Source organism: Micromonospora eburnea (assembly GCF_900090225.1).
Classification (GTDB): domain Bacteria; phylum Actinomycetota; class Actinomycetes; order Mycobacteriales; family Micromonosporaceae; genus Micromonospora; species Micromonospora eburnea.
Map to the genome: position 1 here is coordinate 6175557 of NZ_FMHY01000002.1, position 54781 is coordinate 6230337.

The window sequence follows — 54781 nt, forward strand, 5'->3', positions numbered from 1 at the left end:
GCAATTCTTCTCCAACCGGCCCGACCCACACGGCCGGCAGGTGCTCCGGCTGCACGACGTGCCGGAGTTCACCCTGCTCTCGGCCCGTCCACTGGCCTTCCAGCTCGACGGGGACTACCTGGGCGAGCGGGAGAAAGTCAGATTCACATCCGTTCCGGCCGCACTGAGAGTAATCTGCTAGGTCTCGGGTACCTCCGTCGGTTGAGCGGCGACCGCCACCCCCAGGGCGGGCGACAGCCCCAAGCCACACCGACGAAAGGTGCCGGAAATGTCAGCAATGTCACGCAGAATGTACTACATTGATCCTCGACTGTGGTACGCCGGGTAACCAGAGCGCTCTGAAACCCGGACAAAAGGGTGGTGAGCCCGCTCACTGTTCGGAGTTTTTCCGAGCGGCACCCTTGACATCGCCGTAGTTCGTGAAAGTATTCACAAGCGAACTTGAGTTACCGGGACATTGCCTGGATATGCTCGGCAGGTTGAGCTCTTCCAGCAGGTCCTGGTGCCTGCAGCCTGCTCACGCAGAGCCGAATTGATGGATGCTGACCGTCACCAATCGGCAACGCGGATGCATATAGGAAAAGCACCAAAGCGTTATCTGGCCACCCACTTAAGAATGAGGAGTGTTGCCGCCATGGACTGGCGCCACGATGCCGTCTGCCGCGACGAGGACCCGGAGCTGTTCTTCCCGATCGGGACGTCCGGCCCGGCCCTCCTGCAGGTGGAGCAGGCGAAGGCCGTCTGCCGGCGCTGCCCGGTGACCGACCAGTGCCTGCAGTGGGCGCTGGAGTCCGGTCAGGACGCCGGCGTCTGGGGTGGGATGAGCGAGGAGGAGCGCCGCGCGGTGAAGCGCCGCGGCGGTCTCCGGGTGCTGCGCGCTCACTCCGCCTGATCGCACCACCGCAAGCCGCACGCCCCGGCCGGGTCACCGGCCGGGGCGTCTTGCTGTCCCGCCCCGGCCCGACCGAGCAGGCTCGCGTCGTCAACTCGGGAACGGCAACCCGTGTGATCGGCGACGCGGGCCACGGAAACAGCCGACCGCCCGATCACCGGAGCCGGGCGTCGACCCGGCGCAGGACCAGATCGGCGAGTTCCGGGAGGTCGGTGAGCGGGTCGGCGACGGCGATCGCACCGGCCGTACCCGCCGCGGCCCGCACGGCGTCATGGAACAGCCCCGGGGCCAGGAAGTAGGCGGCCACCGCCACCCGACGTGCCCCACCGGCCCGCAGCTTCGCCACCGCGACACCGGCCGCCGGAGCGGCCGCCGAAGCGTACGACACCCGGCAGTGGACGCCCAGCTCGGTCCCGAGGGCCGCCGCGACCCGACCCACCGAGCCGCGCGCCCGCGAGTCCCGGGTGCCCGCCGCAGCCAGCACCAGAGCGTCGTACCCGCCGGGCGCCACCTCGGCCAGCCGGCGGCACAACCCGCCCAGCAGCGCGCCGTCCACCCGCCCGTCGGCCGGCCCGAGCACGTCGGTGACCCGTACGTCGATCGGTGGCCTGCCCTCCCCCGCCGCGGCGACGGCCGCCGGGATGTCCACCTTCCGGTGGTACGCGGCGGTCAGCAGCAGCGGCACCAGCACCGCCCGGGGGTGACCGGCGGCGGCGAGGTCCCGCAGCACGGTGGCCGGGCCGGGCTCGGTGTGGTCCAGCCAGCTCGGCACCACCGTGGCGCCGGGGCGGGCAGCCGCCACGGCCCGGGCCAGCGCCCGGGTCGCCTCGGCCGCCCGCGGGTCACGACTGCCGTGCGCGACCAGCACCACCGGCGGATCGACGGTCAGGTGTGCAGGCCGCACTCGGTCTTCTCGAACATGGCCCACCGGCCCGCCCGCGGGTCCTCCCCCGCCTTCGTCCGACGGGTGCACGGCCAGCAGCCGATCGAGCCGTAACCCCGGCCGAACAGCTCGTTGACCGGGATGTCGTGGCGGGCGATGTAGGCGTCCACGTCGCGCTGGGTCCAGGCGGCGATCGGGTTCACCTTGACCTTGCCGCGCCGCGGGTCGAAGGCCACCACCGGGGTGTTGGCCCGGGTCGGCGACTCGTCCCGGCGCAGCCCGGCGGCCCAGGCGTCGTACCCGGTCAACGCCCGCTCCAGCGGCTCGACCTTGCGCAGTTGGCAGCACTCGTCCGGGGACCTGCTGAACAGGCGGGGACCGTACTCGCCGTCCTGCTGCCCGACGGTCATCCGTGGCCGGATCGACCGCACGTTCACCGGCAACCGCCGGGCCACCTCGTCGCGCACCCGCAGCGTCTCCGGAAAGTGCAGCCCGGTGTCCAGGAAGACCACGTCGACGCCCGGCGCGACCCGGGACACCAGATGGGCCAGCACGCCGTCGGCCATCGAGCTGGTCACGCAGAACCGGTCACCGAAGGTCTCGGCGGCCCAGCGGGCGATCTCCAGCGCGGGGGCGTCCGCCAGCTCGCGGCCGGCCTCCTCGGCCAACGCGCGCAGCTCCTCCGGGTCGCGCCGCGCCGGGTCGGCGGGGGCCGGGCCGCCAACCCCGACCAGGCCCAGGCCGACGGCGGAGGTCAGGCCGTTCATCGGGCCACCACCCGGCTGAGCAGGCCGGCGAACCGCACGGAGAAGACCCGCGCGCAGGCGTGGCACTCCCAGGCGCCGTGCCCCGCCTCGTTCGGCCGCAGATCCTCCTCCCCGCAGTACGGGCAGTACAGCGGCGCAGATCGGCTCTCGCTCATCGCAGGTCCTCCTCGTCGACCCGGATCACCCAGTTGGCGAAGGTCTCGCCCTCGGTCCGGCCGGCCAGGTAGCGGCGGGCCAGTCGTTCCACGTACTCGGGAAGCTCATCGGCGGTGGTCTTCAGGCCGCGCAGCTTGCGGCCGAAGCCGGCGGTCTGCCCCTGCGCCATGCCGAGGCCGCCGCCCAGGTGCACCTGGAAGCCCTCCACCTGCCGGCCGTCCGGGCCGACCACCAGCTGGCCCTTGAGGCCGATGTCGGCGACCTGGGTGCGGGCGCAGGCGTTCGGGCAGCCGTTGAGGTGGATGGAGATGTCGGCGTCGAAGTCACGCAGCCGCTCCTCCAGCCGGGCCACCAACTCCTCGCCGCGGGCCTTGGTCTCGACGATGGCCAGCTTGCAGAACTCGATGCCGGTGCAGGCCATGGTGCCGCGCCGCCAGGCCGACGGCCGGGCCTCCAGGCCGATCCGGCGCAGCTCCGCCACCAGCGAGTCGGTCCGCTCCGGCGCCACGTCCAGCACCAGCAGCTTCTGGTACGGGGTGAGCCGCACCCGGCCGCTGCCGTGCGCCTCGACCACGTCGGCGAGCCGGGCGAGCTGCGGCCCGGAGACCCGACCCACCACCGGGGCGGCGCCGACGTAGTTGCGGCCGTCGCGCTGGGCGTACACGCCGATGTGGTCGACCGGCTTCGCCGGCAGCTCCGGGGCCGGGCCGTCGAGCAGCGTACGGCCCAGGTATTCCTTCTCCAGCACCTCGCGGAACTTCTCCACACCCCAGTCGGCGACCAGGAACTTCAGTCGGGCCCGGTTGCGGAGCCGGCGGTAGCCGTAGTCGCGGAAGATGCCGACCACGCCCGCCCAGACGTCCGGCACCTCGGCCAGCGGCACCCAGACGCCGAGGCGCTTGGCCAGCATCGGATTGGTGGAGAGGCCGCCGCCGACCCAGAGGTCGAAGCCGGGGCCGTGCTCCGGGTGCTCCACCCCGAGGAAGGCGATGTCGTTCGCCTCGTACGGGGTGTCCACCAGCCAGGAGATCGAGGTCTTGAACTTGCGGGGCAGGTTGGAGAACTGCTTGTCACCGACGTACCGGCGGACGATCTCGTCGAGCGCCGGCGTCGGGTCGAGCAGCTCGTCCCGGGCCACCCCGGCGACCGGGCTGCCCAGCACGACCCGGGGGCAGTCGCCGCACGCCTCGGTGGTCTGCAGGCCGACCTCCTCCAGCCGGCGCCAGATCTCCGGCACGTCCTCGACCCGGATCCAGTGGAACTGGATGTTCTGCCGGTCGGTGATGTCGGCGGTGTCCCGGGCGAACTCCCGGGAGATGTCCGCGACGACCCGGAGTTGAGCCAGGTTGAGCTCGCCGCCGTCCACCCGGACCCGGAGCATGAAGAACTCGTCCTCCAGCTCGTGCGGCTCCAGCACGGCCGTCCGCCCGCCGTCGATGCCCGCCCGGCGCTGCGTGTAGAGCCCCCACCAACGGAACCGGCCACGCAGGTCCTGCGGGTCGATGGAGGCGAAGCCCCGGTGGGCGTAGATGTTCTCGATCCGGGCGCGAACGTTCAGCGGATCGTCGTCCTTCTTGGTCCGCTCGTTGGCGTTGAGCGGCTCGCGGTGCCCGAGCGCCCACTGCCCCTCGCCCCGGGGACGGCGGGGGGCCCGGGCGGCGGGCGGGTTCTCGGACCGGGTAGGGGTGCTGCTGACCGCCATCGCGGCGTCCTCCGTTGTCTGCTGTGCCCGGGAGCGCGGACGCGACGGCCGGCCCTGGTGGAAGGGCCGCGGACGGCGATGTCGGAGAAGGCCGGCGCGCGGGCGCGCCCGAGACAAATGGGTCGGGCGTCGTCAGTGGGCCGGACAGATCGCGCTGCGCACGCGGCCGTAATCGACGTGGCGGCGGGCCACGAAGCGGCGGACGACAGCGGCGGTCATGGGCTCATGCTCCCACATCGATCGGCTGCCGGCCAACGGCCGGAAGTGTGATCCCACATCACGGGCCGCCGCTTCGCCCATCGACGGTGATGCGCGCACCCCGCCATGATCGACTCCGCGTGCGGGACGTGGTGGTGTCGGCGGGTGCCCGACACCACCGTGTACGCGACCCGGAGCGAACCATGCGGCAACCGGAGTGATCGGCCGGGAATCGGCGGACCGGCCCGGGAGAGCGGCCGCTGTGTGACGCTGCGGAATGTGACCGCAGCCTCCGAGCCTGGACCGGCCGGGGCGACGGGCGCCCGCCGGGGCTGGCTGGTCTGGGCCCCGCCGGCCCTGCTCACGCTGGCGGTCACCCTCACCGGGATCGGCCACGCCCAGCCGTGGCGCGACGAACTGGCGACCTGGAGCGCCGCCGCGCGCCCGGTCAGCGACCTGGTCCGGCTGGCCGGCACCATCGACGCCGCGACCGGGCCGTACTACCTGTTGCTGCACGGCTGGATCGCGCTGGCCGGGGCCTCGCCGACCGCGCTACGGCTGCCGTCCGCGCTCGCCGTGGCCGGGGCCGCCGCGCTCACCGCCCGGCTCGGCGAACGGCTGGCCGGCCCCCGGGCCGGACTGCTGGCCGGGCTGCTCCTCGCCGTCCTCCCGAGCACCTCGCGGTACGGTCAGGAGGCCCGCCCGTACGCCCTCACCGCGCTGCTCGCCGTGGCCGCCACCCTGTTGCTGGTCGGGGCGCTGAGCCGGCCGACGTGGCGGCGCTGGACCGGGTACGGCCTCGTCGTGGCCGCCCTCGGGCTGAGCCACCTGATCGCCCTGTCGCTGCTCGCCGCGCACGCGCTCGTGGTGCTGCTCGCCGCGATACGCGGCCCGGCGGCAGCCGGCCTCACCGGAACGGCGAACCCCGCCGGAACGGAGGCCGGCGGCGACGGGCCGAGCCGGGATCGGCCGGTGAGGGCCGGCCGAGCAGCAGCCGCCGACGCCGACCGCCCGGCGAATGCGTCCCGCGTGGACGCCCGGGAACCCCGCGGCCCGAGCGGCCGGACCGGCCCCGGTGCGGCGGCCGGTCGGGGCGGAGCGGGGAGGAGCCGACGGTGGGCCCGTCCGCGCCTGTTCCGGCGGTGGCTGGTCGCGTTGCTGCCGGCCGTGCTGCTGGTCACCCCGCTGGTGCTGCTCGCCGGGTCGCAGCGGTCCCGGCAGCTCGACTGGGTGGACCTGGCCCGCCCCACCGACCTGACCGGGCTGCCCGGCGGGGTGGCGCAGAGCGGAGTGGTGGGCGGGCTGCTGGTCGGCCTCGCCGCGCTCGGCGCGGGGCGGCTCGGCCGCCGGGCCCTGCTGCCCGGGGCCGCCGTCCTGCTGCCGGTGCTGCTGCTCTTCGCCGCCGGCACGGCCGTGCCACTGTGGGTGGCCCGGTACCTGTTCTTCACCGTCCCGTTCGCGTGCCTGTTGGCCGGGGCGGCGCTGGCCGGCGTACGCCTCGTGCCGGCGCTCGCCGTGGTGGCGCTGGCCGGGGCGCTCGGCCTGCCCGACCAGGCGGCGCTGCGGCGTACGCACGAGTGGCCGCGTACCGCCCCCGTCGACTACCGGGGCGCGGCACAGGTGATCGCCGCGCACGAGCGGCCGGGCGACGCGATCGTCTACTCGCCCCGGGACAGTTGGCTCTTCCTCGACCTGGGGATGGCGTACCACCTCGGGTCGCGGCAGCCCCGTGACGCGCTGGTGGTCCGCGACCAGCGGCAGCGCGCGGACCTCTGGGCCAGCGAGTGCGCCCGGCCGGCGCAGTGCCTGGCCGGCGTGGACCGGGTCTGGCTGGTCGTCTCCGGCCGCCACACCACCGACCCGCTCGCCACCGTGCCCGGCCCCAAGGGCACCACCCTCCGCGACAACTTCACCGTCCAACAGCTCTGGCCCCGCCCCGGCCTCACCATCGCCCTCCTCACCCGCTGACCCCACCCACCCCACCCACCCGGGTTGATCAAGAGGTTTGCGTCACCGTCGCGGCGGAATTCAGACGCGAACTCCTTGATCAACGCAGAGCGGGGATGAGGTGGGTGGGTCAGGGGGTGGGGTCGGTGGTGGGGGTCCGGGCCAGGGGGACGACCAGGACCGCCTCGGTGCCGCCGGTGGCGCCGTTGCGCAGTTCGATGGTGCCGCGCAGCTCGCCGGTGATCAGGGCCCGGACGATCTGGAGACCGAGGTTGCCGCCACGCTCGGCGTCGAACTGCTCGGGCAGCCCGCGTCCGTTGTCCGCCACCGAGACGTGCAGCTGCTTACGGAACCGGTGCGCGGAGACCACCACCTCGGGTCTCCCCGTGCCCTCCGGGCGGGCCGGGCCCTCCTCCTCGGTCGGCGGGAAGCCGTGCTCGACGGCGTTGAGCAGCAGCTCGTTGAGGATCATCACCAGGGAGGTGGCGATCTCGGCGGGCAGTACGCCGAAGCTGCCCTGCCGGCGCATGCCGACCGTCACCTCGGTTGCCGCGACCTCGGTGGCCGCGCTGGCCACCCGGTCGACGATGCCGTCGAACTCCACCGCCTCGTCGCTGGACATGGAGAGCGTCTCGTGCACCAGCGCGATCGAGGCGACCCGGCGTACGGACTCCTCCAGGGCGACCCGGGCCTCCGGCATGCCGACCCGGCGGGCCTGGAGGCGGAGCAGCGCCGCGACGGTCTGAAGGTTGTTCTTCACCCGGTGGTGGATCTCCCGGATGGTGGCGTCCTTGGTGATCAGGGCACGGTCGCGGCGGCGTACCTCGGTGATGTCGCGGACCAGCACCAGCGCGCCGATCGGCACGCCGGCCGGCATCAGCGGCAGCGCCCGGGTGAGCATGGTCGCGCCCCGGGCGTCGATCTCCCGTCGGGGTGGGGCCTCGCCACGCAGCGCGGCCAGCACCGCGTTGCCGGCGTCGGTGCCTTCGAGCGGGTCGCCGGCCAGCCGCCGGTGCAGCTTGGCCAGGTCCTCCCCCACCAGATGCGAGGCGTAGCCCAGCCGCCGGTACGCGGACTGCGCGTTCGGGCTGGCGTAGGTGACCTTGCCGTTGGCGTCGAGCCGGACCAGGCCGTCGCCGACCCGGGGCGCCGAGGTGGTCTCGCCCGGGTGCCGGGGCGGCGGGAAGGTGCCGTCGGCGATCATCTGGGCCAGGTCGTCCGCCGTGGTCAGGTAGTTCAGTTCGAGTTGACTGGGCGTCCGCGCGGTGGAGAGGTTGGTGTCCCGGCCGACCACGGCGATCACCTCGCCGGACTCCCCGTCAGCGGCGCGCAGCCGCACCGGGATCGCCTCGTGCCGGGCGGGCACGTCGCCGTACCAGACCGGGTCGCCCTCCCGCCAGATCCGGCCCTGCCGGTGGGCGACCTCCAGGTGCGCCACCTCCGGCCCGCCGACGATCCGGCCGACCTGGTCGTCGAGATACGTGGTCGGCGCGGTCGTCGGGCGGACCTGGGCCACACAGAGGAAGGTGCCGTCGCCGTCCACCGGCACCCAGAGCAGCAGGTCGGCGAAGGACAGGTCGGAGAGGAGCTGCCAGTCGCCGGCGAGCCGGTGCAGGTGGTCGATGTCGGCCGGCCGGAGCTGGGTGTGCTCCTCGGCTAGCTCACGGAGGGTGGACACGCTGAACAGCGTGCCACGCCGGGGGTCACATCGTCGCCGTGACCTTTTTCAAGCCGCGCGGGGAGTCAGGGTCCTCGCCCCGGGCCAGTGCCAGGGCGAGCGCGAGCCGCTGGAGCGGGAGGATGTCCAGCAGCGGGGCGTACCGCTCGTCGACCTCGGGCACGGGCATCCGGGCGGTCGCCTCGACGTCGGCGGAGCCGACCACCACCACGTCGGCGCGGCGCTCGCCGAGCCGGGGCAGCACCTCGCGCATCGACTGCCCGCCGGGGCCGGACCCGACCACGGCGAGCACCGGCACGTCCGGGTCGGTCATGGCGAGCGGGCCGTGCAGCAGGTCGGCACCGGAGAACGCGAGCGCCGGCAGGTACGAGGTCTCCATCAGCTTCAGCGCCGCCTCCCGGGCCGTCGGGTACGCGTATGCCCGGCCGGTGGTGACGAGCCGGGCGGCGAACCGGTAGCGCGGGGCGAGCTGCGCCGGGGTGGTGTCGGACAGGGTGCGTTCGGCCAGCTCCGGCAGGCGGGCGAGGGCGGCCCGCTCCTCGGCGGGCAGCACGCCGTCGCCGGCGCGTACCCCCTCGACGAGCATCAGCAACGCGAGCAGTTCGGCGGTGTACGTCTTGGTGGCGGCGACGGCCCGCTCGTGCCCGGCGGCGATGTCGACGCTCAGCTCGGCGGTGCGTACCAGCGGTGAGTCGGGGTTGTTGGTGACGGCGAGGGTGAGCGCGCCGGAGGCACGGGCCACCCGCAGCACCTCGGCCAGGTCGGGCGAGCCGCCGCTCTGGCTGACCCCGACCACGAGGGCATCTGAGAGGTCGGGCCGGGCGCCGAAGACGGTGATCGCGCTCGGCGAGGCGAGGCCGGCGGGCAGGCCGAGCCGAATCTCGGTCAGGTACGCCGCGTAGAGCGCCGCGTGGTCGGAGGTGCCCCGGGCGGTGAACACCACGTGGCGGGGCCGACGCTCGGCGATCACCGCCGCGACCCGGGCGATCGCCCCGGCGTGCTCGGCGGAGAGCAGGCGGTCGTAACCGGCCGGCTGCTCGGCGATGTCGGCCGCCATCCCGGCCCCTGGACGCGTCACGAAGCAGACCCCTTCCTGCGCGATTGCCGCGCGATCGATGCTCAGTCTTGCATTTTTCGGCAGTAACGAGCAACGGAACGAACAGTAGTGCGCAGTGGATCACCATCTGGACGGGTGATCCCCTAGGCTTGCCCGACCGGCCGACCACCGAGAGGACGACGTGCCCGAGGACGATCCCGCGCTCTCCGCCATGGAGGAGCTGGCGCTGGCCCGGCTGGCCCTGGCGGAGGGGGATCTGCCGCACGCCGCCGGGCATGTCGCCGCCGCCCTCGTCCAGGCCCCGACGCTGCCCGAGGTGCACGAGACGCTCGCCCGGGTGGCCGCGGTCAGCGGCGGCGACCTGGAACTCTTCCCGCTCGGCCAGCGCGCCTTCGTCGGTGCGGTAGTGGCCCGTGCCCACCTGCTCGCCGCCGCCGGGCGGCCCGCCGAGGGGCTCGACCTGCTGGCCGCGGCCACCGGTCACGCGCCCGACGTCGACTGGGCCGGGGTGCCCTGGGTGACCGCCCCCGAGCTGCCCGAACGACTCGAACCCGAGCGGACTGCCCGGATCCTCATGCAGCTCTGCGCGGCGGTCCCCGACCCGGTGCCGCGCCGGCTGCGCGAACCGCTGCGGCCGTACCTCACCCTGGCCCGCAACGCGGTCACCGTGCACCCCGGCCACCCGCTGCTGCTCGGCGCGGCGTCCGCGCTGGCCCGGCGCCTCGGCGAGGCCGCCCTCGCCGTCTCCTGGGCCGCCCGAGGGGTACGCGCACAGCCCAGCAAGCTCGGCGAGGTGTGGCTCGGGTACGCGTACCGCAGCGCCGGCCGGGTCCGGGAGGCCCTCGCCGCGCTCGGCCGGGCCGTCGCGCACGACCCCGACGACCTCGCGGTCTACGCCGACATCGCCGGCACCCTCGCCGACAACGGCCGGCTCGACGAGGCGCTGGACTGGATCGACCGGGCGCTGGCCAAGGACCCCACGTTCGACTGCGCGGTGCACACCGCGTACCGGCTGCGCTTCCAGCGCGACGGGGACGTGGCCCACCTGGTGGCCCTGACCGATTTCGTGCGGGACCACCCCGACGACAGCCACGAGCACGGCGACCTGGCCGAGTGCTGCCGCGCCCGCCCCTGGCTCGGACAGCTGACCCCGGCCGCCGGGCCGGTGCCGGACGCGCTGCGCCAGGCCGTCACCGCCCAGGGCGCCGGCCGGATCGAGGTACGCCTCGACGCGCTCGAACCGCCGAGCGCGATGCGTACCGCGGCGGCCGTGCCGGGGCTGGACGTCGAGGTGGCCGCGATCGCCGACCCAGACCCGCGCGAACCTCGGCGGGCCACCACCCGCCCCCTCTGGCGGTACGACGGCACCGCCGCGACGCCCACCCTGCCGGCGCCCTCGGCCGAGGCCGCGGAGCGGATCCGGCAGCTCGCCCACCCGGCCTGGCCCCACCCGCCGGCCGCGTACGACGCCGCGGTCGGGCTGGCCACGCTGGACCTTGCCGACCTGCTCGGCCTGCTCGCGCATCCCCCCGAGGCCCCGGCCACCGCGCTGGGCCGGGCGCTCGCCGTCCAGGACCCGTCGCTCTGGGTACGCTGCGTGCAGGTCTGGGCCTGCCTGGGCCTGTTGCACCACCGCACCGACGAGCCCTGGGCGGAGTCCACCCGCCGCCGGGTGCTGCTGGAGCTGGTCTGGGACGTGGAGGACTGGATCACCGAGGCGGCGCTGTTCGCCCTGGTCACCGCCGCCTGGGTCGACCCCGCCGTACGCGCCGACGTGGCCGCGGTGATGGCGGAGCGGCTCGCCGACGCGGCGGCCGTGGCCCGGGAGCGTCGAATGCCGATCGTGGTGTCGCTGGCGCACCTGGCGCTGGCCACCCCGGACGTCGACCCGCCCACCCGCGACCTGGCCCGCACGCTGATCGCCAGTGCGCCGGCCGATACCCCGGCCACCCCCTGGCGCCGGTTCCGGCGCCGCCTGGCCGCCCTCTTCCGCCGCCCCTGACACCGGGAAGCGAACAAGGGGGCGGCGAAGACGGCGCGGCCACGCCGTAGCCCTGGTGGGCTCGGCGTGGCCGCGGCGCTTGCGGTCAGGCGGTGGGCGCGTTGCCGAGGGCGACCTCGGCCTGCTCCTCGCCGGTGGCGTCGGCGGGCGGAACATCGTTCGCCGAGCGCAGCGGGACCTCCTTGATGAACCAGGCGAGCACCGGCACCGCGACGGTGAAGAAGACCGCCCAGACGAAGACGTGTGAGATGGCGTCGGAGAGCCCGCCGAGCACAACCTCGCGCATCGGCCCGGTCAGCTGCTTGAGCTTCTCCAGGTCGGGCTGGCCCCCGTCGCCACCGAAGGCGGCGCCGCCGGGCGAGCTAGCGAGCCGGTTGGCGAAGATCGCACCGAAGAGCGAGACGCCGAACGAGCCGCCGATCGAACGGAAGAAGGTGGCCGCGCCGCTGGCCGCGCCGAGGTCCTTCTGCGCCACGCTGTTCTGCGCGATCAGCATCGAGGTCTGCATGAGGAAGCCCATGCCGACGCCGAGCACGATCATGTAGAGCGAGGACTCGGTCTTGCTGGTGCCGAGGTCCAGCAGGGTCAGCAGGCCCATGCCGCCGGCCATCACCACGCCGCCGATGATCGGGAAGGCCCGGTAGCGGCCGGTCTTGGTGATGGTGCGGCCGACCACCAGCGAGACCACCAGCATGCCGAACATCAGCGGCAGCAGCAGCAGGCCGCTGTTGGTGGCCGAGGCGCCCTGCACGGTCTGCTGGAAGAGCGGCAGGAAGCTCATCGAGCCGAACATCGCGAAGCCGAGCAGGAATCCGATCACCGAGATGAGAGCGAAGTTCCGGTTGGCGAAGAGCCCCAGCGGCAGGATCGGCTCCGCCGCCCGCCGCTCGACGAAGCCGAAGATCACCAGGGTCACCGCGGCGAGGGCGGCCAGGCCGAGGATCTGCGGGGAGATCCAGTCGTACTCGTTGCCACCCCAGGTGGTGACCAGCACGATCGCGGTGATGCCGACGGAGAGCAGCGCGGCCCCCAGCCAGTCGATCTTGTGCTCGGTGCGGTACTTCGGCAGGTGCATGGTGGTGGCCAGCACCAGCAGGGCGACGCCACCGAGCGGCAGGTTGACATAGAACGCCCAGCGCCAGGAGAGGTGGTCGGTGATGAAGCCGCCCACCAGCGGTCCGGCCACCATGGCGATGGCCATGATGCCGGCGATCATGCCCTGGTAACGGCCCCGCTCCCGGGGCGGCACCAGGTCACCGATGATCGCCATCACGCCGACCATCAGGCCGCCGGCGCCGAGGCCCTGGACGGCCCGGAACGCGATCAGCTCGATCATGCCGTCCTGGGCCCCGCCGAGGAGGCTGGAGCCGGACATGCCGCAGAGCGCGGAGCCGACCAGGAAGACGACCACCGAGGTCAGGAAGACGGCCTTGCGGCCGTAGAGGTCGCCGAGCTTGCCCCAGATCGGGGTCGAGACCGTGGTGCCCAGCACGTACGCGGTGACCACCCAGGTGAAGTGGCCGGCCCCGCCGAACTCGAAGACGATCCGCGGCAGCGCGGTGCTGACGATCATGTTGTCGAGCATCGCGAGCATCATTGCGATCATCAGGCCGAACAGGACGACCCGGACACCGGGTCGGGCTGCCGCCTGGGCTGGCTGCGTCATGGGTGAACTCCCCCGAAGTGTGATCGACTTACTTGCCGCCCGGCTAGTTACCTTACTAGCCGCACGGTAAGCTGACGGGAAGAATCGGTCAAGCAAGTTGGGTGGTGCACACACGTGAGGGAGAGCACAGGCGGCACGCGGGAGCGTATTCAGGCCGTCGCGCTGGAGCTCTTCACCGAGCAGGGGTACGAGCGGACCTCGCTCCGGGAGATCGCGGAGCGGCTCGGGGTGACCAAGGCCGCCCTCTACTACCACTTCAAGAGCAAGGACGAGATCGTCAACAGCTTCGTCGAGGACCGGCTACGCCGGATGGACGAGCTGATCGAGTGGGCGCGTACCCAGCCCGCCACGTTGGCCACCCGCCGGACGCTGATCGGGCGGTACGCGGACACGATGTTCGGCGGCGACCTGCCCGCCGTGATGCGCTTCTTCGAGCAGAACCAGACCGTGCTGAAGAGCCTCACCGCCGGGAAGCAGATGCGGGAACGGATGATGCGCCTCGCCAACGAGCTGTGCCGGGGCGACGACACGCCGGCCGCCCAGCTACGGGCCGCGCTGACCCTCTTCGCCGTGCACAGCAGCTGGTTCGCGGTCCGGGCCCCGCACATCACCGAGGAAGAGCGCAAGAAGATCGCCCTCGAGGTGGCCGACGAGCTGCTGGCGAAAATCGGCTCCGACGACTGAGCCGCCCGCTTCCCGGCTGACGCCTCGACGCGGGCGGCCCCCGGTCAGCGGGCGGCCCCCGGTCAGCGGGCGGCCCCGGTCAGCGGGCGGCCCCGGTCAGCGGGCGGCCCCCGGTCAGGCCCGGCCGGTAAGGTCCAGGCGCAGACCCAGCAGCTCCACGCCGGGCAGCGGCGACCAGTCCTTTTCCGGCACCCGGACGAAGCCGAGCCGCGCGTAGAGGCGGTGTGCCGTGGCGGCCATGCCGGCACGTACGCAGATCACCACGGCCGAGCAGCCCAGCTCCGCCGCCCGGGCCACACAGGCCCGGACCAGGGCGGCCCCGGCGCCGCGGCCCTGCGCGGCCGGGTCGACCGCGAGCATCCGGAACTCGGCCTCCCCGGGCCCGGACAGCTCGGCGTACGGGGTGCCGGGCAACACGAACGTGACCGCACCCTGCACCTCGCCGGTGGCCTCGTCAACGGCGACCAGCACCTCGCCGGTCTCCGCCCGGGTGGCCACGTCGGCGAGCACCACGCCGTAGCCGTGCTCGCCCTTGAGCTGGCCGTCCGCCTCGTACGCGGCGACCGTCAGGCGGGCCACCGCCGGATGGTCGGCCGGCTCCGCCCGACGGACCAGGAGGCCGGTCAACCGATCACCGCGATCAGGTCGCCGTCCTGCACCACGTCACCCTCGTTGACCGCGATCTGCTGCACGACGCCGTCGGACTCGGCAACGACCGGGATCTCCATCTTCATCGACTCCAAAATCACCAGCGTGTCCCCTTCGGAGACGCTGTCCCCAGCCGACGCGACGACCTTCCAGACGTTCGCCACCATCTCGGCGCGGATCTCCTCGGCCATCCTGACAGCCCTCCCTCTCCACCGGTGTTCCTGCGAACGGTATCCAATCATGACCGCGATCACCCTGGGGTGGAGAGCGACCCGGCCGCCCGATTCCGCCCCCGCCGGACCCCCGGGGCCACCGCCGGCACTAGCATCAGCGCCGTCGGTCCCCAGCTTGAGCAGGACCGGTACGCGACCTCCGCCGCGCTCGCCCGCGGCCGGACGTGACCAGCACAAGGAGGCAGAGCATGGCGAAGAAGGCCCGCAAGAAGAAGGCGCGCAAGAAGAGCAGCGCGAACCACGGCAAGCGCCCCAACTCCTGATCGTCGGGACGCGACGGTGGCCCGGGTCCGATCGGACCCGGGCCACCGGTGTCTTCAGCTCGTCGCGATCGCGCTCGTCAGCTCGTCGCGGATCGGGTTCAGTCGGCGAGTTCGCGGGACTCGGTGGTCTCGAAGACCACCAGCTCGGTCAGGCGGACCCGCAGTCGCTCCCGCAACTCCTCGGGCGCGGTCTCGTTGCCGCAGCAACGGGCGACCAACGCCCGCACCTCCTGCTCGATCCCGTACTCGCGCAGGCAGGGCCCGCACTCGTCCAGGTGGTGCCGGATCAGCACGCGCCGCTCCTCGGCGCACTCCAGATCGAGATAGAGGTAGACCTCGGCGAGCACCTCGCGGCAGTCCGTCTCGTGCGGCTCTCCACAGCTCACGGTCACACCTCCCGGCTGGCGGCGGCGGTCGAACCCTTCGACGGCGTGGCGGTGAACCCCCGCTCGGCCGCGTACTGCTCGAGCAGCTTGCGCAGATTACGCCGGCCGCGGTGCAGCCGCGACATCACGGTGCCGATCGGCGTACCCATGATCTCGGCGACCTCCTTGTAGGAGAAGCCCTCGACGTCGGTCAGGTAGACCGCCAGACGGAACTCCTCCGGCAACTGCTGGAGGGCCTCCTTGACGTCGCTGTCCGGCAGCCGGTCGAGCGCCTCGGTCTCCGCCGAGCGCAGCCCGCTGGAGGTGTGCGACTCGGCCTCGGCGAGCTGCCAGTCGGTGATCTCGTCGGTCGGCGCCTGGATCGGCTGGCGTTGCCGCTTCCGATAGGAGTTGATGTAGGTGTTGGTCAGGATCCGGTAGAGCCAGGCCTTGAGGTTGGTGCCCTGCTCGAACTGGTGGAAGGCGGCGTACGCCTTCAGGTAGGTCTCCTGGACCAGGTCCTCGGCATCCGCCGGGTTCCGCGTCATCCGCAGCCCGGCAGCGTAGAGCTGATCGACGAAGGGCATCGCGTCCCGCTCGAAACGGGCCCTGCGCTCGTCCGTCTTCTCGGTGGTCAACCGCACATCCCCTCGCGTCGGATGCTTTCCCGCCGAGGATACGCGTACGGGCCTGCCCGCAGATCCGGTTCCGGCCGGTGTGCTGGTGCTCACCGCTGCCGACGCGGACCACTCCGGCGCGTCGAGCAGCCGTCTCAGTGCCCGTGCGTCCCGTTCGTCCCGCTCCCGGCTCCGTGTCTCGATCGGCACCGGTCACCCCCCTCGGCTGGAAAAGTCGTCCGGGGGTGGTAACGCCCGCCGCCGATGGCACATTCCGCGGCCACCCCGCCGTTCCTGGTCCCGGCCCCGGCCGCGACCGGTGCTGGGACCAGGAAGGGCCTGGGAGGATGGCCCCGGATGCCCGAGACCGGGCCGCCGACACCATCCGATGCAACGACCCGCCGCCACCCCGGGTCACGCCCAGCCGCGCCGGGCACCCCCGAGATCACGCTGCCCCGGCGCGCGAGGGGGCTGACGTGGGCGGGTCAGGCGGGCGTCCACGCTCGGGCGCGCAGCCAGTCGCGGACCACCTCGGCCGTGCGGGCCGGGTTGCCGCGCAGGTCGTGCCGTTCGCCCGGGCGGATCGCCACCTCGACGTCCGGCCCGGGCTCGGGCACGCCGAAGGGGTCCCGGTCCCCGTTGACCACGAGGGTGGGCAGACCGGTACGCAGTTCGTCGGCGCGGGAGCGCTCCGGGCGGCCCGGCGGGTGCAGCGGGAAGGCGAGCGCGACGATGCCGGCCGCGCCGACGGCACCGGCCGTACGGCAGGCGACCCGGGCACCGCTGGAGCGGCCGCCGACCACCCAACGGGCGACGTCGGGGTGGCGCTGCCGGAGCGCGGCCAGCACCGCCGTCCACGCCTCGTCGAGGTGCCCTGCGGGGGCGGGCGCCCGCCGGCCGGCGACCCGGTACGGCTGGGTCACCCGGATCACGCCCACCCCGGCGTCGACCACCGCGTCCCGGACCGCGATCAGGTCCGGAGCATCCACGTCGCCGCCCGCCCCGTGGCCGAGGACCAGCACGGTGCCCACCGGGACGGCCGGCAGGTCGGTGGTTGTCCGGGCCGCCCCGCGGGGCGTCTCGATGTCGTCGCTGTGCCGCACCGGCCCATTCTGCGCCCGGCACCGCGACCGTGCCGCAACCGGCGCATTGCACGTCGGCGGCGCTTCCTGTGCCACGGCGTACCGGGGCGGAAATGCCGCCGCCCGCGCCCCTGGGGACGCGGGCGGCGGTGCGCGGAATCAGCGCGACGGCACCAGGGCGAGCAGACGGTCGCGGACCGGCGGGCCCGCCTCGTCGGCCGCGTCCGGATCCGGCTGCACCTCGCCGCGCCAGGCGACGAGCATCGCCCGCCGCTCACGCGGCGTGGTGCCACCCCAGACGCCGTGACAGTCGCCCACCTCAAGCGCCCAGGCCAGGCAGGGTCCCTGGACGTCACAGCTGCGGCAGAGCGCCACCGCCGCGTCGGCCGGCTCGTTGGGTGCCGGGAAGAACGTCTCCGGATCCACGCTCTGGCAGGTCCCTCTGGTCCGCCACGCCTCGTCCTGTCGTCGTTCCCGCAAGGCCCGCAGCAGGCGCGGGTCTCGTCGTGCGGCGGCTACTTCGTGCGGACGGGGCATACGCGCCCGTGTCAATACACCCACCTCCCCCGTGGGACCGGCAGATGATCTCAAATGATCGATGGGTGTCATCCGCCCCGTGCGAACAGACGCCCAACACCGGCGCTGTGTTCTATCGCACTTGCACACACGGGGACAAGCCTCTGCGGTAAAGATGGCTAAAGAGCCGGGCGACGTTTCAGGCGCAACCCCGGCAAATCAGCACCGACAATGTGCCGACAATGATCAAAACAGCGTCATTTCCGAGGCTGTTTCACCTCTGGTCCGAGGCACCCGGGCGGTCAGCCCCGGTCCGTCGTTGCGGACGTCGCCGACCGCCGGGGAAACCGGCCGGATCTCCAGCCCGGCGAGCCACTCCGGAGCGGGCGGGGCAAGAAGCGCGGCGGGCTCGTCGGCCGGGCCGAGCCAGGCCGCCCACCGCTCCCGGGGCAGCAGCAACGGCATCCGGTCGTGCACCTCGGCCAGTTCGCCGACCGCCGCGGTGGTCAGCACGCTGAAGGTGAGCAGGGCTGCGCCCGCCGGCTCCCAGACCGACCAGATGCCGGCGAAGGCCAGCACCGAGCCGTCCACCGGAGTCATGTAGTACGGCTGTCGCCGGCCGTCCGGCTCGCGGACCCACTCGTACCAGCCGTCGGCGGGGACCAGGCAGCGCCGGCGGGCGAAGGAGGGGGCGTACGCCCGACTGGTGGCAACGGTCTCCGCCCGGGCGTTGATCATGCGGGCGGCCCCGGCCGCGCTACGCGACCAGTGCGGCACCAGCCCCCAGCGGCCGACGGAGAGCAGCCGGTGCCCCTCCGGGGCCAGCCGGACCAGTGGCACCGGGTCGGTCGGGGCGACGTTGAAGTCCGGGCCGACCGCCCCGCCGGTCTCGTCGGACGACTCGAACAGCGCGCTCAGGTCGCCCGCGCTCCGGGTCGTCGCGTACCTCCCGCACATGCGCACACGCTAACCCGCCGCGGACGTTCCGGCTGTCCCGCCAACCGGGAGCAGGCGCGACGGGTGGCTCCGCCGGCCTGGCGAGTTGGCAGAATGTGAGCGTGGGGAATCTGACCGCAACGCGACCGCCGCAGCCGTGGACCGCGCCGACCGCCACCGACCCGGTCGCCGCCACGCTGCGCCTGCCCGGGTCCAAGTCGATGACCGCCCGGGCCCTGGTGCTCGCCGCGCTGGCCGGCGGCCCGTCGACGCTCGACCGGCCGCTGCGTGCTCGGGACACCGAGCTGATGGCCGGCGGGCTGCGCGGGATGGGCGCGCACATGTCGATCTCCGACGACGACCGGTGGCTGGTCCGGCCGCACCGGCTGGTCGGCCCCGCCCACGTCGACGTCGGCCTGGCCGGCACGGTGATGCGCTTCCTGCCGCCGGTCGCCGGCCTCGCCGAGGGCCGGGTCACCTTCGACGGCGACCCGCAGGCCCGGGTCCGCCCGATCGGCCCGCTGGTCGGGGCGTTGCGCTCCCTCGGCGTACGGATCGACAGCCCGGCGACCGGCAGCCTGCCGTTGGCGGTCCTCGGCACCGGCCGGGTCAGCGGCGGCGAGGTGGTCGTCGACGCCTCCGCCTCCAGCCAGCTCGTCTCCGGGCTGCTGCTGGCCGCGCCCCGCTTCGACCGGGGCCTGGTGGTCCGGCACGAGGGGCCGCCGGTGCCCTCCGCCCCGCACCTGCGGATGACCGTGCAGATGCTCCGGGCCGCGGGGGCCGCGGTCGACGACGCCACGCCCGACGTGTGGGCGGTCGAGCCCGGCCCGCTGACCGGGCGGGCCTGGGCGATCGAGCCCGACCTCTCCGGCGCGGTGCCGTTCTTCGCCGCCGCGCTGGTCACCGGCGGCGAGGTGACCCTCCAGGGCTGGCCACGCAGCAGCATGCAGCCGGTCGAGCAGCTCCGCGCGCTGCTGACCCGGATGGGTGGCGAGGTGACGCTGACCACCGCCGGGCTGACCGTCCGGGGCACCGGCAGCGTGCACGGGCTGACCGCCGACCTCTCCGACGTCAGCGAGCTGACCCCGGTGCTGACCGCGCTGGCGATGCTCGCCGACTCGCCGTCCCGGCTGACCGGCGTCGGGCACATCCGCGGGCACGAGACCGACCGGATCGCCGCGCTGGCCACGGAGTTCGCCGCGCTCGGCGCGGACATCACCGAGTTCGCCGACGGGCTGGAGATCCGCCCACGCCCGCTGCGCGGCGGGACCTTCCGGACGTACGCCGACCACCGGATGGCACACGCCGCGGCGGTGGCCGGGCTGGCCGTTCCCGGCGTCGAGGTGGACGATGTGGCGTGCACCTCGAAGACCATGCCGGAGTTCCCGGCACTATGGTCGGGGATGGTGACCGGCAAGAGCTGACGCGACGGGGGGACGTCCTGGCGACCAGGCGACGGGAGTACGACGAGGACGATGTCCGGGTCCGACCCGGGAAGTCGTCGCGCCCGCGTACGCGCACCCGACCCCGGCACGAGAACGCGGTCGACGGGTTCGTGATCGCCGTCGACCGGGGCCGCTACACGTGTGTGCTCCCCGACGCCGGGCCCGACGCCCCGACCGTCACCGCGATGCGCGCCCGTGAGCTGGGTCGCAAGTCGGTGGTGGTGGGCGACCGGGTCGGGCTGGTCGGCGACACCTCGGGCGCGCCGGGCGCGCTGGCCCGGATCGTCCGGATCGCCGAGCGCACCTCCGTGTTGCGGCGTACCGCCGAGGACGACGCGACCACCGCCGAGGGGCGGCTGGAACGGGTCGTCGTCGCCAACGCCGACCAGTTGGTGATCGTCAGCGCGCTGGCCGACCCGCCGCCGCGCACCGGGTTCATCGACCGCTGCCTGGTCGCCGCGTACGACGCCGACATCGAGCCGCTGCTCTGCCTGACCAAGGCCGACCTGGCCGGCCCGGAGGCGGTCCTCGACTACTACACCGAGTTGGAGCTGCCGTACGTGCTGATCCGCCCGGACTCCGCGCTGGACGCGCTGCGCGCGCTGCTCGCCGGGCGGGTCTCGGTGCTGGTCGGGCACTCCGGGGTGGGCAAGTCGACGCTGGTCAACCGCCTCGTCCCGGAGGCCGACCGGGCGGTCGGCACGGTCAGCGCGATCGGCCGGGGGCGGCACACCTCGACCAGCGCGGTGGCGCTGCTGCTGCCCCCGCTGCCGGATCCCGGCGCCTCTGACGCCGGCGATCCGGGCTGGATCATCGACACCCCCGGGGTACGCAGCTTCGGGCTGGCCCACGTCTCGGCGGAGAGCCTGCTGCACGGCTTCCCCGATCTCGTGGAAGCCACGGTCGACTGCCCGGCGAACTGCCAGCACACCGCCGACGAGGCGGACTGCGCGCTGGACGCCTGGGTGGCCGCCGGCAAGGCCGACCCGCGCCGGCTGGCGTCGTACCGCCGGCTGCTGGCCTCCCGGTCCGGCGAGGGCGACCCACGGGAGCCCGAGCGGAACCCCGGCGACCCGCTCGCCGGTTCCTGACCGCCGGGACCCGGGACCCGCTCACCGGCCGACGCGGCCCCGACGGCCGGCGCGCCGGTTCCTGGCCGGCGGGACCCCGGCGGCCCCACCGTCGCGGCGGTCCGGGCGTCGCTACCGTGTCCAGCATGACCGGGTACGCCGACGACCTCGCCCTCGCCCACCTGCTCGCCGATGCCGCCGACGCCGTCTCGACGGCCCGGTTCCGCGCCCTCGACCTGCGGGTCGAGGCCAAGCCCGACCTGACCCCGGTCTCCGACGCGGACACCGCCGTGGAGCGGGCGATCCGTGCGCTGCTGGCCGAGCACCGGCCGGGCGACGGTCTGCTCGGTGAGGAGTACGGGGAGCAGCCCGCGACCGGCCCGGGCGGGCGACGCTGGGTGATCGACCCGATCGACGGCACGAAGAACTTCGTCCGGGGCGTACCGGTCTGGGGCACCCTGATCGCCCTGCTGGAGGCCGACCGTCCGGTGCTCGGCCTGGTCTCCGCCCCGGCGCTCGGCCGACGGTGGTGGGCCGCCCAGGGCGCGGGCGCGTACGCCGGCCCCGACCTGGCCTCCGGCGCGCCGATCCGGGTGTCCGGCGTCACGGAGCTGGCCGACGCGAGCTTCTGCTACTCCTCGCTGACCGGCTGGGAGGAGGCGGGCCGGCTGGACGCCGTACTCCAGATCATGCGCGACACCTGGCGCAGCCGGGCGTACGGCGACTTCTACGGCTACATGCTGCTGGCCGAGGGGGCGCTGGACGTGATGGTGGAGCCGGAGCTGTCGCTCTGGGACATCGCCGCCCTGGTCCCGATCGTCACCGAGGCGGGCGGCGCCTTCACCGACCTGGCCGGTCGACCGGCCCCGGCCGGGACCAGCTCCGACGAGATCAGCGCGATCGCCACCAACGGGCCGCTGCACGAGGACATTCTGGCCCGGCTCGGCCGACCAGCCGAGCGCTGACCCGCGGGCCGTCCTCTATCCTCGCCAGGTGGTGTCCTCCGGTTGGTGCTTCCTGGCGGCAATGATCGTCGCGTACGGCTTCGCCAACCTGCTCCAGTCGGTGGCCGCGGCACGGACCACCCTGCACCACACCTTCGATCCCGGGCTGCTGCTCCGGCTGGCCAGCCACCGGACCTACCTGGTCGGCCTGCTGTGCCAGGTCACCGGCTTCGTCTTCGCCTTCCTGGCCCGCCGCGACCTGCCGCTGTTCCTGGTCCAGGCCAGCGTGGCGGCCGGGCTCGGGGTGACCGCCGTGCTCGGCGTGCTGGTGCTCAAGTGGCGGCTTCCGGTCGCCGAGGTCCTGCTGCTCGTACTGCTCTTCGGCGGGATCACCGCGCTGGTGCTCGCCGCCCAGCCCGCACCGTCCCGGCAGCTCGGCGCGGCGGGGCTGGCCGGTCTCGCGGTGGCGCTCGTCGTGATCGCCGTGGTCGGCTTCTTCACCGCCCGGCTGCGCGGCGCGCCCGGCTCGGTGGCGCTCGGCTCGCTGGCCGGCATGGCGTTCTCCGCCGCGGCGGTGGCCGCCCGTCCGCTCGCCTCGGCCGACTCGGCGGAGGCGTTCGTCCGTGACCCGCTGCTCTACCTGCTGATCGCCCACTCGGTGGTCGGGCAACTGCTGCTCGGCCTGGCCATGCAGCGCGGCTCCACCACGGCGGCGGTGGCCGCGATGGACGCCGCCGGGGCGGTCCCCGCGGCGATCATCGGCCTGCTGCTGCTCAACGACCGGATCTGGCCCGGGCGGGAGTGGCTGGCCGGCGTCGGTTTCCTGGCCACGCTGGTCGCGGTGGTCGGCCTGACCCGGTACGCCGAGCCGCAGCACCACCACGCGGTCGCCCGGGGGCGGGAACGGCCGATGGTCGTCGCCGGCACGGCCGCCCGGCCCCGCCGCTGACCTCCGCCCCCCGACCCGACCCGCCCGATCAGGCCGCCTCGACCGGCTTGCGCAGGCTGACCACCCGCTCGTAGAGCCGTTCCAGGGCGCCGGCCGTCCGTTCCCAGGTGTAGCTGCACCGCACCCGGTCCACCGCCGCGTGCCCGTACGCGAACCGCCCGGCGTTGTCGGTCAGCAGCCGGCGCAGGGTCATCCCGAGGGCACGGATGTCCCCGGGCGGCACGAGCTTCCCGGTCACCTCGTCGACCACCGCGTCGGCGAGCCCGCCCATCGCGTAGCCGACCACCGGCACCCCGCAGGCCATGGCCTCCAGCGACACCCGCCCGGCCGAAGAGTAGTGCGGCGTGCAGACAACCACGTCGGCGGAGCGGTACCAGGTCGCCATCTGGTCGTGCGGGACCGCCCCGACCAGCGTCACCTGGTCGGCCACCCCGGTCCGTTCGGCCAGCTCACGCAGCCGGCGCGCCTCGGCGTGGTCGGCGAGCCGCGCGGCCGGCGGACCACCGGCGATGATCAGCTCGGCGTCGCCGACCAGCCGCATCGCCCGGATCACGTCCTCCTGGCCGTGCCGGGGCGAGAGCCCGCCGACGGAGAGGATGCGGGCCCGCTGATCCCGGGGCGCCGCCTCGCCGTCCGGATGGAACTGCACGGTGTCGACCCCGGTCGGCACCATCGCCACCGCGGTGCGCTGGAGCCCCATCCGGGTCAGCTCGTCGACCTCGTCGTTGCACTGGGCGACCGCGATGTCCACCGCCCGGGTCAGCGCCCGTTCCAACGGGATCCGCTCCCCCGGCCCGTCGTACCGCTGGCCGAGGTGGCGGAGCTGCTCGACGCCGATCGAGTGGAAGGTCTGCACGACCGGGATGTCCGTCTCGCGTACGGCGTTGGCGGCGGCCAGGCCGCCGACCCAGTAGTGCCCGTGCACCACCTCCGGCGTCCAGTCCCCGGACCACCGCTGCGCGAGCCAACGGCCGAACTCGGCCACGTAGGGGACCAGCTCGGCGGTGGCCAGCGGGACGGGCGGACCGACCGGCGCCCGCTCCAACCGGTAGCCGTTCAGCTCGACCGACTCGGGCTGGCCCGGGTCGTCGCGGCGCTCGTGGACCCGGATGTCGTGACCTCGTGCGGCGAGTTCGGCCGCCACCCGCGCGACGTGCTGGTAGGTGCCGACGGTGGAACCTTCGACGGACGGGCCGGCGTGCGCGCACACGAGGCCGACGCGCATGGTGCACCTCCACGCGTTTCTTCCAGCGGTGGGTCCTCCGGTCAGAGGGTCCCATTAACCCGGCCCCGGTGCGCCCAAACCTGACAGATCAGGAGCGACCCCGGCCGCATGACCGGCCCGGGGTGGGGGTACCGCCGAGGAATGCCTCTCACCCGCAGCCTCGACGACGCCACGGTCGTGATCACCGGCGCCTCCAGCGGCATCGGGACGGCCACCGCGTACGCGCTCGCCCGACGGGGCGCCGACGTGGTGCTGGCGGCCCACACCGAGGCGGTGCTGCGCCAGGTCGCCGCGCGCTGCCGGAGGCTGGGCGGTCGGGCACTGGTCGTACCCACCGACGTGACCGACCCGGAGGCGGTGGAGCGGCTCGCGGCTCGGGCGGTGGCGGAGTTCGGCCGGATCGATGCCTGGATCAACAACGCCACGGTGAGCGCGGTGGGGCTTTTCGACGAGATCCCGGCGACCGAGTTCCGCCGGGTGGTGGAGGTGAACCTGCTCGGCACGGTGTACGGGACGAAGGCGGCGCTGCGCTGGCTCGACGCCGCTGGCGGCGGGGTGCTGGTCAACAACGCCTCCGTGCTGGCCGAGGTGGCCATGCCCTACCAGTCGGCGTACAACGCGGCCCGGCACGGCATCCGAGGGCTGAACGACACGGTCCGGCAGGAGTTGCGCGTCACCGGCCGGAACCACATCTCCCTCTGCACCGTGTTGCCGGCGGCCGTCGACACCCCGTTCTTCCGGCGCGCCGCCAACCGCACCGGCCGGGAGCTGGCCCCGCCCCCGCCGGTCCACCCGCCGGAGGTGGTGGCCGAGACGATCGTCCGGCTGCTGCGCCGGCCCCGTCGGGAGGCGTACGCGGGCGGCCGGGCCCGGCTGCTCGGACTTCAGTGGCGGCTGGCCCCGGCGCTGGTCGAGCGGGTGGCCGGCTGGTTCACCGCCCGCACCCGGTTCGGCCCCGGCGTACGGCTGGACACCGCCGGCAACCTGTTGCCGCCCGACGCGACGGCGGGGCCGGCCGGCGGCTGGCCCGGCCGGCACCGGCAACTGGTCCGGCTGACAGCGTTCGGGTTGGCCGCGGCGGGCACCGCGGTGGGCACCGCGGCCGCGCTCAGCCGACGATCGCGGGCCGGCCGCTGATGCGACGCGCCGACCGGCCGGATACGCCGCCCGGACCGGGCGGGCACGAAGGGTCGATCATGTACACGTACAAGGACCGGCGTCGCCCGGTGGTGACGGACGGGTCGCCCCGGGTCGTCAGGCTGACCGGCGTGCTCGATCGGGCCGGCGTCGACAGGGTCCGCGACGCGCTCCTCGCCCGGCTGTGGCAGCGGCCCGGTCCGGTGATCGTCGACCTCTCCGCGCTTCGGGCCGCCGGCCCCGAGGTCCGGGCCGTCGTGGACGACGTGCACCGGGCGGTGGCGGACTGGCCCGCCGCCGGACTGCTGGTGATCGACCCATCCGGCGCGGTCGGCCCGGACGGCCCGGTCCACCCGTCCGATTCCGCCGGCCCTGGCGCCCCGGTCCACCCGTCCCTGGACCGGGCGCTGGCCGCGCTGGCCAACGCGCCGGCGGCTGTGCTGGCCGCCGATCTGCCGCCCGTGGTGACCGCGGCCCAACAGGCACGGGCACTCGTCACCGACGGCTGCGGCCGGTGGGGCGTGCCGGCGCTGGTCGATCCGGCCCGCATCGCGGTCACCGAGCTGGTGAACAACGCGGTCGCGCACGCCGGGACGTCGATGACCGTCCGGGTGGCCCCGCGGGGAAGTAGCCTGCACCTGGCCGTCCGCGACCGGTGCGCCCGACCGCCCGCGTACGCCGGGCTGGACCCGTTCACCTCGGTCGGCGGGCGCGGGCTGCTGCTCGTCGACACCGTCGCCCGGCGTTGGGGCAGCACGCCGCTGCCCGACGGCAAGGTCGTCTGGTGCGTGCTGCACGCCGAGGACGAGACCGCCCGCCTCGGTTGACCGCGGTCGGGGCGTCAACCTCGTCAGATCTGGCCGGTTTCCGACCGTTCATCCCGATCCACCCCGCCGGACCCGGTTAGCCCGGTCAGCTCGGTGGGTAGTGACCGGTCATGCGCGACGACGAGTACCCCACCCCCCTGTCCGACCCGGAGGCGGAGGGACTGCCCGACACCGCCGACGACGACTCCACGGCCGACGACGACGTCCTGACCGGACGCGAGGCGGACGGCCCGGAGCCGGCCCAACTTCCCGCCGACCGCGACCCGGTGGCGGTGGACCGCTTCGGCACCACGGCCGAGGAGCAGCTCGACGGCGAGTCGCTGGACTACAAGCTCCAGCGGGAGGCGTACGAGCGGCCCGTCAACGATCCGCTCGCCGGCGCGGTCGACCCGGGCATCGCCGCCGAGGCGGACAGCGATGAGGCGGCCGCGCAGGCCCAGTTCGACGCGGACGTGATCGACCCGGGGCCGACCTCCGACCCGCACTCGGCGGTCTCCCTCTACGACCACGGCCAGCTCGGCGCCGTCGCAGACCGCCAGGTGGGCCGGCTGGTCGAGCCGGACGAGGGCACGCACACGGACCAGGAGGCCGACAACATCGCGTACGACGCGGGCGCCTCCGGCGGCGGCGCGACCGCCGAGGAGCTGGCCGTCCACGAGACCCGCCCACCCGAGGCGACCCCCTGACGGCCCGGTCCGTCAGTCGTCCAGCCCCCGCTCGATGGCGTACCGGGTCAGCTCGACCCGATTGTGGAGCTGGAGCTTGCCGAGCGTGTTCTGCACGTGGTTCTGCACCGTCCGGTGGGAGAGCCCGAGCCGTTCGGCGATCTGCTTGTACGACAGCCCCTTCGCCACCAGCCGCAGCACCTCGGTCTCCCGCTCGGTGAGCCGGGGCGCCGCGTCGTGGACGGTGGCCGGAGCGGCCGCCAGCCGCCGGTACTCCCCCAGCACCAGCCCGGCCAGGCCGGGCGTGAAGACCGGCTCGCCGGCTGCGGTACGGCGCACCGCGTCCAGGAACTCGGCCGGGGCGGCCGACTTGACCAGGTAACCCGTGGCGCCGGCCTTCACCGCGTCCAGCACGCTCTGCGGCTCGCCGCTGGCCGACAGCATCAGCACCCGCACCTCTGGCAGCACGGCGCGCAGCCCACGGATCACCTCGACGCCGGAGACGTCCGGCAGTTGCAGGTCGAGCACGACCACGTCCGGGCGGGCCGCCGCGGCCACCCGGACCGCCTGCCGCCCCTCCCCGCTGGTCGCCACCACCAGGTGGCCGGCCTCGGTGAGGTCGCGGGCCACCCCCTCCCGCCACATCGGGTGGTCGTCGACCACCATCACCCGCACGCCGCTGCTCATCGGCCGGTCCTCGGCACGGTCAGCTCGATCTCGGTGCCCGTGCCGGGGACGGAGACGATCCGTACCGCGCCGCCCAGGTCGGCGACCCGGCCGCGGATCGACTGCGCCACCCCGAGCCGCCCCTGTGCCGCGGCCTCGGCCAGCCGCCCCTCCGGTATTCCCGGGCCCTCGTCGCGTACCGAGACGGTCACCGTCTCCCCCTCGTCCTCGATCAACACCCAGGCCCGCCCGCCGGCGTGCCGGGCCACGTTGTCCAGCGCCGCCCCGACCGCGGCGGCCAGTTCGTCGGCCACCCGGGCGGGCAGCGGCACCGGGGTGGCCGGCGCGGCCAGCTCGACCGTCGTCGAGGCGTACCGGTCGAGCAGGTCACGCAGGTCGTGGGCGTCCCCCTCGTCGGCCGGCGCGCTCCCGGCGCGGCCGATCAGGGCGCGCAGCGCGGCTTCCTGCTCGCCGGCCAGCCGGGCCAGCTCGCCCGCCTCGCCGTCCAGGTGCGCGCCGCGCCGTTGCACCAGCGCCAGCACCTGCAGCACCGAGTCGTGGATGTCCCGGGCCAGCCGCTCCCGTTCCCGGGTGGCCGCCTCCAGCTCGACCGCCCGTTGCAGCCGCTGCTCGGCGGTGACGGCCAGCCGGGCGACGTGCCCGACCACCACCCCGGCGAGCAGCATCAGGATCAACCCGGTGAGCGAGGACTGGCTGATCCGCTCCCGGGTGGCGAGGTCGGCCCCGCCGAGGATCAGGGCGGCGACCGCGCCCCGCCGCCGCCCGCCGGAGACCGCCCAGGCCAGCACCGGGCCGGCCAGCCAGGCGACGGTCAGGGTGGGCACGCCGGCGGCGAGCGCCGCGCGCCCCACCACCCACGGGGTGACCACCATGATCGCCAGGACCACGCCGAGGTCGGCCAGGAGCAGTGGCCAGCGCCGCCCGGCCGGACGTGCGTAGCCGGCCGCGGTCGCTCCGGTCCAGGCCAGCATCAGCAGGAGTACGCCGCCGGCGGCCAGCGGGTGCGCGTACCGGTGGGCGTCGCGGAGCACCAGCAGCCCGACGTACGCCAACGAGGCGAACCGGAACACCGCGATCGAGCGCCAGAGCGGGACCTCCAGGCCACCCGGGGATGACGGCATGCGCGACACCATGTCACAACCGGCGAGGGGCGGAGTGACGGGTGCGCCCCGGGAAACCCTGACGTACGGTGGAAATGCCGCGAAAATCGCCAAGATCCACCGTCGGGACGGGGCTATGACGAACGCAGATTCCCCCGCACCACGTACGGTTGTGCCCATCGAACCTTCCCTCCTCATCGCCGAGGCCTTCGACCAGGCCCAGGTGACCGAGCTGCGTCACTCGGTCACCTCCTGCGCGCGCGTCGCGGGGCTGCGTGGCCAGCGGCTGGACGACTTCGTGCTGGCGGTCAACGAGCTGATCACCAACGCCGTCCGGCACGGCGGCGGCCGGGGCTGGCTACGGCTGTGGCACCGGGCCGGGGAGCTGGTCTGCGAGGTCGCCGACCACGGTCGAGGGATCAGCGCCCACCAGCTCAGCGACCGCAACCGACCCGCCCCGGACACCGCCGGCGGCTGGGGTCTCTGGCTCGCCCGCGAGCTGAGCGACACCATGGTGGTGGACACCGGCGACGGGGGCACGACCGTACAGATCACCGCGGCACTCGGTCTCCCCGAGCAGATCCGCCGCCAGCCCGCCGAGTAAGAAGGGGCCCCCTGTTAACGCCAGACGTTGTATAGGGGCCCCCTCCTAACGTGCGTCCCGGCGGAGTCAGGTGAAGAGGGCGCTCACCGACTCGCCGTTGTGAATCCGCCGCATCGCCTCGGCCAGGGCCGGTGCCACCGAGAGCACCGCCAGCTTCGGCACCCGCTTCTCCGCCGGGATCGGCACCGTGTTGGTGCAGACGATCTCCAGCACCCCCTCCTGCTCGCTCAGCCGCTCCAACGCCCCACTGGAGAACAGGCCGTGGGTGCAGGCCAGCCGGATCGATCGCACCTTCCGCTCGCGCAGGTGGGCCATCAGCTCGATCACGGTGCTGCCCTTGGCGATCTCGTCGTCGAGCACGATGACGTCCCGGTCCGCCACCTCGCCGATCACCGTACTGATCTTGACGCGGTCGTCGCTGAACCGCTGCTTGGCCCCGGCCGCCACCGGCGTGCCGAGCATCCGGGCGAACGCGGCCGCCTCCTTGGCGTTGCCCAGGTCCGGCGAGACCACCACCGCGTTGCTCAGGTCGTACCCCCGGAAGTGGGCGGCCAGCTCACGCAGCGCGTGCAGGTGGTCCACCGGGACGCTGAAGAAGCCGTGCACCTGCGGCGAGTGCAGGGTCAGCGCCAGCACCCGGTCCGCGCCGGCCGAGGTGAGCAGGTCGGCTACCAGCCGACCACCGATGGAGATGCGCGGCGCGTCCTTCTTGTCCGACCGGGCGTACGCGTAGTGCGGCAGCACCACGGTGATCCGCCCGGCCGACGCGCCGCGCGCCGCGTCGATCATGAGCAGCAGCTCGACCAGGTGCTCCTGTACCGGCGGCACCAGCGGCTGGATGAGAAAGACGTCGCGTTCCCGGCAGTTCGCCTGCAACTGCACCTCCAGGCAGTCGTTGGCGAACCGGGACACCCGTACCGGGTGCAGCGGAACGTCGAGGTGGGCGCAGATCTCGGCGGCGAGGTCCGGGTGGGCGGTCCCGCTGAACACGGCAATGTCACGCACGTCTGCCGATCGTACGGTCCGGCGCGGGGCGGGCGACGAACGATCCCGGCGGGTACGGTGCTGCCGTGACCGGAGAGTTCGTCGCCGCCATCGACCAGGGCACCACCTCGTCGCGGTGCATCGTCTTCGACCGGGCCGGGGATGTCGTCTCCGTCGCCCAGCGTGAGCACCGGCAGCACTTCCCGCAGCCCGGCTGGGTCGAGCACGACGCCGAGGAGATCTGGGCGAACGTCCAGCAGGTGGTGCGGGAGGCCCTGACCGCCGCCGGCATCGGGCCGGACGGGCTCGCCGCCGTCGGCATCACCAACCAGCGGGAGACCACATTGGTCTGGGACCGGGCCACCGGCCGCCCGGTCGCCAACGCCATCGTCTGGCAGGACACCCGCACCGGCCCGCTGCTGCGCGAGCTGGCCGAGGCGTACGACGAGGAGCGGCTGCGCGCCCGCACCGGCCTGACCCTGGCCACGTACTTCGCCGGGCCGAAGCTGCGCTGGCTGCTCGACCACGTCGACGGGCTGCGCGAGCGGGCCGAGCGGGGCGAGGTCCTGTTCGGCACGATCGACAGCTGGCTGATCTGGAAGCTGACCGGCCGGCACGTGACCGACGTGACCAACGCCAGCCGGACCATGCTGATGGACCTGGCGACCCTGGACTGGGACCCGGAGCTACTCGACGCGATGCGGGTGCCGGCCGCGATGTTGCCGGAGATCCGCTGCTCGGCGGAGGTCTACGGCACCGCTGGCGGGGTGCTCGCCGGGGTGCCGGTGGCGAGCGCGCTCGGCGACCAGCAGGCCGCCCTCTTCGGACAGACCTGCTTCCAGCCCGGCGAGGCCAAGTGCACCTACGGCACCGGCAGTTTCCTGCTGCTCAACACCGGGACCGGTCCGGTCACCTCCCGGCACGGACTGCTCACCACCGTCGGCTACCGGATCGAGGGCCAGCCGGCGGTGTACGCACTGGAAGGCGCGATCGCGGTCACCGGCTCGCTGGTCCAGTGGTTGCGGGACAACCTCGGCCTGATCTCCACCGCCCCGCAGATCGAGGAGCTGGCGCGCACGGTGGCCGACAACGGCGGCTGCTATGTGGTGCCGGCCTTCTCCGGGCTGTTCGCGCCGCACTGGCGCAGCGACGCCCGAGGGGTGATCGCCGGGCTGACCGGCTACATCACCAAGGGGCACCTGGCCCGGGCGGTTCTGGAGGCGTCCGGCTGGCAGACCCGCGAGGTGGTCGACGCGATGAACGCGGACTCCGACGTGGCGCTCCGCCGGCTCCGGGTGGACGGCGGGATGACCGGCAACGCCCTGCTGATGCAGTTCCTCGCCGACGTGCTCGACGTGCCGGTGGTCCGCCCCCGGATCACCGAGACCACCTGTCTCGGCGCCGCGTACGCGGCCGGGCTGGCGGTCGGCTTCTGGCCGGACCTGGCCACCCTGCGGGAGCAGTGGCGCGCCGACGCACAGTGGACTCCGCAGATGGACCCGGCGTCGCGCGACCGGGAGCTGCGCAACTGGCGCAAGGCCGTGCAGCGCACCCTGGACTGGGTGGAGTGAGCGGGATGGCGGCCGGGGTGCTTGTCGTCCTCGGCCCGCTCGGGGTGTCCGGGGTGGTCACCGCCGTGGTCCGGCTACGCCGGGACCTGCGCCTGCTCGACCGGGGCACCCGGGTTCCGGGCGAGGTGGTGGATCTGCGCCGCGCCACCCTCGGCCACGGCCCGGTGACGTACGCCCCGGTGGTGCGTTTCCGGACCACCGACGGCCGGGAGCTGACCGCGACGCCCGGGCGCTGGCGACAGACCCCGCTCGACGGCGCACCCGGTCCGGTCACGGTAATCTACGACCCGGCCCGGCCGTCCCGGATCCTGATGGAGCCGGCCACCGGCGGGGGCACCACCTCGGTCGTGGTCCCCTTCGTCACGTTCCTCGTTGCCAGCGTGATCGTGCTGGTCACTGGCATCGTCGTCAGCCAGCGACTCGCCTGAGCGGACCGCCGGGCCCGTCGCGTCCCGTGCGGGTCGCGGATCACGGCTGCCCTCGGCAGGACGCCGACGGCACGAGAACATGAAGGTGACACACAGATGACCGCTACCACCGGGGAGCCGGCGGGGAACGACCCGATGGCATCGATCGCCGCGCGGATGCGCGAGCAGATGGCGCGGGGCGAGGAACTGCGGGGCCGGCTGGCCGGGCTGACCGGCCGGGCAGTCAGCGAGGACGGGCAGATCGAGGTGGCCTGCACCGCCGACGATCCGGCCCACGAGCTGCGGATCGACCCCCGGGCCATGCGCCGGCCCGCCGTCGAGCTGGCCGAGCAGTTGCAGGAGCTGCTGCGGTCGGCCCGGACGGACCTGCAGCAGCAGACCGCCGAGGCGGTACGCGAAGCGGGCGAGCAGGTCGGACCGCAGGCACTGATCGGTAATCCGGCCGCGGCGCAGGCCAAGCTGGCACAGCTCAGCGAGCTGGTCAGCGGCCCGATGAAGCAGAGCGGCGAGATGCTGGAGCGGCTGCGCCGTCAGTTGTCGCTCTGACGCCGGTCAACGGCCGGCCGTACCGCCAGCCGGCGCGACGCCGGCAAGCGTACGGCCGCACCGGCCGGCGCCTTCGGTGCCACCGGCCGGTGCCCCGCCTCGACGGGGTGACGCCGGTCAGCGGCCGGTCGTACCGCCGCCGGCCCGCCGCGACCGCAGGACCAGCCGTACCCAGACCACCCCGAAGGCTCCCAGCCCGACCAGGAGCGCCCCGCCGATCAGGACCGGCGCGACCAGCCAGACGGACAGTTGGCTGGTGGCCCGCTCGCCGTTGCCCCAGCCCTGAATCTCCGTGCCGGCCCGTAGCTGCGTACCGTCGACCGGCCCGGACACGACGCGCCCGTCGCCCAGCCGCCAACTGCCCCGGCAGGCCTGCGTGGCCTTCGGTCCGCTCAGGTCGCAGGACTCGACCCGGACGGTCACTCGTTCCGCCGCGATCGCCTGCCGGGCGAACACCACGGGCAGCACCAGGGCGGCCGCGATCAGCAGAAACGGGACGAGCATCCGCTGCCAGCCGGGCCGAGTCGCCATCCGCGCGGTATATCCATCAGGGACGGATGCCGGGAGGTGGGATGCCATGCTCGGGAGGCTACCAGCGCCGGATCAGCCCACAATGGGCGATCTTGCTAGGCTCGGGCGCCGGCCGCACCGACAGGCAGCGCCGCACCGGGGGAGAAATCATGATCGACGTTGACGTGCGGGCGATCCGCTCGATGGCCGAGGCGGTCGTACGGCAGACCGCGCCGGGCCTGGAGGCGGCTTCCGCCCGGTTGCAGGAGACCCGGGCCATCGAGCACAGCAACTTCACCTCGGTGGTTCCGCAGCTCGCGGTCGCCTACGTCGGCGCGGTGGAGTTCATGGAGGAGGAGCTGCGCACGAAGCTCACCCACCTCACCGAGATCCAGTCCCGGCTCAACCGCACCGCCGACAACTGGGAAGCGGCGGATCAGTCGAGCACCATCATGATCGCCTGAGGTGAGAACGGCATGGCCCAGATAAGCAGCTCGGCGGCGGCCGCCAAGATCGCCCTGGTGGAGATCTCGATCGCCGCCGCGGTCATTCCGGCGGCCTGGCCGGTCGCCCAGATCGTCTACTTCAACCAGTGCGACCCAGAGGCGATGATGGATGTCGCCGGTAAGTGGATCGAGCTCGCCAACCAGCTCGGTTCCGCCCGGGAGGGCCTGGACGACGCGGTTGGCGCCGTGTTGCCGACCCAGTGGAGCGGCGAGGACCGGGACGCCTTCGACCGCCACATCCGGGCGTACGACATCCAGGTGGTCGGCAGCCAGGTGGTCGCCGTCACGGTCGCCGTGACCCTGATCGCCGTCGGCGTGGCGCTGCTCTGCCTGGTCATCGCGTACACCGTGGTCTGCACGGTCCTCTTCGCCTTCGCCGTCTTCATCGCGGCGGCGGCGGCCACCGTGGTCGGCGCGCCCGCGGCGGCCTCCGCCGAGGCGACCGCCAACTCGTTCGCCGCCTCCGCGCTGGCCCTGTTGAAGAGCCTTGAGGCGACCGCCGAGGTGATCGCCACCGGCGGCGCCGCGACCGTCGGAGCCGCACTGGCCGTCGACGTCGGGATGCAGTTGGGCACCGGGAACACCGACGTGTTGAAGAACCTCGTCCAGGCCACCATCGACGGGCTGGACAACGTGGCCGTCGGGTTCCTCTCCAAGTGGGAGCGGGACTTCGTCGGCTACGGGATCCACAACAGTGGCAAGCACGTCGCGGGCTCGCCCAACGGGCCGGGATCCCTGATGTTCGGCCTCCTGACGCAGATCGCGCCGGCCGGTGACGACGGCGAGGGAAACACCGTCTTCGGCCCGGGCGGCATCGTGGACAACATCTGGTCGCTGGGCTTCGACGGCGACGCCTGGAACCACTGACCCGGCCGCGCCGGCCCTTCCAGGACGGGTCGGACGGCGCACGCCTCGCTTCCCGGGCGCTCCGCAGCCGCCCAGGGAAGCGGGGCGTCAGGCCCAGCGGTTGCCGGTCAGCTTCTCGTAGACGTCGACGTAGCGCGCCCGGGTCGCCTCGACCACCTCGGCCGGCACCTCGGGGGCCGGCGGTTGCCGGTCCCAGCCGCTGCCGGTGGCCCAGTCGCGGACGTACTGCTTGTCGTAGGAGAACTGGGCCCGGCCCGGCTGGTACGACTCGGCGGGCCAGAACCGGGACGAGTCGGAGGTGAGCAGCTCGTCGGCGAGGACCAGGCTGCCGTCCGGCGCCCAGCCCAGCTCGATCTTGGTGTCGGCGACCAGAATGCCCCGATCGGCAGCGATCTCCGCGCCGCGTCGGTAGACGTCGAGGGTGATCTGCCGCAGCCGCTCGGCGGTCTCCGCGCCGAGCTTGTCGACCACCTGCGCGTAGGTGATCGGCTCGTCGTGCTCGCCCTTGGGCGCCTTCGTCGACGGAGTGAAGATCGGCTCGGGCAGGATCGACGCCTCCACCAGGCCCCGGGGCAGCTCGACACCGGAGACCGCGCCGGTGCGCTGGTACTCCGTGAACCCGCCGCCGGTGAGGTAGCCCCGGGCCACGCACTCGACCGGGACCATCTCCAGCCGCCGGCAGCGGATCGCCCGGCCGGCGAACTCCGCCGGCACGTCGGTGGCCGAGATCACGTGGTTTGGCACCAGGTCGGCGAGCTGCTCGAACCACCACAGCGACAGGGCGGTGAGCAACCGGCCCTTGTCCGGGATCGGGGTCGGCAGCGCCACGTCGTAGATGGAGATCCGGTCGGAGGCGACCAGGAGCAGGTCGTCGCCGTCGGCGTACACGTCCCGGACCTTGCCCGAGTGCAGAAGTTCCACGGCGCCTAGTACACCACGCGACCGGACCCTCGCCCGGTGCGGCCACCGGCCGTCCCGCCGGCACGATCGACGGCACCGGCCCGGCGTTGACACCGTCGCCCGCGCCCTGGGTAAATGATCCGTACGCCGCAGCCGCCCCGCTCCAGGAGAGCCCCGTGCGCACTCCGCAGCCCGTGCCCCGTCCCCACGTCGACCGGCGGCGGATCCTCGGCGCGCTGGCCGGGCTGCCGCTGCTCGCCGGCGGGCTGGCCGGCTGCGGGCCGGAGGAGGACGCCCGGGTCGACGACGGGCCGGTCGAGCTGTCGGTGTTCTGGTGGGGCGGGACCCGCCGGTCCACCGCGACCGAGCAGGCGCTGCGCCTCTACTCGCAGCAGAACCCCCGGGTCCGGTTCCGGTTCACCTCGCAGGGTCTCACCGGCTACTACGACCGGCTGGCCACCCAGGCCACCGGGGGCAACGTGCCCGACCTGTTCCAGATCGACGACACGGTGCTCACCGAGTACGCCCAGCGGGAGATCGTCCTCGACCTCGACCCGTACGTCGCCGACCAGCGGCTCGACCTGAGCGGCCTGCCGGAGCACCTGGCCCGCTACGGCCAGGTGGAGGGCCGGACCAGGGCTGTCCCCGCCGCGCAGACCAACGCCACGCTCGTCTACAACCGCGACCTGCTACGCCGCCTGCGGCTGCCTGAGCCAGGCGCCGGGATGCCGTGGAAGGACTACCTGCAGTGGGCCGCCCGGGTCACCCGGGATTCCGGCAACCGGGTGGCCGGCATGATGGACGCCTCCGGCGACTACCGGGCGCTCTGGCTCTGGCTGCGGGGCCAGGGCGGCGAGCTCTACCGGGGGCGACAGCTCGGCTTCAGCTCGGCCGAACTGCTCGACTGGTTCGAGTTCTGGGAGGTGGCCCGCCTCAACCGGGCCACGACCACCGGCGGGCTGGTGGAGCTGACGGACAGCGGCGAGTTGACCCGCCAGCCCGTGGTCACCGGGCAGGCCGCGGCGTCCTTCGCCTGGTCGCACGAGCTGCCGGAACTCCAGCGGCTCACCGACGACGAGCTGGGCATGACCACGTTTCCGGGCCCCCCGGCCGCCCAGTGGCCCCGGGCGTCGATGTACTGGGCGGCCTTCCGGGGCACCCGCCACCCTGAGCTGGTGATCGACGTGATCAACTTCCTGACCACCAACGTGGCGGCCGGTCGGGTCCTCGGCACCGAGCGCGGCCTGAACGCCAGCGTCCCGGTCCGGCGGTTCGTCGAGCAGGACATCACCGACCGGTCGGGAAAGCGGGTGGCGGCTCTCGGCGCCGACCTGGCCGACCTGATGGGGCCCGCGCCCGCGCCGCCGCCGAAGGGGCACGCGCGGGTGCGTACTCTGCTCGTCGCCGCCGCCGAGAGCATCCGCACCAAGTCGTCGGGCGCCCGGGCGGCGACCTCCCGCTTCATGGCCCAGGCGAACGCGGCCCTGGCCGAGTGACCACCGCCGCTCCCGGGCCGGGCGGCCCGGGAGCGCGGACGCACCCGGCGTGCCGAACGGGCCGGACGGTGCGCTCAGCGCGGCGGGCCACTCCGGCGGCGGGTCAGCCGCATCAGCAGGAGCACCAGCAGCACGACCACCCCGACCACCACCAGGCAGCAGAACAGCCCGAGGAAGCCGAAGCCGCCCCGGCGCCGCCGGGCGGCTTCCACCACCAGCTCGCCGGTGCCCGTGGACGCCCACGCCGCGACCGGCACGAACACCGACAGCACGATCCCGCCGAGGACCGCACCGAGCCGGCCCCACCACCTGTTCCAAGCAGACATGACCCCATCCTCGCCGAAGAGCGCAACCAGAAAGAACCGGACCACGCTGGGCTGGAACAGACGAAAGGCCCCGGAGCGCACTCCGGGGCCTTTCGTGACGAGTAGCGGGGACAGGATTTGAACCTGCGACCTCTGGGTTATGAGCCCAGCGAGCTACCGAGCTGCTCCACCCCGCGTCGGCTCGTACAGCTTATCGCATCGCCGCAGTGGAGATCAGCCGGGTCCGACGATCGCCACCGCAGCCGCGAAGGACGGGAGAAACGGAACGGCCCCGAGGAAATCCTCGGGGCCGTTCCGGCGTGGTAGCGGGGACAGGATTTGAACCTGCGACCTCTGGGTTATGAGCCCAGCGAGCTACCGAGCTGCTCCACCCCGCGTCGGTCCGTTAACAGTAGCGCACGGACCCCAGCGGGCGCAAAACGGCCCCATCCCAGGCCCGGGCGTACGCCCCCTGGAAGACGACGAGAGCCCGCGGCCCGGGACCGCTACGGGTCTTCGGGCCGCGGGCTCGGTGGTCGGGCCGGCGTCAGCCGTTCGGTGACGGCGAGGGCGAGGCCGGCGGCGACGCGGACGGGCTCGCGCTGGACGACGCGGCGGGCGACGGATTGGCCGCCGCCTGCGCCTGCTGGAACGCGGCCATCGCCTCGTCCAGCGCCTTCAACGCCCGGCCGTACCGCTCGAAGTCACCGGACGTCTGGGCGGCCTTCACCTCGGCGATGGCACTCTGCACCTTGTCGGCGGCCTGGGCCAGCTCGCCGGTGAGCACCGGCGGGTTGGTGCCACCGTCGGTCGGCGGAGTCCCACCGGTCGGCGGGGTACCGCCCGGCGCGGGCGAGTTGCCAGCCCCCCGCTTGCCCTTCTCGACGAGCTGCTTGATGCCGTCGTTGATGTTGTTCGCCAGCACCACGTACGAGCTGCCGTCGCCGTACGAGAGCAGCACCTTCTGCAACAGCGGGAACGCGTCCTGCTGGTTGCTCTTCACGTAGACCGGCTCGACGTAGAGCATGCCGTCGGCGAAGGGCAGCGAGAGCAGGTTGCCGTACTGCACCTGCGCCTGGTTGGACTGGAGCAGGTTGAGCTGCTGGCGGATGTCGCCGTCGTTGGTCATCTGCTGGTGCACCTGGACCGGGCCACCGGTCCGGGTCTGGTCCGGCAGCTCAAGCACCTCCAGCTGTGGACGACCGTCGACGTACGACCCGGAGATCAGCGCGGCGAGGTTCTGCCGGCGGTTCGGGGTGACCGCGGAGGTGAGCTGGAAGCGTGGCCCCTCCTGGCCGGGGAACTGGGTGAAGAGGTAGTACGGCGGCTGCTTCTGCCCGCTGTCCGGCGCGTCCGGCGCGTTCGGCACCTCCCAGAAGTCCTGGCCGGAGTAGAAGTCGCCCGGGTCGGTCACGTGGAACCGGGTGAGCAGGTTGCGCTGCACCTTGAACAGGTCCGCCGGGTAGCGGAAGTGCGCGGCCAGCTCCGCCGTGATCTCGCTCTTCGGCCGCACCAGGTCGCCGCCGAACGCCTTGTTCCACGCCTTGAGCACCGGGTCGGTGTCGTCGAACTGGTAGAGCCGCACCGTGCCGTCGTACGCGTCGACCGTCGCCTTGACCGAGTTGCGGATGTAGTTGACGTTCTCCCGGGCGAGCTGGAAGGTGCCCCGCCCGGTCAGCTCGTCGGCCGTCTCGGTCTGGAGGTTGACCCGGTCGGCGTACGGGTAGGTCGCGGCCGTGGTGTAGCCGTCGATGATCCACAGGACCCGGCCGTTCACCACCGCCGGGTACGGGTCGCCGTCCACGGTGAGGAACGGCGCGACCTTCTCCACCCGGTCCCGCGGGTTGCGCACGTAGAGCAGCTTGGAGTCCTTGTTCACCGCCTCGGAGAGCAGGAAGTTCGACTCCTGCTCCTTGATCGCGTAGAGCAGCCGCCGGGTGAACGAGCCGATCTTGACGCCGCCCTTGCCCGTGTAGGTGTAGTACTGCTCGCCGCCCGTCGAGATCGGGCGGTCGAACTCCCCGTTGCGGTCGCCGGTCTGCCCGACGATCGCGTAGTCGTCGGCCGTCATCCGCTCGCCGTAGTAGATCCGCGGCTGCTCGGCCGGGATCTCCTCGGTCGTCGACGAGCAGCCCTGCGTCTCCTTCGCCGCCTCGCCCAGGAAGCCCGAGACGAAGTACGGCACGCCGTTGCAGACCTGGTTGGCGGGGGCGGCCACCAGGCCGTACCCGTGCGTGTAGACGGTGTGCCGGTTGATCCAGTTGCTCTGCTGCGGGGTCAGCTCGCTGTAGTTGATCTCCCGGAGGCCGACCACGTAGTCGGAGGTCTTGCCGTCGACCGTGTACCGGTCGATGTCCAGCTTCGCGCCGAAGTCGTAGAAGCCACGCACCTGCTGGAGCTGGGTGTACGTCTCGGAGACCAGCTGCGGGTCGAGCAGCCGGATGTTCGACACCACCGAGGTGTCGGTGGCCAGGCTCGCCGGCGGGACAAGATTGCTCGCCGCGTACGCGCTGCTCTTCGCGCCGCTCAGCCCGTACGCCTCCCGGGTCGCCTCGATGCTGCGCTGGATGTACGGCGCCTCCTTGTCGCGGGCGCTCGGCTTCACCTCGAAGGTCTGCACCGCCCACGGGTAGATGCCGCCGATCGCCACGGCCGAGACGCCGAGCAGGGCGAGCGCGATGCCGGGCCAGACCAGGTTCCGCATCACCGCGTTGGAGAACACGATGATCGCGATGGCCACCACGATCGAGATGTACGCCAGGATCTCCTTTGCCGGGAGCAGGGCGTTCACGTCGGCGTAGCCGGCGCCGTAGAGCTTGGCACCCTCGTTGTACTCCAGCAGCATCGCCCGCCGGTCCAGCACGTACGCGACCGCCTTGAGCAGGACGAAGACGGCGACCAACGTGCTCAGGTGGGCCCGGGCGGCGTTGGTCATCCGGTCGCCGACGCCCTGCAGCCGCACCCCGCCGTAGATGTAGTGCACGGCCAGCGCGCCGAGCAACGACAGCACCACCACGGTGAAGCCGACGCCGAGCAGGTAGCGCCAGAACGGCAGCTGGAAGACGTAGAACCCGACGTCGACGCCGAACTCCGGGTCCTTCACGTCGAAGTCCCCGCCGTTGCGGAACAGCATCCACTGGCCCCACCGGCTCTGCGCGGACAACCCGGCGAAGACCCCGATGGCGGCGGAGACCAGGGCGATCCAGGTACCGAGCCGGGGGCTCAGCAGCATCCGGTACCGCTCCAGGGTCGCCTGCTCGGGCGAGTGCGGGCGCAACTGGGGCCGCAGCCGGTGCGCCAGCCAGAGGTTGCCCGCGATGATCACCGCCAGGCCGACCCCGACCACGAGGAACAGCACCAGCCGGGTGACGAGGACCTCGGTGAAGACCTGGGTGTAGTCGACCTCTTCGAACCAGAGCCAGTCGGTCCACGCGTTGACGCCCCAACCGAGGAGGGTGAACAGCAGGAACACCCCGATCAGGACCCCGATGGTGACGCGTCCGCGCCGGCTCATTCTCGGCAGGGGGCTGCTACGCATGACCACTGTTTGGCTCCGCACGCTCGATGTGATCGGCTCCGACCAGGCACCCAGAGTACGGGGTGTTCCTGAACACGTCGGGTCAAGGTCACGTCACGATCCTGCACGCGGTCACCGCGGACCCCTCAACAGCGGGTCGGTTGCCCCCCGGCGCGCAGCGTCTCCAGCGCCTTCAGCGCGTCCTCCAACGACGTCACCTTCAGCAGCGGCAGGCCCGGCTGCGGGTTGTTGACCGCCTCGGCGCAGTTGTCGGCGGGCACCAGGAACACCTTGGCCCCGGCCTCCTTGGCGCCGACCAGCTTCTGGGCGATGCCGCCGATGGGACCGACCCGACCCTCGTCGTCGATGGTGCCGGTGCCGGCGATGATCTTCCCCCCGGTCAGGTCGGCCGGCTCCAGCTTGTCGATGATGCCCAGGGCGAACATCAGCCCGGCGCTCGGTCCGCCGATGTCGGCGAGGTCGATCTTCAGGGTGAACGGGTGCGGCTGCTGCTGGTCGATCTCGACGCCGATCCGCGGTCGACCGTCCTGCTCCCGGCTGGTCACCGTGGCGGTGCCGGGCTGCCCGTCCCGGACGTACCCGATCTTCAACGCGGTGCCGGCCGGCTTGGCCCGGACCAGCTCGGTGAGCCGGGAGGCGCTGGTCACCTGCTGGTCGTCGACGGAGGTGAGCACGTCGCCGGGCTTGAGCACGTTCGTCGACGGCCCGCCGGCGGTGACCGCCTTCACCAGCACCTGGACCGGGTAGCCCAGTTCGCGCAGGGCCGCCGTCTCCGCGCTGGTCTGCGAGTTCTGGAAGTCCTCGACGTTGCGCTTCTCGATCTCCTGCTGCGACTCACCCGGCGGGTAGACCAGCTCGCGGGGCACCACCGCCTCGTCCTTCGAGAACCAGCCCGCCAGCGCCGAGCGGAGCCGGACGGTGGGCTGCACCCCGACCGTGGTGAGCCGCAACTGCCCGGCGGAGGTGGACGTCGGGCGGCCGTCGACCTGAATGATCTCCTTGCCGTTCGAGGTGCCGAGGGTGTTGACCGTCGGGCCGGGACCGAGCACCACGTACGGGATGGGCACGCTCAGCACCCCGATGCTGAGCAGGGCGGTGAGCAGTGCACCGAGGAGTACGGTCACGCCGCGACGTCTCATGCGGCAGAGCGTACCGAGCCGGGCCCGTCGCTCCGGCCGGACGACCGGCGTACTTCGCCCTCAGCGCAACGCCGACAGGCGCGACCTGCGACGCGGTGTCATCCGGTCCGCATTGCCGCCGGGCGGCGCGGGGCCGAACTGTGACCGGCCGCGTACCGTAGACGACGTGCCTGATATTCCGTTCGGCTTCGCGCTCCCGGGTGGGCAACCACCAGACCCCAACGACCCCGCACAGATGCAGCAGTTCATGACGCAGTTGCAGCATCTGCTCTCCGCGTCGGGCAGCGGACCGGTCAACTGGGACCTCGCCCGGCAGGTGGCCGCGAGTCAGCTCGCCGCCGCCGGCGACCCGGCGGTCTCGCCGTTCGAACGCAACGCGGTGGAGGAGGCGCTGCGCATCGCCGACCTCTGGCTGGAGCCGGCCACCTCGTGGCCCTCCGGCATCCGGACGTCGGTCGCCTGGAACCGCAACGAGTGGATCTACAAAACCCTCGACGTGTGGCGCAAGCTCTGCGACCCGGTGGCCAGCCGGATGGTCGGCGCGATGGGCGACCTGGTCCCCCCGGAGGCCCGGGCCCAGCTCGGCCCGATGCAGTCGATGGTCGCCACGCTGGGCGGCGCGCTCTTCGGCGGCCAGCTCGGCCAGGCGCTCGGCTCGCTCGCCGCCGAGGTGCTCTCCGCCGGCGACATCGGCCTGCCGCTCGGCCCGGCCGGCACCGCCGCGCTCGTCCCGGCCAACATCCGGGCGTACGGCGAGGGCCTGGAGCTGCCCGAGGACGAGGTACGCCTCTACGTCGCCCTGCGCGAGGCCGCCCACCAGCGGCTCTTCCAGCACGTGCCGTGGCTGCGCGGGCACGTGCTCACCGCGGTGGAGAACTACGCCGCCGGCATCCGGGTCAACCGGGAGGCGATCGAGGAGGCGATGGGTCGGGTCGACCCGACCGACCCGGAGTCGATGCAGGCGATCGCCCTGGAAGGCATCTTCACCCCCGAGGACAGCCCGGCGCAGAAGGCCAGCCTGGCCCGGCTGGAGACCGTGCTCGCCCTGGTGGAGGGCTGGGTGTGCCACGTGGTCGACAGCGCCGCGGGCGACCGGCTGCCCAACGTCGTACGCCTCGGCGAGGCGTTCCGCCGGCGCCGTGCCGCGGGTGGGCCGGCCGAACAGACGTTCGCCGCCCTGGTCGGTCTGGAGCTGCGGCCCCGCCGGCTGCGCGAGGCGACGGTGCTCTGGGCGGCGCTCACCGAGCACCGCGGGATCGCCGGCCGGGACGCGGTCTGGGGTCACCCGGACCTGCTCCCGTCGGACGACGACTTCGCCAACCCGGAGGCGTTCGCGGCGACGACCAGCGACCTGGACGAGGAGCTGGCCAACTTCGACTTCACCGCCCCCGGCGCCCCCGAGGAGCACCCTCCCACCGACGACGACAAGCCCTGATCCCTCCCCACCCCGTTCCACCGCACAACATCCGGGAACTGGTGGTCTCAACCGCGCGTCGAGGCCACCACTCCCGGCATTTGTGGCTCCGCTGGCCCTAGTGGGGGTGCGGGGAGAGGAGGGCGCGGGTGGCGTCCCAGCCGTCGAAGGCCGGGTCGAGGGCCGCCAGGTCGGCGGGGCCGCGTAGCCGGCGCCAGCCCGCGGTGACGGCGACGTCCCCCGGGCGCGGGGCGGCGGCGCGCACGTCGGCCGGCGCCGCCGTCGCCAGGTCCACCTCGGGCAACCAGTCCGGTACGGGCAGCCGCGCGGCCACGCCGAGCAGCCCCGGGCCGCTCCCCTCCACCGGGGCGACCGCCACCGGTCGGCTGGACAGCGGCCGGAGCAGCTTGGCGACGGTGAGCCCGGGCAGGTCGGGCGCGTCGGCGGCCACCACCGCCGCCTGGTCGTACCGGGCCGGCGCGGCGGCACCGCCCGGCGACCCGGCCTCGTCGGCGCTGGTGGCGGCGTGGTCGGCGGCCAACGCCGCGAACACGGCGTTGGCCGTGGGCTCGCGCACCTCGTACACCGTGGTGCCGGGCCAGACCACGGCGTCGGCCAGCCAGCGGTCCCCGGCCGGCACCGCCACCGCGGTCTCCACCTCGTTGAGCGTGGCGAGCAGGTCCACGACGTCCTCCGCGAGCGCGGTGCGCCACCGCGTCGGATCGATCCCCGGCGGCGCCCAGGTCACCGGCCCGAGCAACGCCACCACCACACGTCGGTTCATGCCCGACCCTAACCCGGGCCGCGCCGCGCGGGCCGCCCGTGGCCGGTGCCCTCGGCTCAGCCGGCCAGGGCGACGGAGGCGACGCCCTCCAGGTAGCCCCGGGCCCGTTCGGTCTTCGGGTACCGGCCGACCAGGCCCCAGAACTGCGCGTTGTGGCTGGGCACGATCAGGTGTGCCAGCTCGTGCAGAAGCACATAGTCGATCACCCAGTCGGGCATGTCCTGGATCCGGTGGGAGATCCGGATGGTGCGGTCGGCGGGGGTGCACGAGCCCCAGCGACCGTTCTGGTTGGTGACCCAGCGAACACTGACCGGGGCGGCCACGGTGCGGTGCTCGGGCAGGTAGAGGTTGATCAGACGGGTGGCCCGGGCCAGCAGCTCCGCGTCGGAGCGGGCGAGCCGGCCCTCCCGGGCGGCGAGCCGGGCCAGCATCCGGTCGACCCACTCGCTCTCCTCGGCCCGGGAGAACTGGTCGGGGATGAGCACCACGACCCGTTCCCCGTCCCGATACGCGGACACTGTACGTCGCCGGCGCTGACTGCGCCGCACCTCGACGACCGGCTTCCGCGTCCCGGCCATTACCGCTCCGCGCAGCCTCGGATGACTGTCACGAAGGCAAGCTAATGCGTACTGACCAGGGGTCCGCAAGAGTCAACACGACGACACGCGCCCGGAAAATGATGATTGGTCGCGGGGAGTCCTGAAAATTTTCGTTGCGGTACCCACCCAATTGGCTCCGGTCACCCTTCGTGGCGATCCGAACCGGCCCGCAGGCCGTCACCCATCGCCCCTCGCACACGTTAGGTGATCTACGGACGGGACGTCGCGGGGGGCTGCCCGAAGGGGAATCTGAGTGCATTCACCCGGCGTGTCCCCGCCAAACTGACTTATCCGACCTAACCCGGCATGCACACTCTCGTCGTCGGCTTGCTCACAGAGTCGACGTACAGCTGACATGGAACCGCCCAGAGCTGGGTAGGGTCCGCCAACCGGCGGTCACGCGCGTGATCGCCGAAACCCCCGGCGCCGGAGCCACGGTGGCCCGCCGCAGGGAAACCCGCTGGGCGTGCCCGGCGGACGAGACGAGGAGGGCTAGCGTGGCCGACCAGGCCCAGACGTACAACGGTTACTGCGTCAAGTGCAAGGAGAAGCGGGACTTCGAGGGACGCGTGGAGGTCTCGAAGACCGGCATGAACATGGCCAAGGGCAAGTGCCCGGTGTGCGGCACAACAGTGAACCGCATCCTCGGCAAGGCCAAGGTCTGACCCACGAAGGTGCCGCCGGGCGGACCGGCAGACGTGGGCCCGCCGGCACCTTCGTAGCCGGGTCGCGTGGGGGAGGGACGACCGGCCATCGGTCGCCCTCCCCCGCGTCACGTCCGGCCGGTGACTGTCGGCCGACCGACACCGGTTACCGCCCGGTTGTGGATAAGCCGGCTTTTCCTGTGGACAGCCCTGGATATGGTCGGGCGCACCTGTGGACAACAAGCCACGGACAGCGCGGATACGGTAACGATTCGTGGCATGACCGCCCGCACCCCGCTCGCCCGTCCGACGCTCCTGCCAGGCCTGACCCGACTCTGGCGGGACCGCCACACCCTCCAACTCGGGCTCGAACCGGGCCGGGCCGTCCTGCTGGAGGTGGCCAACCCCTCGGCCACCCGCCTGCTCGACCTGCTGGACGGCACCCGCAGCGAGCGCGCCGTCCTCGCGTACGCGGCCATGGTCCAGGTGCCACCGGACGAGGCCCGGGTTCTGCTGGACACGCTCCGGGCCGCCGGTCTCGTCGTACCGGCGCACAGCCTGCTGCCCCGCGACCTCGCCGGGCCGGTCCGGGCCCGGCTGGCCGACGAGGCCGCGGCCCTGCCCCTGACCCCCGCCGGGCTCCCCGCCACCCCGGCCCAGGTCCTGCGCCGCCGCCGGGCGGCCCGCGTGCTGGTCACCGGGGCCGGCCGGCTCGGCGGGGCGGTCGCCGTCGCGCTGGCCCAGGCCGGCGTCGGCCACGTGGCGCCCGACCTGGCCGGCCCGGTCCGCGCGGGCGACCTGGTCGGGACCGGCCTGAGCGTTGCCGAGTTGGGCCGGCCGCTGGCCACGGCCGTCCGTGACGCGCTCGTCCGGTGCGCGCCGGGGACGAAGACCGGGCCGCTCCCGCACGGCCGCGTCGACCTGGTGATCCAGCTCGGCACGGACCGTCCCGCGGCGCTGCTGGCCGCCCGGTACGCGCAGCGCCGGCAGCCCCACCTCCTGATCGACCTGCGCGGCGGGGTGCCGGTGATCGGCCCGCTGGTGCGGCCACCGGCCGGGCCCTGCCTGAACTGTCTCGACCTGCACCGGGTCGACCGTGACCCGGACTGGCCGGCGCTCGCCGCCCAGCTCGCGACCGACGAGACCGAGCGCCCGTGCGCCGCCACCACCCGGCTGGCGGCGGCGGCGTACGCGGCGGCGGAGGCGCTGGCCCACCTCGACGGTGGCGTTCCGGAGACCCCCGGCTGCGCCGTCGAGATCGCCGGGGCCGGCCGGTTCCGCCGCCGTCAGTGGCCGCCGCACCCCTCCTGTGGGTGTTCCGGGCGCCGCCCGACCCGAATCGGCATCACCCGCTCCCGGCTCGCAGCAGCAGGGGGGCCGTCGAGTCGGTAACAATGACCGGGTGACCGACATCCCGCGCCGGGCCGTGTCCCGGACCGCCAAGCTCGCCGCTCTGCCGCTCGGCTTCGCCGGCCGGACCGTCCTCGGCATGGGCAAGCGGGTCACCGGGCTCGCGTCCGACGTCATCTCCGCCGAGATCCAGCAACGCACCGCCGAGCAACTGTTCAGCGTGCTCGGGCAACTCAAGGGCGGGGCGATGAAGTTCGGGCAGGCGCTGTCGGTCTTCGAGGCGGCGCTGCCCGAGGAGATCGCCGGGCCCTACCGCCAGGCGCTCACCAAGCTCCAGGAGGCCGCCCCGCCGCTGCCCGCGGCGACCGTGCACAAGGTGCTCGCCGAGCAGCTCGGGCCGGACTGGCGGGACCGGTTCGTGGAGTTCAACGACACCCCGGCCGCCGCCGCCAGCATCGGCCAGGTGCACCGCGCGGTCTGGCGCGACCCGGGGTACGGCCCGGGCGGCGCACCGCACCACCGGGACGTCGCCGTGAAGATCCAGTACCCGGGCGCCGGGGACGCCCTGCTCGCCGACCTGAAGCAGCTCTCCCGGCTGGGCGGCATGTTCCGCGCGATCCAGCCCGGGCTGGACGTCAAGCCGCTCCTCGTCGAGCTGCGCGAGCGGATCACCGAGGAGCTGGACTACGAGCTGGAGGCCGAGTCGCAGCGGGCCTTCGCCGCGGCGTACGCCGACGACCCGGAGATCTTCATCCCGGCGGTGCTGGACGCCTCGCCCCGGGTGCTGATCACCGAATGGGTGGAGGGCATCCCGCTCGCGGAGATCATCCGGAACGGCACCGAGCAGCAGCGCGACGATGCCGGCCGGCTGATGGCCGAGCTGCACCTGTCGGCGCCGATGCGCGCCGGGCTGCTGCACGCCGACCCGCATCCGGGCAACTTCCGGCTGCTCCCGGACGGCCGGCTCGGTGTGATCGACTTCGGCGCGGTGGCGCGGATGCCGGAGGGCACCCCCGAGCCGATCGGCCGGCTCGCCGGAATGGCCCTGCGCGGCGAGGCGGACGCGGTGGTGGCCGGGCTGCGCGAGGAGGGCTTCGTCAGCCAGACCGAGCCGATCGACGCGCAGGCGCTCCTGGAGTGGCTCCAGCCGATGCTGACGCCGGTCGCCGAGGATGAGTTCCGGTTCACCCGGGCCTGGCTCCGCTCCGAGGCCACCCGGCTGGCCAGCCCCCGATCGCCCTCGTTCCAGCTGAGCCGGCAGCTCAACCTGCCCCCGTCCTATCTGATGATCCACCGGGTGACGTTGGGCTCGATCGGGGTGCTCTGCCAGTTGGAGGCGAAGGCGCCCTACCGGGCGATCCTGGAGCGCTGGCTGCCCGGCTTCGCCCCGGTGAGCTGAGCGCCGGCCGCGTCCCGCCACCGCCGGGCTGGGGCGTGTCGCCCGGATCCTCGCCGGCCTGCCCCGGTCCGGGGACGACGAGGCGACCGGGATGCCGACCGCGGCGGAGAACGCCACGGGGGCGGCGGCCATCCGGCCGCCGCCCCGTCGTAATCGGTAGGGATCTAGAGAACGCCCAGGTCGCGAGCCGACTGGTTGCGGCTCTTCATCGCGACGTTACGGGCGGAACGGGTTGCCTCAGTGCTCGTGGTGGTGCGACCGGCCTGAGGCCGGGGCATTCGAGCCCTGGACAACGCTTCGTGAAGTAGTTGCATCTCGGTTCCGTTCGGCAGGTGCATCATGGGTTTCGACTTTCTCGCGGCCGGTGGGACACCGGCGGGGACGTGTGGATCGGGAACTTGTCAGGCTGCCAGCCGGACCGTGTTACGCGACTCGGACAGCCCACTGGCCGCCAGTCGCGCCTCGGCCTCGACCCGGAGCTGGGCGTCGCGGGCGAGGTCCTCCTTACGCGGACGGCCACGGGGCCGCTTACGCGGGACGACCGCGCCACGCTCGAAGATCTCGCCGCCCCAGACCCCCCACGGCTCGGCACGCTCCACCGCGCCGGCAAGGCACTCGACGCGCAGCGGGCAGTCCCCGCAGAGCGACTTGGCCAGCTCCAGCTCGGTGGGCGCGTCGGAGAACCACAGGTCGGGGTCGAACTTCCGACAGGGCAGGTTCGCCTCCATCTCGACGGTCATGTCGAGCGGGGCCAACGCCAGACTCATCCTCCGGTCACCTCTCTCTCACTTCGATCTCGTGGATCGCGTTCCGACGTACTTGGGCACTACGGCGGTGCAAAAAAACTGAGGCCGCGGATCCCGGTATGCGGGTTCCGCGGCCTCGAGGTGAGCCGGTGGTCTGATGGATCAGACCGGTCTACCTCGAGGTGGAACACCGCGGACATCGGTGCGCTTCTTGGCGCCGACGATGCCCATGCCCGTGAAGCCACTGGTCCCCTCGACTTCCGCCAGCGCTGCCATGAGCAGGTTCAGCTCGGCCTGAACCTGGACCTGGTGCACCTGCGAAACCGACGGTCGAGCGGCAAGGGCCACCCGGACGGCCGACAGCGGAGCGCAGGCAGCTGGCATCGCCGCCGGACGCTCGTAAACGTAGGTCTTCTCCATTGATGCCACCTCCCTGACTTTCCTCGTGCCGACCATGGACTCATCCCCCGTGAGCAGCCCGAATGACGCCGCTCGTGAGGTGTGCTCTGAGGCTATTCCTCGCCTCGGGGCGAGGGCAAACGATTTACGGCAAGATCTAAAAACTTTTCTGTGGGCAGACATCGTCCACCGCCGCGCCCGCCACCAGAGCCAGCACGGTATCACCGTAAAGTCCCAGTTTGCGGGGTCCGATCCCGGCGATCGCGATCAGCTCCTCGCTGCGTCCCGGCCGCCGCTCGGCCAGCGCAACCAGCGTCGCGTCGGTGAAGACCACGTACGCCGGCACGCGCTGCGCCTCGGCCACCCGCTGCCGCCACTCGCGCAGCCGCTCGTGCAGCTCCTCGTCGAGGTCGGACGGGCAGGTCGGGCAACGCCCGAGCTTGCGGTCCGCCCCGGCGAGCAGGGTGGCGCCGCAGATCCGGCAGGAGATCACCTGGGTCCGGCGTCGCTCGGTGCGCCGGGCCGCGCCGGCACCGGCCCGCTCGGTGCCGCCCGAGCGGTCGAGCTGCGGCAGGAAGCGGGACGGCCGCCGGGCCCGTCCGCCCGGCGAGCGGGCCGCGGCGTACGACAGCCAGAGCCACTCCCGAGCCCGGGTGATCCCCACGTAGAGCAGCCGCCGCTCCTCCTCGACCTGCTCCGGCGTCTTGGCGTAGGAGGTGGGCAGGGTGCCCTCGACGAGGCCGACCAGGAAGACCGCGTCCCACTCCAGGCCCTTGGCGGAGTGCAGCGAGGCCAGCGTCACCCCCTCCACCGTGGGCACGTGCTGCTGGGCCGCCCGCCTGGCCAACTCCTCGTTGAAGTCGGCCAGCGTCACCGGCCGCTCGACCGCGGCGGCCTCCCCGATCGGCACCACCGGCGGCGTCGCCGCGTATTCCTCGGCGAGCTGGACCAGGGCGGCGAGCGCCTCCCACCGCTCCCGGGCGGCACCGCCGGCCGGGGGCGCGTCGGGCGCCCAGCCGACCGCGGCGAGCCCCTCCACCACGGCGGCCGGCAGTGGGGTCTCCCCAGGGATGGACCGGGTGGCGGCACGCAGCGCCACCATCGCCTGCCGCACCTCGGGCCGTTCGAAGAAGCGTTCCGCCCCCTGCACCTGGTACGGCACCCGCGCCTCGGTGAGCGCCTTCTCGTACGCCTCGGACTGCGCGTTGGTGCGGAACAGCACCGCGATCTCCCGGGCCGGGGTGCCGCCGTCGATCAGCGTCCGGCAGCGGGCGGCGACCGCGTTCGCCTCGGCCGGCTCGTCGGTGAAGATCCGCAACTCGGGTTCGGGGCCGGGCGCGCGCTGGCCGTGCAGCTCCAGCCGCAGCCGGGCCTCGGCGCCCCGGGCCTGCGAGATCACCGCGTTGGCCAGCCCGACCACCTGCGGCGTGGAACGGTAGTCGCGGACCAGCCGGACCACCGTGGCGGTGCGGTACCGACGCGGGAAGTCGACCAGGTACGACGAGGTCGCCCCGGTGAACGAGTAGATCGTCTGGCTGGCGTCGCCGACCACGGTCAGGTCGTCCCGGCCGCCGAGCCAGGCGTCCAGCAGCCGCTGCTGGAGCGGGTTGACGTCCTGGTACTCGTCGACGACGAAGTGCCGGTACTGGCCGCGTACCTGCTCGGCGACGTCGGCGTGCTCCTCGACGCCCCAGACGGCGGCGCGCAGCATGTCCTCGAAGTCGATCACGCCGTTGCCGCGCTTGAGCCGCTCGTACGCGGCGAAGACCTCGGCCACCTTCGCCGGCTCGTACGGGGTCTCCCGCAGCGCCTTGGCCGCGGCCACCACGTACTCTCCGGGCTCGACCAGGGATGACTTGGCCCACTCGATCTCACCGGCGAGGTCGCGGGCGGCGGCCCGGTCGGCGCGCAGGCCCACCTTGGCGGCGGCCAGGGTGACCACCCGGACCTTGCTGTCCAGCAGCTCCGGCATGGCGCGCCCGTCCAGCAGCCGGGGCGCGAAGTAGCGCACCTGGCGCAGCGCCGCCGCGTGGAAGGTGCGTGCCTGGACGTTGCCCACCCCGAGCGCGGCGAGCCGGGCCCGCATCTCGGCGGCGGCACGGGCGGTGAAGGTGACCGCCAGCACGTGCCGGGCGGAGATGTCGCCGGTGAGCGCGCGGTGGGCGATCCGGGCGGTCACCGCCCGGGTCTTGCCGGTCCCGGCGCCGGCCAGGATGCACACCGGACCGGCCGGGGCGGTCACCGCGGACCGCTGCTCCGGATCCAGTCCGGCGAGCACCCGTTCCGCCGCTGAGTGAACCGCCACAACAAGGAATCATCTCAGCCCTCCGCGATGTTGCAGCGGCTAGCCTGGCCTGATCCGGCCGGGCGTGAGCCTTCCCCCCTTGGAGGACCTGACCATGTTGACGATGTATTCCACCCCGTGGTGCGGCTACTGCCACCGGCTGAAGTCGCAGCTCGACCGGGAGGGCATCGGGTACGAGGTGGTCGACATCGAGCAGGATCCGCAGGCCGCGGAGTTCGTGATGAGCGTCAACGGTGGCAACCAGACCGTCCCGACCCTGCGTTTCGCCGATGGCAGCGCCCTCACCAACCCCTCGATCACCCAGGTCAAGCAGCACCTGGCCGCCCTCTCCGCCTGACCCACCACCGCCCCGCCCCCGCCCCCGTCCCGCCCCGGCATCACGAAGTTATCGCCCTTGAGCAGGGCGTGTCGTGACGACAACTTCATGATCGACGGCGGGCAACGGGTGGCGAGGGGCCGGGATGGGGGTGGGGTCAGCGGTAACCGGCCGCCACCGCGTAGATGATCCAGACGGCGTGGTGCCGGGCCTGAGGAACGGCCGACGCCGGTACCGGTCGACGAGCCAGCCGACCAGCGCGGCCAGGACCATCGGCGCGACGATCGCGAAGACGGATCGCCCTGGCTATGCCGTCCGAGCCGGTCAGGCGCCCTTCCAGAGTCCACTTTTTGTCGCAAGACACGCCCTCGCCGGAACCTCCGATACCGGTCGCGCCGTCCATACTGACCGTGGGGGCCGAACTTCATACAGTTACCGTCGCGTGCGGCGACGGTCGACGGAAAGAGGACACCGTGCCTCCTGCCGTACCAGGCCCGATCCTGCGGCGTCGCAGGCTCGGCACCGAGTTGCGCCGGCTGCGTGAGCGCGCCGGCCTCACCGGCGATCAGGTCATCGAGCGGATCGGCTGGGCCTCCGCGTCCAAACTGTCCCGCCTGGAGAACGGGCGCAGCCGTCCCGATCCCGACGACGTCGGCGTCCTGCTGGCCCTCTACGAGGCCGACGATGAGCTGCGCGAGGAACTGCTGGGGATCACCCTGGAAGCCGGCGACATGCGGGGCTGGCTGCGCAACTTCCCGGTGATGACCCAGCAGCAACGCGGCTTCGCCGAACTGGAGGCGGGCTGCGCCGAGATCTCCGAGTACAACCCGGTGCTGGTCCCCGGGCTGCTCCAGACCCCGGGGTACGCCCGGCACCGGATCAGCTCCGCGTCCCGGGTGGCGGAGCAGGCCGGCGACGCGGAGGGCGAGGACCCGGAGACCGAGGTACGCGCCCGCCAGGCCCGCCAGTCGCTACTGACCCGCTCCCCCGACGCGCCGCGCTACACGGCGGTGCTGGAGGAGGCGGCGCTCGGCCGGCGGGCCGGCCCACCGGCGGTGCTGCACGAGCAGATCGTCCACCTCTGCGAGCTGGCCATGCTGCCGAATGTGACGCTGCACCTGCTGCTGCGCGACACCCGGATCGGCGACTGGTACCTCCCGCCGACCGCGTTCTCGGTCTACCGGTTCGCCGATCCGCTCGACCCGGAGACCCTGGCCATCGAGGGCGGGTTCACCGACGTCATGTCGACCGAGGCAAACACCCTAAATCGCTATAAAGTGGTGTTCGAGTGGCTACGCTCGGCGGCGCTCTCCGCATCGGACACCCTCTCCTGGCTCATCGAGGCGACGGGACGGCTGACCGAATCGGCAGTCGAGTCCACTGCGGCGTTCGGGCCGGCATCGGCGCCGGCCCAGCGCCGCCGCGGCTCGGGCCGCCTGACGACGGACCGGTGATCCACGGGGATCTGGCAGTCCGGACGGGCGGCGTCACTCGTCCCCATCGGAGCACTCCAGATCAGGAGCAGAACCATGAACGAGATCCGCAACAGCTCGTGCGACCTCGCGCAGCAGTTGGCCGGTGCCGCCTGGCGCAAGAGCACCCGCAGTCAGACCTCGAACTGCGTTGAGGTCGCGCCCCTGCGTACCGGGCCGGCGGCGGTGGCGCTCCGGGACAGCAAGAACCCGAGCGGGCCGGTGCTGTTGTTCAACCGGGCCGGATGGCTGGGCTTCATCGCCGGCGCGAAGAACGGTCAGTTCGCGCTGAACTGATCCACCGAGCGCACCGGGGCCGTTGGCGTCGCGCCGACGGCCCCGTCGCGTATCCGCCCCCGACAATGGTGCTGACCTGGACTCATCCGATCGGTCGACGCCCCCGAACGATCGTCGAGTTTCACTTGCTGAGACGAACACCGGGCGTAACATGTCAAAAGAGTGACGTGGAAGTTCCAGCGCGTATCCGTCCGTCCCGGGGGACACCCATGCGGTTCCTGATCGTCCGCACCGAGATCCGTGCCGCCGCCGACACCGACATCGCCGCCGCCTGGGCCGGTGGCGGCCGACTGCGGGACGAGACCACCACGCCGGAGCCACGCCGCCAGGTCGTCCACGCCGAGGACCGGGACGCCGCCCTGCTGCTGGCCCGGGCTCTGGCGTGCGTCGGAGCCGTACGCGCCGGCCGGCACCGGGTCAAGGTGCTCCCGCTCGAGGAGGCCGACCCCGGTCACCCCTACCGCTGGGACGGCGGCTGACCACAGCTGACGTCCGTCGTGGTCGGACCGGCTCCCCCGCCGCGTTCCCTGCCTCACCCGGCCGCGACGGCCCGTTTTCCCGGCCCGGGACCGCCGCGGCAACGACGGTTCCGGGCCGGGGCCACGTCCCGCCGCCCTCCACGGTCAGGAGTGGCCGTCGAGCCAGCGATGGACGAGAAACAGGGCGATCGAGGAGGGCGGCGGGAGGACCAGCCGCTCCCCGCACACGTCGACCACCTCCCCGGCCAGCGCCGCGCCGATCTCCCGCCGGGTGAACCAGCGGGCGTGGGCGATCTCCGCGGGATCCACCCGGATCGGCTCGTCGGCGTCGGCGCGGGCCAGGAAGCCGAGCATCAGCGAGCCGGGGAACGGCCAGGACTGGCTGCCCGCGTACGAGATCTCCGCGACCTCGACGCCGACCTCCTCGCGGACCTCGCGGAGCACGGCGGCCTCGGCCGACTCCCCCGGCTCGACGTAGCCGGCCAGGCAGGAGTAGCGGCGCTCCCCCGGGGTGTGTGCCCAGGCGGCGTTGCTGCCGAGCAGGCAGCGCCCCTCCGGGCCGTCCACCGCGTCGTGGACCAGCACGATCATCGCCGGGTCCGTGTGCGGCCAGACCCGCTGGCCGAGCGCGTCGACCCGTGACCAGCCGGCCTCGTCGACCTGCGTGGAGTGCCCGCTGATCGACGAGTAGCCGTGCCGGACGTGCCAGTTCAACAGGGCGAGCCCGGTGGTGAAGATCCCCGCGTCCCGGTCGGCCAGCAGGTGCCCCACGTCGCGCAGGCTGACCCGGCGGGTGCCGGGCAGCTCCGGCAGCGGCGCGTCCACCGCGAAGACCGGTACGC

General features: G+C 73.1%; 56 protein-coding genes, 2 tRNA genes and 1 pseudogene (2 of these 59 only partly in view). 28 read left to right on the forward strand and 31 right to left on the reverse strand.

Annotation, left to right across the window (positions count from 1 at the left end):
* Together GA0070604_RS26755 and GA0070604_RS26760 are read left to right on the forward strand one after the other, a co-directional pair.
* Nucleotides 1–181 carry the end of a diacylglycerol/lipid kinase family protein gene (locus GA0070604_RS26755; RefSeq protein WP_091124495.1) on the forward strand. Its footprint begins 770 nt before the window's first position, so the window shows 181 of its 951 coding nt (coding positions 771–951); its start codon lies beyond the left edge, outside the window; its stop codon occupies nucleotides 179–181.
* Between the two features lie 453 nt (nucleotides 182–634).
* Nucleotides 635–892, forward strand: coding sequence for a WhiB family transcriptional regulator (locus GA0070604_RS26760; protein ID WP_073834718.1), 258 nt, complete (start codon nucleotides 635–637; stop codon nucleotides 890–892).
* A gap of 154 nt (nucleotides 893–1046) precedes the next feature.
* On the opposite strand, the gene GA0070604_RS26765 is transcribed toward GA0070604_RS26760, so the two are convergent.
* From GA0070604_RS26765 to GA0070604_RS26775, 4 genes are read right to left on the reverse strand one after another with little or no spacing between them, the layout of a single operon-like run.
* On the reverse strand, nucleotides 1047–1796 hold the full coding sequence (locus GA0070604_RS26765) for a sirohydrochlorin chelatase (protein ID WP_244162092.1): 750 nt from the start codon (nucleotides 1794–1796) through the stop codon (nucleotides 1047–1049).
* Complete coding sequence (locus tag GA0070604_RS26770; protein WP_091124499.1) at nucleotides 1778–2542, reverse strand: phosphoadenylyl-sulfate reductase; 765 nt, start codon at nucleotides 2540–2542, stop codon at nucleotides 1778–1780. The genes GA0070604_RS26765 and GA0070604_RS26770 overlap by 19 nt, the downstream gene beginning before the upstream one ends.
* Entirely contained in the window at nucleotides 2539–2697 is a 159-nt protein-coding gene (locus GA0070604_RS32785) for a hypothetical protein (protein ID WP_167363577.1), read from the reverse strand. Before GA0070604_RS32785 ends, GA0070604_RS26770 begins: the two co-directional genes overlap by 4 nt.
* Nucleotides 2694–4400 (reverse strand): nitrite/sulfite reductase, encoded by a 1707-nt coding sequence (locus GA0070604_RS26775; RefSeq protein ID WP_091124502.1) that lies wholly within the window; start codon nucleotides 4398–4400, stop codon nucleotides 2694–2696. Before GA0070604_RS26775 ends, GA0070604_RS32785 begins: the two co-directional genes overlap by 4 nt.
* A gap of 477 nt (nucleotides 4401–4877) precedes the next feature.
* Here GA0070604_RS26775 and GA0070604_RS26780 point away from each other — a divergent pair, with 477 nt between their 5' ends.
* On the forward strand, nucleotides 4878–6566 hold the full coding sequence (locus tag GA0070604_RS26780; RefSeq protein WP_244162093.1) for a glycosyltransferase family 39 protein: 1689 nt from the start codon (nucleotides 4878–4880) through the stop codon (nucleotides 6564–6566).
* A gap of 109 nt (nucleotides 6567–6675) precedes the next feature.
* Here GA0070604_RS26780 and GA0070604_RS26785 read toward each other — a convergent pair whose 3' ends face one another.
* Nucleotides 6676–8223 (reverse strand): sensor histidine kinase, encoded by a 1548-nt coding sequence (locus tag GA0070604_RS26785; protein WP_091124509.1) that lies wholly within the window; start codon nucleotides 8221–8223, stop codon nucleotides 6676–6678.
* A gap of 25 nt (nucleotides 8224–8248) precedes the next feature.
* Nucleotides 8249–9280 (reverse strand): SIS domain-containing protein, encoded by a 1032-nt coding sequence (locus GA0070604_RS26790; protein WP_091124512.1) that lies wholly within the window; start codon nucleotides 9278–9280, stop codon nucleotides 8249–8251.
* Between the two features lie 181 nt (nucleotides 9281–9461).
* Here GA0070604_RS26790 and GA0070604_RS26795 point away from each other — a divergent pair, with 181 nt between their 5' ends.
* Nucleotides 9462–11282, forward strand: a complete 1821-nt coding sequence (locus GA0070604_RS26795; protein ID WP_091124515.1) for a tetratricopeptide repeat protein — start codon at nucleotides 9462–9464, stop codon at nucleotides 11280–11282.
* Nucleotides 11283–11367: 85 nt separating this feature from the next.
* Here GA0070604_RS26795 and GA0070604_RS26800 read toward each other — a convergent pair whose 3' ends face one another.
* On the reverse strand, nucleotides 11368–12948 hold the full coding sequence (locus GA0070604_RS26800; RefSeq protein WP_091124518.1) for an MDR family MFS transporter: 1581 nt from the start codon (nucleotides 12946–12948) through the stop codon (nucleotides 11368–11370).
* Nucleotides 12949–13062: 114 nt separating this feature from the next.
* On the opposite strand from GA0070604_RS26800, the gene GA0070604_RS26805 reads away from it, so the two are divergent.
* On the forward strand, nucleotides 13063–13632 hold the full coding sequence (locus GA0070604_RS26805) for a TetR/AcrR family transcriptional regulator (protein ID WP_091124521.1): 570 nt from the start codon (nucleotides 13063–13065) through the stop codon (nucleotides 13630–13632).
* A 114-nt stretch (nucleotides 13633–13746) separates the two neighbouring features.
* Here the strand turns inward: GA0070604_RS26805 and GA0070604_RS26810 are convergent, their stop codons facing one another.
* Nucleotides 13747–14259 carry a GNAT family N-acetyltransferase gene (locus GA0070604_RS26810; RefSeq protein WP_091124525.1) on the reverse strand — a complete coding sequence of 171 codons (513 nt, stop codon included), beginning with the start codon at nucleotides 14257–14259 and terminating at the stop codon, nucleotides 13747–13749.
* Nucleotides 14256–14471, reverse strand: coding sequence for a biotin/lipoyl-binding carrier protein (locus GA0070604_RS26815; protein ID WP_089005411.1), 216 nt, complete (start codon nucleotides 14469–14471; stop codon nucleotides 14256–14258). The genes GA0070604_RS26810 and GA0070604_RS26815 overlap by 4 nt, the downstream gene beginning before the upstream one ends.
* A 230-nt stretch (nucleotides 14472–14701) precedes the next feature.
* On the opposite strand from GA0070604_RS26815, the gene GA0070604_RS34420 reads away from it, so the two are divergent.
* The gene (locus GA0070604_RS34420) at nucleotides 14702–14776 is read left to right on the forward strand and encodes a 50S ribosomal protein bL37 (RefSeq protein ID WP_369752275.1); all 75 of its coding nucleotides are present in this window, start codon (nucleotides 14702–14704) and stop codon (nucleotides 14774–14776) included.
* Nucleotides 14777–14874: 98 nt separating this feature from the next.
* Here GA0070604_RS34420 and rsrA read toward each other — a convergent pair whose 3' ends face one another.
* From rsrA to GA0070604_RS26840, 5 genes are all read right to left on the reverse strand, one after another.
* On the reverse strand, nucleotides 14875–15162 hold the full coding sequence (rsrA, locus tag GA0070604_RS26820; RefSeq protein ID WP_091127440.1) for a mycothiol system anti-sigma-R factor: 288 nt from the start codon (nucleotides 15160–15162) through the stop codon (nucleotides 14875–14877).
* 2 nt (nucleotides 15163–15164) lie between these two features.
* On the reverse strand, nucleotides 15165–15968 hold the full coding sequence (locus GA0070604_RS26825) for a sigma-70 family RNA polymerase sigma factor (protein ID WP_091124527.1): 804 nt from the start codon (nucleotides 15966–15968) through the stop codon (nucleotides 15165–15167).
* 275 nt (nucleotides 15969–16243) lie between these two features.
* Nucleotides 16244–16861, reverse strand: a complete 618-nt coding sequence (locus GA0070604_RS26830; protein WP_091124530.1) for an alpha/beta hydrolase family protein — start codon at nucleotides 16859–16861, stop codon at nucleotides 16244–16246.
* A 138-nt stretch (nucleotides 16862–16999) separates the two neighbouring features.
* A complete protein-coding gene (locus tag GA0070604_RS26835; RefSeq protein WP_091124534.1) occupies nucleotides 17000–17392 on the reverse strand; it encodes a WhiB family transcriptional regulator in 393 nt (130 codons plus the stop codon).
* 210 nt (nucleotides 17393–17602) lie between these two features.
* A complete protein-coding gene (locus GA0070604_RS26840) occupies nucleotides 17603–18313 on the reverse strand; it encodes an SOS response-associated peptidase (protein ID WP_091124537.1) in 711 nt (236 codons plus the stop codon).
* Nucleotides 18314–18414: 101 nt separating this feature from the next.
* Here GA0070604_RS26840 and aroA point away from each other — a divergent pair, with 101 nt between their 5' ends.
* From aroA to GA0070604_RS26860, 4 genes and pseudogenes are all read left to right on the forward strand, one after another.
* The gene (aroA, locus tag GA0070604_RS26845) at nucleotides 18415–19716 is read left to right on the forward strand and encodes a 3-phosphoshikimate 1-carboxyvinyltransferase (RefSeq protein WP_091124542.1); all 1302 of its coding nucleotides are present in this window, start codon (nucleotides 18415–18417) and stop codon (nucleotides 19714–19716) included.
* Complete coding sequence (rsgA, locus tag GA0070604_RS26850; RefSeq protein ID WP_167363578.1) at nucleotides 19686–20828, forward strand: ribosome small subunit-dependent GTPase A; 1143 nt, start codon at nucleotides 19686–19688, stop codon at nucleotides 20826–20828. The genes aroA and rsgA overlap by 31 nt, the downstream gene beginning before the upstream one ends.
* Before the next feature lie 125 nt (nucleotides 20829–20953).
* The gene (gene hisN / locus GA0070604_RS26855) at nucleotides 20954–21772 is read left to right on the forward strand and encodes a histidinol-phosphatase (RefSeq protein WP_091124545.1); all 819 of its coding nucleotides are present in this window, start codon (nucleotides 20954–20956) and stop codon (nucleotides 21770–21772) included.
* Nucleotides 21773–21833: 61 nt separating this feature from the next.
* Nucleotides 21834–22774, forward strand: a pseudogene (locus GA0070604_RS26860) (hypothetical protein).
* On the opposite strand, the gene GA0070604_RS26865 reads toward GA0070604_RS26860, so the two are convergent.
* Nucleotides 22729–23925: a glycosyltransferase gene (locus tag GA0070604_RS26865; protein WP_091124552.1), complete on the reverse strand. Its 1197-nt coding sequence runs from the start codon at nucleotides 23923–23925 to the stop codon at nucleotides 22729–22731. The pseudogene GA0070604_RS26860 and the gene GA0070604_RS26865 sit on opposite strands and share 46 nt — an antisense overlap.
* A 141-nt stretch (nucleotides 23926–24066) precedes the next feature.
* Here GA0070604_RS26865 and GA0070604_RS26870 point away from each other — a divergent pair, with 141 nt between their 5' ends.
* The 3 genes from GA0070604_RS26870 to GA0070604_RS26880 all read left to right on the forward strand — a co-directional run bounded on the left by GA0070604_RS26870 (nucleotide 24067) and on the right by GA0070604_RS26880 (nucleotide 26575).
* A complete protein-coding gene (locus GA0070604_RS26870) occupies nucleotides 24067–25062 on the forward strand; it encodes an SDR family oxidoreductase (protein WP_091124555.1) in 996 nt (331 codons plus the stop codon).
* Nucleotides 25063–25121: 59 nt separating this feature from the next.
* Nucleotides 25122–25889, forward strand: a complete 768-nt coding sequence (locus tag GA0070604_RS26875; RefSeq protein ID WP_091124558.1) for an ATP-binding protein — start codon at nucleotides 25122–25124, stop codon at nucleotides 25887–25889.
* 110 nt (nucleotides 25890–25999) lie between these two features.
* On the forward strand, nucleotides 26000–26575 hold the full coding sequence (locus GA0070604_RS26880) for a DUF5709 domain-containing protein (RefSeq protein WP_091124562.1): 576 nt from the start codon (nucleotides 26000–26002) through the stop codon (nucleotides 26573–26575).
* A 12-nt stretch (nucleotides 26576–26587) separates the two neighbouring features.
* On the opposite strand, the gene GA0070604_RS26885 is transcribed toward GA0070604_RS26880, so the two are convergent.
* A complete protein-coding gene (locus GA0070604_RS26885; protein ID WP_091124566.1) occupies nucleotides 26588–27241 on the reverse strand; it encodes a response regulator in 654 nt (217 codons plus the stop codon).
* Nucleotides 27238–28362 carry a MacS family sensor histidine kinase gene (macS, locus tag GA0070604_RS26890; RefSeq protein WP_091127442.1) on the reverse strand — a complete coding sequence of 375 codons (1125 nt, stop codon included), beginning with the start codon at nucleotides 28360–28362 and terminating at the stop codon, nucleotides 27238–27240. The genes GA0070604_RS26885 and macS overlap by 4 nt, the downstream gene beginning before the upstream one ends.
* A gap of 115 nt (nucleotides 28363–28477) precedes the next feature.
* Here macS and GA0070604_RS26895 point away from each other — a divergent pair, with 115 nt between their 5' ends.
* A complete protein-coding gene (locus GA0070604_RS26895) occupies nucleotides 28478–28945 on the forward strand; it encodes an ATP-binding protein (RefSeq protein WP_091124570.1) in 468 nt (155 codons plus the stop codon).
* Nucleotides 28946–29011: 66 nt separating this feature from the next.
* Here GA0070604_RS26895 and GA0070604_RS26900 read toward each other — a convergent pair whose 3' ends face one another.
* The gene (locus GA0070604_RS26900) at nucleotides 29012–29950 is read right to left on the reverse strand and encodes a ribose-phosphate diphosphokinase (protein ID WP_091124574.1); all 939 of its coding nucleotides are present in this window, start codon (nucleotides 29948–29950) and stop codon (nucleotides 29012–29014) included.
* 65 nt (nucleotides 29951–30015) lie between these two features.
* Between GA0070604_RS26900 and glpK the strand changes: the two genes are divergently transcribed.
* The 3 genes from glpK (at nucleotide 30016) to GA0070604_RS26915 (ending at nucleotide 32474) form a co-directional block, all read left to right on the forward strand.
* The gene (glpK, locus tag GA0070604_RS26905) at nucleotides 30016–31500 is read left to right on the forward strand and encodes a glycerol kinase GlpK (protein ID WP_091124578.1); all 1485 of its coding nucleotides are present in this window, start codon (nucleotides 30016–30018) and stop codon (nucleotides 31498–31500) included.
* 5 nt (nucleotides 31501–31505) lie between these two features.
* Nucleotides 31506–31928 carry a DUF3592 domain-containing protein gene (locus GA0070604_RS26910; RefSeq protein WP_091124582.1) on the forward strand — a complete coding sequence of 141 codons (423 nt, stop codon included), beginning with the start codon at nucleotides 31506–31508 and terminating at the stop codon, nucleotides 31926–31928.
* 96 nt (nucleotides 31929–32024) lie between these two features.
* Nucleotides 32025–32474: a YbaB/EbfC family nucleoid-associated protein gene (locus GA0070604_RS26915; protein ID WP_091124585.1), complete on the forward strand. Its 450-nt coding sequence runs from the start codon at nucleotides 32025–32027 to the stop codon at nucleotides 32472–32474.
* Nucleotides 32475–32591: 117 nt separating this feature from the next.
* Here GA0070604_RS26915 and GA0070604_RS26920 read toward each other — a convergent pair whose 3' ends face one another.
* Nucleotides 32592–33005, reverse strand: coding sequence for a hypothetical protein (locus tag GA0070604_RS26920; protein WP_091124588.1), 414 nt, complete (start codon nucleotides 33003–33005; stop codon nucleotides 32592–32594).
* A 149-nt stretch (nucleotides 33006–33154) separates the two neighbouring features.
* Between GA0070604_RS26920 and GA0070604_RS26925 the strand changes: the two genes are divergently transcribed.
* Nucleotides 33155–33448 (forward strand): hypothetical protein, encoded by a 294-nt coding sequence (locus GA0070604_RS26925; protein ID WP_091124591.1) that lies wholly within the window; start codon nucleotides 33155–33157, stop codon nucleotides 33446–33448.
* Between the two features lie 12 nt (nucleotides 33449–33460).
* Complete coding sequence (locus GA0070604_RS26930) at nucleotides 33461–34357, forward strand: WXG100 family type VII secretion target (protein ID WP_091124595.1); 897 nt, start codon at nucleotides 33461–33463, stop codon at nucleotides 34355–34357.
* 87 nt (nucleotides 34358–34444) lie between these two features.
* Here GA0070604_RS26930 and GA0070604_RS26935 read toward each other — a convergent pair whose 3' ends face one another.
* Nucleotides 34445–35278 carry a phosphoribosylaminoimidazolesuccinocarboxamide synthase gene (locus tag GA0070604_RS26935; RefSeq protein ID WP_091124599.1) on the reverse strand — a complete coding sequence of 278 codons (834 nt, stop codon included), beginning with the start codon at nucleotides 35276–35278 and terminating at the stop codon, nucleotides 34445–34447.
* 155 nt (nucleotides 35279–35433) lie between these two features.
* Between GA0070604_RS26935 and GA0070604_RS26940 the strand changes: the two genes are divergently transcribed.
* A complete protein-coding gene (locus GA0070604_RS26940; RefSeq protein WP_091124603.1) occupies nucleotides 35434–36753 on the forward strand; it encodes an ABC transporter substrate-binding protein in 1320 nt (439 codons plus the stop codon).
* Between the two features lie 74 nt (nucleotides 36754–36827).
* Here GA0070604_RS26940 and GA0070604_RS26945 read toward each other — a convergent pair whose 3' ends face one another.
* From GA0070604_RS26945 to GA0070604_RS26965, 5 genes are all read right to left on the reverse strand, one after another.
* Nucleotides 36828–37079: a hypothetical protein gene (locus GA0070604_RS26945; RefSeq protein ID WP_091127443.1), complete on the reverse strand. Its 252-nt coding sequence runs from the start codon at nucleotides 37077–37079 to the stop codon at nucleotides 36828–36830.
* Nucleotides 37080–37181: 102 nt separating this feature from the next.
* Nucleotides 37182–37255, reverse strand: a tRNA-Met gene (locus GA0070604_RS26950).
* Nucleotides 37256–37379: 124 nt separating this feature from the next.
* A tRNA-Met gene (locus GA0070604_RS26955) sits at nucleotides 37380–37456 on the reverse strand.
* A gap of 149 nt (nucleotides 37457–37605) precedes the next feature.
* Nucleotides 37606–40596, reverse strand: a complete 2991-nt coding sequence (locus GA0070604_RS26960; RefSeq protein ID WP_208602173.1) for a UPF0182 family membrane protein — start codon at nucleotides 40594–40596, stop codon at nucleotides 37606–37608.
* Between the two features lie 125 nt (nucleotides 40597–40721).
* On the reverse strand, nucleotides 40722–41735 hold the full coding sequence (locus GA0070604_RS26965; RefSeq protein ID WP_167363579.1) for a YlbL family protein: 1014 nt from the start codon (nucleotides 41733–41735) through the stop codon (nucleotides 40722–40724).
* A 166-nt stretch (nucleotides 41736–41901) separates the two neighbouring features.
* Between GA0070604_RS26965 and GA0070604_RS26970 the strand changes: the two genes are divergently transcribed.
* Nucleotides 41902–43170 (forward strand): zinc-dependent metalloprotease, encoded by a 1269-nt coding sequence (locus GA0070604_RS26970; RefSeq protein ID WP_167363580.1) that lies wholly within the window; start codon nucleotides 41902–41904, stop codon nucleotides 43168–43170.
* Between the two features lie 97 nt (nucleotides 43171–43267).
* Here the strand turns inward: GA0070604_RS26970 and GA0070604_RS26975 are convergent, their stop codons facing one another.
* Together GA0070604_RS26975 and GA0070604_RS26980 are read right to left on the reverse strand one after the other, a co-directional pair.
* Nucleotides 43268–43933: a hypothetical protein gene (locus GA0070604_RS26975; protein ID WP_091124617.1), complete on the reverse strand. Its 666-nt coding sequence runs from the start codon at nucleotides 43931–43933 to the stop codon at nucleotides 43268–43270.
* Nucleotides 43934–43989: 56 nt separating this feature from the next.
* A complete protein-coding gene (locus GA0070604_RS26980) occupies nucleotides 43990–44511 on the reverse strand; it encodes a M48 metallopeptidase family protein (protein WP_091124620.1) in 522 nt (173 codons plus the stop codon).
* Nucleotides 44512–45029: 518 nt separating this feature from the next.
* Here GA0070604_RS26980 and GA0070604_RS32790 point away from each other — a divergent pair.
* The 3 genes from GA0070604_RS32790 (at nucleotide 45030) to GA0070604_RS26990 (ending at nucleotide 47925) form a co-directional block, all read left to right on the forward strand.
* Nucleotides 45030–45197 carry a DUF5679 domain-containing protein gene (locus tag GA0070604_RS32790; protein ID WP_012014940.1) on the forward strand — a complete coding sequence of 56 codons (168 nt, stop codon included), beginning with the start codon at nucleotides 45030–45032 and terminating at the stop codon, nucleotides 45195–45197.
* A 258-nt stretch (nucleotides 45198–45455) separates the two neighbouring features.
* The gene (locus tag GA0070604_RS26985) at nucleotides 45456–46568 is read left to right on the forward strand and encodes a TOMM precursor leader peptide-binding protein (protein WP_091124623.1); all 1113 of its coding nucleotides are present in this window, start codon (nucleotides 45456–45458) and stop codon (nucleotides 46566–46568) included.
* A gap of 10 nt (nucleotides 46569–46578) precedes the next feature.
* The gene (locus tag GA0070604_RS26990; RefSeq protein WP_091124627.1) at nucleotides 46579–47925 is read left to right on the forward strand and encodes an ABC1 kinase family protein; all 1347 of its coding nucleotides are present in this window, start codon (nucleotides 46579–46581) and stop codon (nucleotides 47923–47925) included.
* A gap of 401 nt (nucleotides 47926–48326) precedes the next feature.
* Here the strand turns inward: GA0070604_RS26990 and GA0070604_RS26995 are convergent, their stop codons facing one another.
* From GA0070604_RS26995 to GA0070604_RS27005, 3 genes are all read right to left on the reverse strand, one after another.
* Nucleotides 48327–48692 carry a WhiB family transcriptional regulator gene (locus GA0070604_RS26995; RefSeq protein ID WP_091124631.1) on the reverse strand — a complete coding sequence of 122 codons (366 nt, stop codon included), beginning with the start codon at nucleotides 48690–48692 and terminating at the stop codon, nucleotides 48327–48329.
* 141 nt (nucleotides 48693–48833) lie between these two features.
* Nucleotides 48834–49091, reverse strand: coding sequence for a hypothetical protein (locus GA0070604_RS27000; RefSeq protein WP_208602174.1), 258 nt, complete (start codon nucleotides 49089–49091; stop codon nucleotides 48834–48836).
* Nucleotides 49092–49227: 136 nt separating this feature from the next.
* Entirely contained in the window at nucleotides 49228–51375 is a 2148-nt protein-coding gene (locus tag GA0070604_RS27005; RefSeq protein ID WP_091124637.1) for an ATP-dependent DNA helicase UvrD2, read from the reverse strand.
* A 94-nt stretch (nucleotides 51376–51469) separates the two neighbouring features.
* Here GA0070604_RS27005 and GA0070604_RS27010 point away from each other — a divergent pair, with 94 nt between their 5' ends.
* The 4 genes from GA0070604_RS27010 (at nucleotide 51470) to GA0070604_RS27025 (ending at nucleotide 53939) form a co-directional block, all read left to right on the forward strand.
* The gene (locus tag GA0070604_RS27010) at nucleotides 51470–51712 is read left to right on the forward strand and encodes a mycoredoxin (RefSeq protein WP_091127444.1); all 243 of its coding nucleotides are present in this window, start codon (nucleotides 51470–51472) and stop codon (nucleotides 51710–51712) included.
* 452 nt (nucleotides 51713–52164) lie between these two features.
* On the forward strand, nucleotides 52165–53145 hold the full coding sequence (locus GA0070604_RS27015; protein ID WP_091124641.1) for a helix-turn-helix domain-containing protein: 981 nt from the start codon (nucleotides 52165–52167) through the stop codon (nucleotides 53143–53145).
* A gap of 75 nt (nucleotides 53146–53220) precedes the next feature.
* The gene (locus tag GA0070604_RS27020) at nucleotides 53221–53460 is read left to right on the forward strand and encodes a DUF397 domain-containing protein (RefSeq protein ID WP_091124645.1); all 240 of its coding nucleotides are present in this window, start codon (nucleotides 53221–53223) and stop codon (nucleotides 53458–53460) included.
* Nucleotides 53461–53669: 209 nt separating this feature from the next.
* Nucleotides 53670–53939 carry a hypothetical protein gene (locus GA0070604_RS27025; protein ID WP_091124647.1) on the forward strand — a complete coding sequence of 90 codons (270 nt, stop codon included), beginning with the start codon at nucleotides 53670–53672 and terminating at the stop codon, nucleotides 53937–53939.
* A 144-nt stretch (nucleotides 53940–54083) separates the two neighbouring features.
* Here GA0070604_RS27025 and nudC read toward each other — a convergent pair whose 3' ends face one another.
* Nucleotides 54084–54781: the 3' portion of an NAD(+) diphosphatase gene (gene nudC, locus GA0070604_RS27030; RefSeq protein ID WP_091124650.1), read on the reverse strand. It continues 247 nt past the right edge of the window; the window shows 698 of its 945 coding nt (coding positions 248–945); the start codon falls outside the window, past its right edge; the stop codon is at nucleotides 54084–54086.

Bases quoted from the DNA above. Each gene is read 5' to 3' on its own strand.
- GA0070604_RS26790 (WP_091124512.1), bottom strand. From the start codon at position 9,280: ATGGCGGCCGACATCGCCGAGCAGCCGGCCGGTTACGACCGCCTGCTC.
- GA0070604_RS26760 (WP_073834718.1), top strand. From the start codon at position 635: ATGGACTGGCGCCACGATGCCGTCTGCCGCGACGAGGACCCGGAGCTG.
- hisN (WP_091124545.1), top strand. From the start codon at position 20,954: ATGACCGGGTACGCCGACGACCTCGCCCTCGCCCACCTGCTCGCCGAT.
- GA0070604_RS27020 (WP_091124645.1), top strand. From the start codon at position 53,221: ATGAACGAGATCCGCAACAGCTCGTGCGACCTCGCGCAGCAGTTGGCC.
- GA0070604_RS27010 (WP_091127444.1), top strand. From the start codon at position 51,470: ATGTTGACGATGTATTCCACCCCGTGGTGCGGCTACTGCCACCGGCTG.
- GA0070604_RS26880 (WP_091124562.1), top strand. From the start codon at position 26,000: ATGCGCGACGACGAGTACCCCACCCCCCTGTCCGACCCGGAGGCGGAG.
- GA0070604_RS26920 (WP_091124588.1), bottom strand. From the start codon at position 33,005: ATGGCGACTCGGCCCGGCTGGCAGCGGATGCTCGTCCCGTTTCTGCTG.
- GA0070604_RS26815 (WP_089005411.1), bottom strand. From the start codon at position 14,471: ATGGCCGAGGAGATCCGCGCCGAGATGGTGGCGAACGTCTGGAAGGTC.
- rsgA (WP_167363578.1), top strand. From the start codon at position 19,686: ATGGTCGGGGATGGTGACCGGCAAGAGCTGACGCGACGGGGGGACGTC.
- GA0070604_RS26915 (WP_091124585.1), top strand. From the start codon at position 32,025: ATGACCGCTACCACCGGGGAGCCGGCGGGGAACGACCCGATGGCATCG.
- GA0070604_RS27000 (WP_208602174.1), bottom strand. From the start codon at position 49,091: ATGGAGAAGACCTACGTTTACGAGCGTCCGGCGGCGATGCCAGCTGCC.
- GA0070604_RS32785 (WP_167363577.1), bottom strand. From the start codon at position 2,697: ATGAGCGAGAGCCGATCTGCGCCGCTGTACTGCCCGTACTGCGGGGAG.
- GA0070604_RS26965 (WP_167363579.1), bottom strand. From the start codon at position 41,735: ATGAGACGTCGCGGCGTGACCGTACTCCTCGGTGCACTGCTCACCGCC.
- GA0070604_RS26985 (WP_091124623.1), top strand. From the start codon at position 45,456: ATGACCGCCCGCACCCCGCTCGCCCGTCCGACGCTCCTGCCAGGCCTG.
- GA0070604_RS26840 (WP_091124537.1), bottom strand. From the start codon at position 18,313: ATGTGCGGGAGGTACGCGACGACCCGGAGCGCGGGCGACCTGAGCGCG.
- GA0070604_RS26870 (WP_091124555.1), top strand. From the start codon at position 24,067: ATGCCTCTCACCCGCAGCCTCGACGACGCCACGGTCGTGATCACCGGC.
- GA0070604_RS26975 (WP_091124617.1), bottom strand. From the start codon at position 43,933: ATGAACCGACGTGTGGTGGTGGCGTTGCTCGGGCCGGTGACCTGGGCG.
- GA0070604_RS26775 (WP_091124502.1), bottom strand. From the start codon at position 4,400: ATGGCGGTCAGCAGCACCCCTACCCGGTCCGAGAACCCGCCCGCCGCC.
- GA0070604_RS26800 (WP_091124518.1), bottom strand. From the start codon at position 12,948: ATGACGCAGCCAGCCCAGGCGGCAGCCCGACCCGGTGTCCGGGTCGTC.
- GA0070604_RS26980 (WP_091124620.1), bottom strand. From the start codon at position 44,511: ATGGCCGGGACGCGGAAGCCGGTCGTCGAGGTGCGGCGCAGTCAGCGC.
- GA0070604_RS26960 (WP_208602173.1), bottom strand. From the start codon at position 40,596: ATGCGTAGCAGCCCCCTGCCGAGAATGAGCCGGCGCGGACGCGTCACC.
- GA0070604_RS26895 (WP_091124570.1), top strand. From the start codon at position 28,478: ATGACGAACGCAGATTCCCCCGCACCACGTACGGTTGTGCCCATCGAA.
- GA0070604_RS26865 (WP_091124552.1), bottom strand. From the start codon at position 23,925: ATGCGCGTCGGCCTCGTGTGCGCGCACGCCGGCCCGTCCGTCGAAGGT.
- GA0070604_RS26925 (WP_091124591.1), top strand. From the start codon at position 33,155: ATGATCGACGTTGACGTGCGGGCGATCCGCTCGATGGCCGAGGCGGTC.
- GA0070604_RS26770 (WP_091124499.1), bottom strand. From the start codon at position 2,542: ATGAACGGCCTGACCTCCGCCGTCGGCCTGGGCCTGGTCGGGGTTGGC.
- GA0070604_RS26930 (WP_091124595.1), top strand. From the start codon at position 33,461: ATGGCCCAGATAAGCAGCTCGGCGGCGGCCGCCAAGATCGCCCTGGTG.
- GA0070604_RS26885 (WP_091124566.1), bottom strand. From the start codon at position 27,241: ATGAGCAGCGGCGTGCGGGTGATGGTGGTCGACGACCACCCGATGTGG.
- GA0070604_RS26910 (WP_091124582.1), top strand. From the start codon at position 31,506: ATGGCGGCCGGGGTGCTTGTCGTCCTCGGCCCGCTCGGGGTGTCCGGG.
- GA0070604_RS26995 (WP_091124631.1), bottom strand. From the start codon at position 48,692: ATGAGTCTGGCGTTGGCCCCGCTCGACATGACCGTCGAGATGGAGGCG.
- GA0070604_RS26945 (WP_091127443.1), bottom strand. From the start codon at position 37,079: ATGTCTGCTTGGAACAGGTGGTGGGGCCGGCTCGGTGCGGTCCTCGGC.
- GA0070604_RS27025 (WP_091124647.1), top strand. From the start codon at position 53,670: ATGCGGTTCCTGATCGTCCGCACCGAGATCCGTGCCGCCGCCGACACC.
- macS (WP_091127442.1), bottom strand. From the start codon at position 28,362: ATGCCGTCATCCCCGGGTGGCCTGGAGGTCCCGCTCTGGCGCTCGATC.
- GA0070604_RS26875 (WP_091124558.1), top strand. From the start codon at position 25,122: ATGTACACGTACAAGGACCGGCGTCGCCCGGTGGTGACGGACGGGTCG.